The sequence below is a fragment of the Acidobacterium capsulatum ATCC 51196 genome, from assembly GCF_000022565.1.
GTDB classification, from domain to species: Bacteria; Acidobacteriota; Terriglobia; order Terriglobales; family Acidobacteriaceae; genus Acidobacterium; species Acidobacterium capsulatum.
Window position 1 is genome coordinate 2,997,110 of sequence record NC_012483.1, and the last position, 57,671, is coordinate 3,054,780.

At 60.3% G+C, this 57,671-nt stretch carries 54 protein-coding genes and 2 pseudogenes (2 of these 56 running past the window's edge); 24 read left to right on the top strand and 32 right to left on the bottom strand.

Features of this window, described 5'->3' with window-relative positions; genetic code table 11:
* The 8 genes from scpB to trpD all read right to left on the bottom strand — a co-directional run.
* Positions 1–449, bottom strand: the beginning of a protein-coding gene (gene scpB / locus ACP_RS12315; RefSeq protein WP_015897658.1) for an SMC-Scp complex subunit ScpB. Its footprint begins 745 nt before the window's first position; 449 of the gene's 1,194 nt are visible here — the first part of the coding sequence; its start codon is at positions 447–449; its stop codon lies beyond the left edge, outside the window.
* A 398-nt stretch (positions 450–847) separates the two neighbouring features.
* Positions 848–1,837, bottom strand: a complete 990-nt coding sequence (locus tag ACP_RS12320; protein ID WP_476499098.1) for a segregation/condensation protein A — start codon at positions 1,835–1,837, stop codon at positions 848–850.
* Positions 1,838–1,840: 3 nt separating this feature from the next.
* Positions 1,841–3,433: a tryptophan--tRNA ligase gene (gene trpS / locus ACP_RS17780; protein WP_015897661.1), complete on the bottom strand. Its 1,593-nt coding sequence runs from the start codon at positions 3,431–3,433 to the stop codon at positions 1,841–1,843.
* A 76-nt stretch (positions 3,434–3,509) separates the two neighbouring features.
* Entirely contained in the window at positions 3,510–4,211 is a 702-nt protein-coding gene (locus tag ACP_RS12330; RefSeq protein WP_015897662.1) for a site-2 protease family protein, read from the bottom strand.
* Between the two features lie 49 nt (positions 4,212–4,260).
* The gene (locus ACP_RS12335) at positions 4,261–4,629 is read right to left on the bottom strand and encodes a cupin domain-containing protein (protein WP_015897663.1); all 369 of its coding nucleotides are present in this window, start codon (positions 4,627–4,629) and stop codon (positions 4,261–4,263) included.
* The gene (locus ACP_RS12340; RefSeq protein WP_015897664.1) at positions 4,626–5,234 is read right to left on the bottom strand and encodes a hypothetical protein; all 609 of its coding nucleotides are present in this window, start codon (positions 5,232–5,234) and stop codon (positions 4,626–4,628) included. Before ACP_RS12340 ends, ACP_RS12335 begins: the two co-directional genes overlap by 4 nt.
* 411 nt (positions 5,235–5,645) lie before the next feature.
* Positions 5,646–6,392, bottom strand: a complete 747-nt coding sequence (locus tag ACP_RS12345; RefSeq protein ID WP_015897665.1) for an SIMPL domain-containing protein — start codon at positions 6,390–6,392, stop codon at positions 5,646–5,648.
* A gap of 287 nt (positions 6,393–6,679) precedes the next feature.
* Positions 6,680–7,741, bottom strand: coding sequence for an anthranilate phosphoribosyltransferase (gene trpD / locus ACP_RS12350; protein ID WP_015897666.1), 1,062 nt, complete (start codon positions 7,739–7,741; stop codon positions 6,680–6,682).
* Between the two features lie 319 nt (positions 7,742–8,060).
* On the opposite strand from trpD, the gene ACP_RS18825 reads away from it, so the two are divergent.
* Positions 8,061–8,444, top strand: coding sequence for a helix-turn-helix domain-containing protein (locus ACP_RS18825; RefSeq protein ID WP_083770603.1), 384 nt, complete (start codon positions 8,061–8,063; stop codon positions 8,442–8,444).
* A gap of 129 nt (positions 8,445–8,573) precedes the next feature.
* Positions 8,574–11,555 (top strand): protease pro-enzyme activation domain-containing protein, encoded by a 2,982-nt coding sequence (locus tag ACP_RS12360; RefSeq protein WP_148215143.1) that lies wholly within the window; start codon positions 8,574–8,576, stop codon positions 11,553–11,555.
* Positions 11,556–11,726: 171 nt separating this feature from the next.
* Here the strand turns inward: ACP_RS12360 and ACP_RS12365 are convergent, their stop codons facing one another.
* The 5 genes from ACP_RS12365 to ACP_RS12380 form a co-directional block, all read right to left on the bottom strand.
* A complete protein-coding gene (locus tag ACP_RS12365; protein ID WP_169305976.1) occupies positions 11,727–13,520 on the bottom strand; it encodes a type II secretion system protein GspD in 1,794 nt (597 codons plus the stop codon).
* A gap of 62 nt (positions 13,521–13,582) precedes the next feature.
* Positions 13,583–15,514, bottom strand: coding sequence for a type II secretion system protein GspD (locus ACP_RS12370; protein ID WP_083770605.1), 1,932 nt, complete (start codon positions 15,512–15,514; stop codon positions 13,583–13,585).
* Between the two features lie 150 nt (positions 15,515–15,664).
* Positions 15,665–16,615 (bottom strand): hypothetical protein, encoded by a 951-nt coding sequence (locus tag ACP_RS18125; protein WP_015897670.1) that lies wholly within the window; start codon positions 16,613–16,615, stop codon positions 15,665–15,667.
* Complete coding sequence (locus ACP_RS12375) at positions 16,612–17,265, bottom strand: hypothetical protein (RefSeq protein WP_148215144.1); 654 nt, start codon at positions 17,263–17,265, stop codon at positions 16,612–16,614. The genes ACP_RS18125 and ACP_RS12375 overlap by 4 nt, the downstream gene beginning before the upstream one ends.
* A gap of 22 nt (positions 17,266–17,287) precedes the next feature.
* Entirely contained in the window at positions 17,288–18,076 is a 789-nt protein-coding gene (locus ACP_RS12380; RefSeq protein WP_148215145.1) for an RNA polymerase sigma factor, read from the bottom strand.
* A 1,518-nt stretch (positions 18,077–19,594) separates the two neighbouring features.
* Here ACP_RS12380 and ACP_RS18475 point away from each other — a divergent pair.
* Entirely contained in the window at positions 19,595–20,335 is a 741-nt protein-coding gene (locus ACP_RS18475; protein WP_202944466.1) for a reverse transcriptase domain-containing protein, read from the top strand.
* 8 nt (positions 20,336–20,343) lie between these two features.
* Positions 20,344–20,844, top strand: coding sequence for an RNA-dependent RNA polymerase family protein (locus ACP_RS18480; protein ID WP_202944467.1), 501 nt, complete (start codon positions 20,344–20,346; stop codon positions 20,842–20,844).
* 134 nt (positions 20,845–20,978) lie between these two features.
* Here the strand turns inward: ACP_RS18480 and ACP_RS12390 are convergent, their stop codons facing one another.
* The 6 genes and pseudogenes from ACP_RS12390 to ACP_RS17430 all read right to left on the bottom strand — a co-directional run bounded on the left by ACP_RS12390 (position 20,979) and on the right by ACP_RS17430 (position 23,876).
* Entirely contained in the window at positions 20,979–21,305 is a 327-nt protein-coding gene (locus tag ACP_RS12390) for a hypothetical protein (RefSeq protein ID WP_041839553.1), read from the bottom strand.
* A gap of 27 nt (positions 21,306–21,332) precedes the next feature.
* Positions 21,333–21,722: a hypothetical protein gene (locus ACP_RS12395; RefSeq protein WP_052294802.1), complete on the bottom strand. Its 390-nt coding sequence runs from the start codon at positions 21,720–21,722 to the stop codon at positions 21,333–21,335.
* A 140-nt stretch (positions 21,723–21,862) separates the two neighbouring features.
* Positions 21,863–22,645 carry an IS21-like element helper ATPase IstB gene (gene istB / locus ACP_RS12400; protein WP_015897673.1) on the bottom strand — a complete coding sequence of 261 codons (783 nt, stop codon included), beginning with the start codon at positions 22,643–22,645 and terminating at the stop codon, positions 21,863–21,865.
* A complete protein-coding gene (locus ACP_RS18830) occupies positions 22,629–23,039 on the bottom strand; it encodes a Mu transposase domain-containing protein (RefSeq protein ID WP_420794754.1) in 411 nt (136 codons plus the stop codon). Before ACP_RS18830 ends, istB begins: the two co-directional genes overlap by 17 nt.
* Positions 23,040–23,054: 15 nt before the next feature.
* Positions 23,055–23,618 (bottom strand): annotated as a pseudogene (istA, locus tag ACP_RS18835) (IS21 family transposase); the annotation flags it as partial.
* Between the two features lie 12 nt (positions 23,619–23,630).
* Entirely contained in the window at positions 23,631–23,876 is a 246-nt protein-coding gene (locus tag ACP_RS17430; protein ID WP_052294804.1) for a helix-turn-helix domain-containing protein, read from the bottom strand.
* Positions 23,877–23,996: 120 nt separating this feature from the next.
* On the opposite strand from ACP_RS17430, the pseudogene ACP_RS12410 reads away from it, so the two are divergent.
* Positions 23,997–24,932, top strand: a pseudogene (locus ACP_RS12410) (reverse transcriptase domain-containing protein); the annotation flags it as partial.
* A gap of 225 nt (positions 24,933–25,157) precedes the next feature.
* Here ACP_RS12410 and ACP_RS12415 read toward each other — a convergent pair.
* A protein-coding gene (locus tag ACP_RS12415) for an IS3 family transposase (RefSeq protein ID WP_420794747.1) occupies positions 25,158–26,347 on the bottom strand; the annotation gives its coding sequence in 2 pieces (ribosomal slippage) (positions 25,158–26,092 and positions 26,092–26,347; 1,191 coding nt in all).
* An 83-nt stretch (positions 26,348–26,430) separates the two neighbouring features.
* Entirely contained in the window at positions 26,431–26,802 is a 372-nt protein-coding gene (locus ACP_RS12425; protein WP_015897677.1) for a hypothetical protein, read from the bottom strand.
* Positions 26,803–27,416: 614 nt separating this feature from the next.
* Here ACP_RS12425 and sucC point away from each other — a divergent pair.
* From sucC to ACP_RS12465, 8 genes are all read left to right on the top strand, one after another.
* Entirely contained in the window at positions 27,417–28,592 is a 1,176-nt protein-coding gene (sucC, locus tag ACP_RS12430) for an ADP-forming succinate--CoA ligase subunit beta (protein WP_015897678.1), read from the top strand.
* Between the two features lie 87 nt (positions 28,593–28,679).
* Entirely contained in the window at positions 28,680–29,000 is a 321-nt protein-coding gene (locus ACP_RS12435) for a four helix bundle protein (RefSeq protein ID WP_015897679.1), read from the top strand.
* 20 nt (positions 29,001–29,020) lie between these two features.
* Positions 29,021–29,896, top strand: coding sequence for a succinate--CoA ligase subunit alpha (sucD, locus tag ACP_RS12440; RefSeq protein WP_015897680.1), 876 nt, complete (start codon positions 29,021–29,023; stop codon positions 29,894–29,896).
* 110 nt (positions 29,897–30,006) lie between these two features.
* Complete coding sequence (locus ACP_RS12445; protein WP_015897681.1) at positions 30,007–30,252, top strand: hypothetical protein; 246 nt, start codon at positions 30,007–30,009, stop codon at positions 30,250–30,252.
* Positions 30,249–30,629 (top strand): type II toxin-antitoxin system VapC family toxin, encoded by a 381-nt coding sequence (locus tag ACP_RS12450; protein ID WP_015897682.1) that lies wholly within the window; start codon positions 30,249–30,251, stop codon positions 30,627–30,629. The genes ACP_RS12445 and ACP_RS12450 overlap by 4 nt, the downstream gene beginning before the upstream one ends.
* A gap of 62 nt (positions 30,630–30,691) precedes the next feature.
* Positions 30,692–31,108, top strand: a complete 417-nt coding sequence (gene ndk, locus ACP_RS12455) for a nucleoside-diphosphate kinase (protein ID WP_015897683.1) — start codon at positions 30,692–30,694, stop codon at positions 31,106–31,108.
* Between the two features lie 134 nt (positions 31,109–31,242).
* A complete protein-coding gene (locus ACP_RS12460; protein ID WP_015897684.1) occupies positions 31,243–32,034 on the top strand; it encodes a DUF3050 domain-containing protein in 792 nt (263 codons plus the stop codon).
* A 191-nt stretch (positions 32,035–32,225) separates the two neighbouring features.
* Positions 32,226–33,209 (top strand): aldo/keto reductase, encoded by a 984-nt coding sequence (locus tag ACP_RS12465; protein WP_041840273.1) that lies wholly within the window; start codon positions 32,226–32,228, stop codon positions 33,207–33,209.
* Positions 33,210–33,461: 252 nt separating this feature from the next.
* Here ACP_RS12465 and ACP_RS12470 read toward each other — a convergent pair whose 3' ends face one another.
* The 5 genes from ACP_RS12470 to tldD all read right to left on the bottom strand — a co-directional run bounded on the left by ACP_RS12470 (position 33,462) and on the right by tldD (position 40,715).
* Positions 33,462–34,394, bottom strand: coding sequence for an IS481-like element ISAcp2 family transposase (locus tag ACP_RS12470; protein WP_012680514.1), 933 nt, complete (start codon positions 34,392–34,394; stop codon positions 33,462–33,464).
* A gap of 137 nt (positions 34,395–34,531) precedes the next feature.
* Positions 34,532–35,461 carry a TetR/AcrR family transcriptional regulator gene (locus tag ACP_RS17435; RefSeq protein WP_148215146.1) on the bottom strand — a complete coding sequence of 310 codons (930 nt, stop codon included), beginning with the start codon at positions 35,459–35,461 and terminating at the stop codon, positions 34,532–34,534.
* 963 nt (positions 35,462–36,424) lie between these two features.
* A complete protein-coding gene (locus ACP_RS18350; protein WP_015897689.1) occupies positions 36,425–37,642 on the bottom strand; it encodes an excinuclease ABC subunit UvrC in 1,218 nt (405 codons plus the stop codon).
* A 266-nt stretch (positions 37,643–37,908) separates the two neighbouring features.
* Positions 37,909–39,291, bottom strand: coding sequence for a TldD/PmbA family protein (locus tag ACP_RS12490; RefSeq protein WP_015897690.1), 1,383 nt, complete (start codon positions 39,289–39,291; stop codon positions 37,909–37,911).
* Positions 39,288–40,715, bottom strand: a complete 1,428-nt coding sequence (gene tldD / locus ACP_RS12495; RefSeq protein WP_015897691.1) for a metalloprotease TldD — start codon at positions 40,713–40,715, stop codon at positions 39,288–39,290. The genes ACP_RS12490 and tldD overlap by 4 nt, the downstream gene beginning before the upstream one ends.
* A 177-nt stretch (positions 40,716–40,892) precedes the next feature.
* On the opposite strand from tldD, the gene ACP_RS12500 reads away from it, so the two are divergent.
* The 3 genes from ACP_RS12500 to ACP_RS12510 all read left to right on the top strand — a co-directional run bounded on the left by ACP_RS12500 (position 40,893) and on the right by ACP_RS12510 (position 42,256).
* A complete protein-coding gene (locus ACP_RS12500) occupies positions 40,893–41,426 on the top strand; it encodes a YfiT family bacillithiol transferase (RefSeq protein ID WP_041839554.1) in 534 nt (177 codons plus the stop codon).
* Positions 41,427–41,567: 141 nt separating this feature from the next.
* Positions 41,568–41,831, top strand: a complete 264-nt coding sequence (locus ACP_RS12505; protein WP_015897693.1) for a prevent-host-death protein — start codon at positions 41,568–41,570, stop codon at positions 41,829–41,831.
* Positions 41,828–42,256, top strand: a complete 429-nt coding sequence (locus tag ACP_RS12510) for a PIN domain-containing protein (RefSeq protein WP_015897694.1) — start codon at positions 41,828–41,830, stop codon at positions 42,254–42,256. Before ACP_RS12505 ends, ACP_RS12510 begins: the two co-directional genes overlap by 4 nt.
* A gap of 63 nt (positions 42,257–42,319) precedes the next feature.
* Here the strand turns inward: ACP_RS12510 and ACP_RS12515 are convergent, their stop codons facing one another.
* The 3 genes from ACP_RS12515 to ACP_RS12525 all read right to left on the bottom strand — a co-directional run bounded on the left by ACP_RS12515 (position 42,320) and on the right by ACP_RS12525 (position 46,249).
* Positions 42,320–43,384, bottom strand: a complete 1,065-nt coding sequence (locus tag ACP_RS12515) for a HoxN/HupN/NixA family nickel/cobalt transporter (RefSeq protein WP_041839555.1) — start codon at positions 43,382–43,384, stop codon at positions 42,320–42,322.
* A 66-nt stretch (positions 43,385–43,450) separates the two neighbouring features.
* Positions 43,451–45,271: a translational GTPase TypA gene (gene typA / locus ACP_RS12520; protein ID WP_015897696.1), complete on the bottom strand. Its 1,821-nt coding sequence runs from the start codon at positions 45,269–45,271 to the stop codon at positions 43,451–43,453.
* Between the two features lie 195 nt (positions 45,272–45,466).
* On the bottom strand, positions 45,467–46,249 hold the full coding sequence (locus ACP_RS12525) for a helix-turn-helix domain-containing protein (RefSeq protein ID WP_015897697.1): 783 nt from the start codon (positions 46,247–46,249) through the stop codon (positions 45,467–45,469).
* Between the two features lie 135 nt (positions 46,250–46,384).
* Here ACP_RS12525 and ACP_RS12530 point away from each other — a divergent pair, with 135 nt between their 5' ends.
* From ACP_RS12530 to ACP_RS12545, 4 genes are all read left to right on the top strand, one after another.
* Complete coding sequence (locus ACP_RS12530) at positions 46,385–47,305, top strand: TIGR01777 family oxidoreductase (RefSeq protein WP_015897698.1); 921 nt, start codon at positions 46,385–46,387, stop codon at positions 47,303–47,305.
* Between the two features lie 29 nt (positions 47,306–47,334).
* Entirely contained in the window at positions 47,335–48,468 is a 1,134-nt protein-coding gene (locus tag ACP_RS12535; protein ID WP_015897699.1) for a fibronectin type III domain-containing protein, read from the top strand.
* A 103-nt stretch (positions 48,469–48,571) separates the two neighbouring features.
* Positions 48,572–49,363 (top strand): fumarylacetoacetate hydrolase family protein, encoded by a 792-nt coding sequence (locus ACP_RS12540; protein WP_015897700.1) that lies wholly within the window; start codon positions 48,572–48,574, stop codon positions 49,361–49,363.
* Positions 49,364–49,517: 154 nt separating this feature from the next.
* Entirely contained in the window at positions 49,518–50,519 is a 1,002-nt protein-coding gene (locus ACP_RS12545) for a transaldolase (RefSeq protein ID WP_015897701.1), read from the top strand.
* A gap of 92 nt (positions 50,520–50,611) precedes the next feature.
* Here ACP_RS12545 and ACP_RS12550 read toward each other — a convergent pair whose 3' ends face one another.
* Positions 50,612–51,322, bottom strand: a complete 711-nt coding sequence (locus ACP_RS12550; protein WP_041839556.1) for a DUF3800 domain-containing protein — start codon at positions 51,320–51,322, stop codon at positions 50,612–50,614.
* A gap of 498 nt (positions 51,323–51,820) precedes the next feature.
* On the opposite strand from ACP_RS12550, the gene fabZ reads away from it, so the two are divergent.
* The 4 genes from fabZ (at position 51,821) to ACP_RS12570 (ending at position 54,622) form a co-directional block, all read left to right on the top strand.
* Positions 51,821–52,381, top strand: a complete 561-nt coding sequence (gene fabZ, locus ACP_RS12555) for a 3-hydroxyacyl-ACP dehydratase FabZ (RefSeq protein WP_015897702.1) — start codon at positions 51,821–51,823, stop codon at positions 52,379–52,381.
* Positions 52,378–53,154: an acyl-ACP--UDP-N-acetylglucosamine O-acyltransferase gene (gene lpxA / locus ACP_RS12560; protein ID WP_015897703.1), complete on the top strand. Its 777-nt coding sequence runs from the start codon at positions 52,378–52,380 to the stop codon at positions 53,152–53,154. Before fabZ ends, lpxA begins: the two co-directional genes overlap by 4 nt.
* Before the next feature lie 7 nt (positions 53,155–53,161).
* Positions 53,162–54,010 (top strand): LpxI family protein, encoded by an 849-nt coding sequence (locus ACP_RS12565; protein ID WP_015897704.1) that lies wholly within the window; start codon positions 53,162–53,164, stop codon positions 54,008–54,010.
* A 63-nt stretch (positions 54,011–54,073) separates the two neighbouring features.
* Positions 54,074–54,622, top strand: a complete 549-nt coding sequence (locus tag ACP_RS12570; protein ID WP_015897705.1) for a peroxiredoxin — start codon at positions 54,074–54,076, stop codon at positions 54,620–54,622.
* A gap of 85 nt (positions 54,623–54,707) precedes the next feature.
* On the opposite strand, the gene ACP_RS12575 is transcribed toward ACP_RS12570, so the two are convergent.
* Together ACP_RS12575 and ACP_RS12580 are read right to left on the bottom strand one after the other, a co-directional pair.
* Positions 54,708–55,433 carry a hypothetical protein gene (locus tag ACP_RS12575; protein WP_015897706.1) on the bottom strand — a complete coding sequence of 242 codons (726 nt, stop codon included), beginning with the start codon at positions 55,431–55,433 and terminating at the stop codon, positions 54,708–54,710.
* A 181-nt stretch (positions 55,434–55,614) separates the two neighbouring features.
* Positions 55,615–57,671: the 3' portion of a LysM peptidoglycan-binding domain-containing protein gene (locus ACP_RS12580; protein WP_169305978.1), read on the bottom strand. 1 nt of this gene lie beyond the right edge of the window; 2,057 of the gene's 2,058 nt are visible here — the last part of the coding sequence; only part of the start codon is in view: it crosses the right edge, with 2 bases visible at positions 57,670–57,671; the stop codon is at positions 55,615–55,617.

Genomic DNA, 57,671 nt, shown 5'->3' on the forward strand with positions numbered 1-57,671 from the left:
GCCAGCTTCTTCTCGTCAATCTCTTCCGGCGTTTCCGTGGCAACCGTCTCTTCGGTTGGCACCTCGGCCGTGCCCTGCGCTTCTTCTTCCGGCTCTTCCGCCGTCCCGTCTTCCGCGTTCTCCGGCTCGCTGGCCTCAAGCGTTCCGGCTTCGGCCTCTTCAGCTGGCGTCTCGGCCTCGCTCTGCGCTTCCTCTTCCGCGCCAGCGTCTTCTGCGCTCTCGACCTCGCCCTCAGCCGGGGCGGCCATCACTTCTTCGGCCTCTTCCGCATCGGCTTCAGCAATCGCAGCGGACTCCGCCGCCCGCGCCTCCGCCTCTTCGGCGGCCTCGGCCTCGCGCTGCTGCTTCTGTTCGAGCGCGTCCTCGCCAAACAACGCCGCTAGCTGCGCCAGCGTTACCGGCTCTTCAGCAGCGTAGATCACGGCTTCAATTCTTGCTTTCAGGCTCATGAAATTCTCTCTCGATACTACCGAACCTGCCCCCGAGCGCCCTCACACCCTGCGGAAAACTCGTCCCGAACCCCTTCGGGTGCCCCCGGTCCGTGGTTTCGGCCCGGCAAATGTTGCCCCGTGTCTTCGGACCCAGGAAAACTCGGGCCCCTCCTTCAAAGGCCGCCCTGAGCGCAGCCGAAGGGTACCATAACGATGCTTGTATCAGGGCACGGCTTTAGCCGGGTGCGGGGTGCCCCGGGTCCGTGTTTTCGGACCCGGGCAAATATTGCCCCGTGTTTTCGGACCCGGGAAACACGTGCCAGTCCTTAAACCCTCGCGGCGCGCCTCGGTCCGGCAAACACCAGGGCGCCGCAGGCGCGTGTGCCCGTCCTCTCCATTCTGGACGGCGAGTCCCCCTAGGCCCAGTCGTCCCGAATCAGGCTCGCGCTCTCCGTCAACACCTCATCAAACCGCTCCTGTTTCTTGATGAGAATATCGGTGAAGTTGCCCGGCTGAAACAGCAGCACCGCCTGCAGCCGCACCAGCTCCAGCAGTGCCAGAAACGTGCAGATCAGCGTGCGCTCCGAGCGCGTCGAGGCCAATATCCGCCGCAGCGAAACCGGCTTGTCCTCCGTCATCATCCGGCGGCGCACATAGTCAATCATCTGCCCCACCGTCACCGAGTCCTCCTCCACATCGAGAACCGGCTTCTCCCTGATCCGCTCCAGAATCTCGCGAAACACGCGCGCCAGGTCCATCGTGTCGGCCGCAATCTCCTGCTCCGTGCCCTCCGCGTGGCGAAACTCCCTGATCTGCGGATTCGAGAAGATCGCCGCCTCAATCTGCTGCTTCTGCGCCAGCATCTGCGCCGCATTCTTGAAGCGCTCGTGTTCGAGCAGCCGCTCCACCAGCTCCCGGCGCGGATCCTCCGCCTCATCGCCCGCAATCTCCACCGGCAGCCGAGGCAGCAGCATCTTGCTCTTGATGTGAATCAGCAGCGCGGCCATATAAATGAACTCGCCCGCCGTATCCACGTCGGTGTGCTTCAGCCGCTCCACATAGGCCAGAAACTGCGCCGTGATCTTCGCAATCGGAATGTCGTAGATGTCGATGTCCTGCTTGCGAATCAGGTCCAGCAGCAGATCGAGCGGCCCGTCATACACCAGCCCCACCGTCACCGAGAACGGAAACCCGTTCTCCTCCTCGCGGCCCTTGCCGCCCTTGTCCTTGCGCCCCTTGCCCTCGGCCGCGGCATCGGCCTTCGCCGTTTTGCTGACTGGCTCCAGCCCCGCCTTTACCGCCGCTGCCTCTCCGGCAGGCGCCGCTGCGCCCTCCACCGCGTCCGGCGCAGCGGATACTTCAACATCGATCTTCGGATTGTTCTCAGAGGAGTTCAATAAGTTCACTCTCTACAAAAGCGGCCGATAGTTACGCAGATACTCCGTAATGTCAATGAACTCGACTTCCGGAGCTATATTCGCACCGTTGGACACTTCTGGACGATTCAAATCAACGAACTGAAGCTGCCATTTGTCCCCGTGTTGGCGCACCCGAAGATGAATCTGTTCATTCTTGCGAAGCAGGCGTTTGGCTTGCGCAAAAGCTTGCGCATAAACGTTCTGCGGAAGCACAAAGTCATACAAATCATCTTCCGGACGCTTCCAGCAAAGCAGGGTCCATATCTCATACGAACGAGCCGGGATCCGGAAATGCCATCCATCTGGCTCTTCCACGGCAGCCGTGACGAGCACGCGTTTCTTCTTTGCCGTCAGGTAAGGCTCTTCGATCTCGCGCTCCAGGGTGGTGAAGACACGATTCGCCTCCTGCGAAAGCCGGGCGTCACGCGAAACCAGATTATTCACCCAGTAGTCGCGCAGAAAGATCGTTCTTTGATCGCTCGCAACAGCAAGCCAGTCTTCGCAATCCTCCAGGTGATAAAGCTTCTCCCGCTCTTGCGCGGTCAGGCCAAAGTAGCGCCGCACTGCGCCGAGTTCATGCGTAATACCCATGGCCGCTCGCACCGGCAGCATCGTCTCTTCCGCGCGGGCAGCCGCCTTCCTTGACTGCTCCCGCAGCATCTCCCAGGTCTCATCAATTCGCGCTTCATATCTCTGGCGCTTCTCATGAAAGGGATCTGTAATTGCAACCACCGAATGCCCAGCCTCGATCTTGCACCACTCACAAGGCAGTGAGGCTTTCCGGCATCCTTCCTGGGTTTGCGCGATAACCTCCGCGCTGCTGAAAATCTTGTGCAGATCGCCCACCGGGCAAAGATCAGGATCACCCGGATCAGAGGGCGTCATCCGCTGGCCGTTCGTGGACATGCGGTGAATCTTGGTCGCCACGGCCATGGGAGACTCGCTCAATCCGATCGTGTTGCCATAGCTCTTCGACATCTTCCGCCCATCCGTGCCGGGCAGTTTGGGGGTCGGCGTCAACAGCGACTCCGGCTCCGACAAAATCGAGGACTTATACATCGAATTGAACCGCCGAGCCACCTCGCGCGTCAGCTCCACGTGTGCCACCTGGTCCTGCCCCACCGGCACGTAATCCGCCTGGTAGAGCAGAATGTCCGCCGACTGCAGCAGCGGATATCCTAGAAACCCATACGTCGTCAGGTCCTTGGTCGTCAGGTTCTCCATCTGCTCTTTATAGGTCGGCACGCGCTCCAGCCAGCCCAGCGGCGTGAGCATCGAGAAGAGAAGATGCAATTCCGCATGCTGCGGCACATGGCTCTGAATGAAGATCGTGCACCTCTCAGGATCAAGTCCGGCGGCCAGCCAATCCAGCGCGACATCCAGCGTGTTCTGCTTGATGCGGCTCGGGTCCGCATAATCGGTCGTCAGCGCATGCCAGTCGGCAATAAAGAAGTAGCACTCATACTCGTGCTGCAGACGCACCCAGTTCGCCAGGGCGCCCATGTAGTTGCCAAGGTGCAGCTTGCCGGTGGGGCGCATGCCGCTCAGCACGCGCTTTTTTTGATCGGTTGTCGTGATCGGCACTCGGGTCCTTCAGAGGAAAAAGATTGCTCTCATTGTACGAATTCAAGCCCGCATAGCAGAATAACCGCCCGGTCCCTCACACCCGCAGCAGAATCATGTTCACCATCGCCAGCAGCGGACTCAGGAAAAAGTCCATCACCGGCGCGCCCACAAAAATGATCAGCGCCAGCCCAATCCAGCCGCCCAGCGAGTCGTAAAACTTCAGCGCGTTATAGGGCAGCAGGTTCCGCAGTATGTGCGAGCCATCCAGCGGCGGAATCGGCAGCAGATTAAAGATCGTCAGCATCAGGTTCAGCCACACGCTCAGGTACAACAGCAGCCCCACTGGAACCACCGCTCCGCCCTGCGTCAGCGCCAGTCCCCACGCGCCCGCCGCCAGCGCATGCACCACCAGCTCGCCCCCCGGAGCAGCCTTGGCCAGCACCACCAGCAGCACCACGCTCACCAGCGCAATCACCAGGTTGCTGCCCGGCCCGGCCAGCGTTACCAGCATGTCGTCGCGCTTGTAGTGCTTGAAGTTGCGCCCATTCACCGGCGTCGGCTTCGCCCAGCCAATCAGAAACTGCCCAAATCCCGGCGCAAACAGCATCACCAGCGGCAAAATAATCGTGCCCAGTATGTCGATGTGCTTCACCGGATTCAGCGTCACGCGTCCCAGCATGCGCGCCGTCTGGTCGCCCAGGCGCGAAGCCATCCACGCGTGCGAGGCTTCGTGCAGACTCAAGGCAAACAGAAGCAGTACAAATTCAAAGATTTTGATAACAATTTGCTGGTTCATGGACAGTCTGATCCTATCAGGCCATCCCCGCCGCCCGAACCCGTCCGCCCTACACCCACACGTCGTTGGCTGCCGTCAGCGCGCCGCCCGCATCACCCGTGTTCACCACCCCGCGCGGCTCCAGAATCAGCGCATGACACTCCCCGGCCGCCCGCGTAATGTGCTCCACCCCGCGCGGAACCACAAACATCTCTCCGGCCCCGAGCGTCACCGTGCGATCCCGAAAGCCAATCTCCATCTCGCCTTCGATCACCAGAAACGCCTCGTCCGTGTCCTCGTGCTGGTGCCACACAAACTCGCCCTTGAGCTTCACTACCTTGAACTGGTAGTCATTCATCTCGGCCACCACGCGCGGCGACCAGTGCTCTTCAAACTTCCCGAGCTTCTCCCTCAGGTTCACCACCTGCGGCTCACTCACACCCAGCTCCTCTCCGTCCCGGACGGTCCCGGCGGCGTCACCACCGCACCCCGTCCCACCATCATGCCCTTCGGAATCCTCAGCGCCGTCCGGTCCTCGAGCACCGCATACGGGCGAATCACGCACTCGTCCTCGAGCGCGACTTGATAGCCAAACGTGAACTCCACGCCGTGATAAATCTTCACGCCGCTGCCCATTTCCGCAAAAATGTGCCGCCCCAGCATCCGCCGGAAGCGAAATCCCAGGCAATGGTTCAGCGCCAGCGGCGTCCGGTCAAACATCTGCCAGAACCACACCAGCGGCTTCACCGGCGCAAACCGCTCGCGGTCCAGCTCCGGCTCATACTCGGCCGCCAGCGTCACATTGTTCGGGTCCAGCGCCAGCTCCATCACGTTGTAGGGCAGCTCGCTCACCAGCGTAAAGTTCAGCCGCCCGGCCGGCGCGCGCCCCAGCAGAATATGGTGCAGATTATCCCGCACCAGCTCGGCCCGAATCGACGGCTTCTTGTGCCGGGTAAACTCATCGTCCAAAAACGCAATCCAGCGATCAAAGACCTCATCGGCCTCCCGCGTCGGCCGCGGCTCAGCAACTTCAGGATTCGTCATAACCATCCTTCGCCAACGAGTGTACGCCGCCCGCATCTCCTCCGAAAAAGGCGGGTGCCCCACGTCTCGATTTTGAGACGTGGGAGCCTTGTCCTGCTCAGTCCGCCCGTGGGGACCCCGGGTGCCCCATGCAAGCCTGCCGTTGCCTTGAGTGCGGTTGTTTCTTTTGCCTCATAGAACGCCCGTATCAGGGCACGGCTTCAGCCGTGCCGTCAGGCAGCAAAATTAAAGACGGGCTTCAGCCCCTGCATCCCACCCCGCCTTGTCATTCCCGATCGAACGAAGTGAGCGGAGGGACCTGCATGATTTTTCGCCCGCCAATCCAGCAGTGCCCACCCGGCGAGCAACGCGAGCGCCGAGGGACCCGGCACCCAAAAGGCGCCGAAGGCGCGCCCGCCTGGACGGCCAGTCCTACTGAATCGCAAACACCGCATACACCGTCGCCGAATCCGTGATCCGCTCCGGCTCAATGCTCAGCGGTTTCACCGCCTCTTGCGGAGCGGCCGACTTCGCCATCATCATCGCGTGAAAAATCGGCGTCGGTGTGAGCGTGGGTCCGCGATTGCTCGCATACAGCAGCGGACCCAGCGTCACGCCCAGCCCCTCGGCCATCGTGGCCGCCATGCGCTTGTCGTTGGCCAGTGCCTTGGCTGCGGCCTTGGCCAGCAACGCCTCGTCATCGGCCACTGACCACTGAATATTCCCGCTATTGTTCGCCCCCGCCGTCACGGCCGCATGCAGCACGCGCGCCACCTCGCCCGCCTTCAGCCGCACCGCCCACGTCTGCTCCGCGTGGTATTTGCGCGCCTCGCGCTCGGCCGGAGTCAGGTTCTGGTTCTCATACGCCTGTGTCTCCATAACCGACTCGCTCTGGCTCTCGATCTGGTCCTTCGCCACGCCGGCCTTGGCCAGCGCATCGGCAATCGCATTTGAGGTCTTCGAGGCCTCGGCATAAGCCGCCTCTGACGTGGGTCCATACACGCTGTAGCCAACGCTCAGCACCGCGCGATCCGCCGTCGCGGTTGCCGTCCCGTTACTGGTCACCGCCAGCGTGCGATTCGCCTTGCTCACCTGAATCGTCTGCGCCCCTGCAGCCACCGCACCCGTCAGTAGCAGCGCCATTCCCCAACGAACCGTTTGCGAAACTCGCAAAGCCATACCGTCTCTCCTTACCTCGATTGGAACTGTGGGTTCTGCCAGTTTGAGATGCGGCAAAGGCGTGCCTGGGTTTGGCCTGACTTATCATCCCGAACTCCGCCCCACCCACAATGCGTCATTCTGAGCGAATCGGGGTGGTGAAGCGAAGAATCCCGGCGATGCTCCGGTCGCTAAATGCCGTCCGGAGTTTCTCCCAATATCCCCGCCACTCCTCTCCCAGCGTCCACAGCGAGAACGCCCCACAACTGCCAACTGCCAACTGAGGACTGACAACTGACAACTGACAACTACCCGATCGTCTTCCCAAAGGCCCGCAGCTTCTCCACCGTCTGCCGCGCCGCGCCCGACTCAATCGCAATCGCGCACCGCGCCACGCCTTCTCTGAAGCTTGTCGCAACTCCGCTCACCACCAGCGCCGCCGCGGCATTCAGCAGCACAATGTCGGTGCGCGGTCCCGTCTCGCCCTCTAAAATCTTCTCGATCAATGCCGCATTCGCCGCCACCGTTGCCGCGCCCTGCAGTTGATCGAGCGTGCAAAAAGGCAGGTCCGCCTCTGACGGATAAAACTCATGCCGCCGCAGCAGCCCGTCGCGCACCTCCACCATGTGCGACATGCCCGTCAGCGTCAGTTCATCGAGTCCGTCGCTGCCATGCACCACCATCGCGTGCCGCACGCCCAGCCTGGACAGCGCCTCGGCGGCCACCACCACCTTGTTCGCCGCATACACGCCCATCACCTGCGCCCGCGCTCCGGCAGGATTCGTCAGCGGCCCGGCCATATTGAAAATCGTGCGAAAGCCCAGCGCCCGCCGGATCGGCTGCACCCGCTTCAGCGCCGGATGCAGCGCCGGCGCATACAGAAACGCAAATCCCGTCGCCCGCAGGCACTCCACCGACTGCTCCGGCGTCAGCGCCACCGGAATCCCCATCGCCTCCAGCACATCCGCCGACCCGCACTTCGACGTCACCGCGCGATTGCCGTGCTTGGCCACCTTCGCGCCCGCCGCCGCCGCCACCAGCGCCGCGCCCGTCGAAATGTTGAACGTGCCATCCCCCGAGCCGCCCGTCCCGCAGGTGTCCACCAGCGCCGCGCGCTCCTCGTCGGTAAAGGGCAGCGGAACGGCATGCGCCCGCATCTCCTCGGCAAAGCCGGCCAGCTCCTCGGCCGTCTCGCCGCGCTGCGAAATCGCGGTCAGCATGCGCGAAATGTCATCCGTGCTCGCCTCGCCCATGATCATCTCTCGCAGCGCTACACGGGCTTCCTCACGGGTCAGCGTCCCGATGTCTTCAACAACCTTCTGCACTAGCCGGGCAAACGGGCGGGGAGAGTCTTTCATGGCTGCAGACATGCTACTGCAACCCCCAGCGCATCCGCTCTGTAATTTGCGCCAACCCTCCCGGTGCCCCATTCAAGCGGCGTTGGCTTGAGTGGGGTTGCTTCTTTTGCCTCGCATGACACCTGTATCAGGGCACGGCTTCAGCCGTGCCGGTAAGCAGCCAATAGGGACTGGCTTCAGCCCCTGCATCCCACCCTACCCCTGTCATCCCGGCCAAGTGAATGTGATTTTGTATCTCATTGCAAGAATGGGAGATAAATAAGGTATTTTGCGCTGTGCAGGAATTGTGCAGGCATTTGTGCCCGCCTCTTCAAGTTGATAGTGCAACAAGGTGAGAAAAAGCTCAAAGAATTGGGGTAAATGCACCTCCAGTGGCTTAAGCCACTGGAGGTGCATTTTGGCGACATACCGACACCTGGGTCTCGATGACCGGGTACAAATTCAAGTCCTCACGAAACGAGGCATCTCGGATGCGGAGATTGCTCGGGAGTTGCAGGTTCATCGTTCTACCGTCGGTTGGGAGCGGCGACGAAACAAAGTGGGCAGCAAGTATTACCATCATCAGGCGCAGGCCTGCGCGGATCGACGTCAACGAGAACGGCGTCAGCGTCCGTCGAAGCTGACGCCTGCGGTGGTCGCCTTCGTTGAAGAAAAGTCGTGTGTCGGAGATTGGGAAGAGCAGCAAGTTGCTTCTCTCCGATACCTATCGATGTAAGCAGCCCGCAGAGGACTTGAACCATAATCCGCTTTATTCAATGACTTATAGCGCGCCAGCAAGACAGCTGAGTTAAGAAGGCATTATTGGGGGCGTTAGGCAAGATTTCTTCGCGCGCGGGAAGATGCTGTGTTTGTAACGGCAATACGTGACAAGAGAAACTTTCTCCTCAATGGTGAGAGAGCAGGGCTAATGTCGAGTCGTAGCTTCGCGAAGGTCAGAGTTGCGGGTTTGAATATACGGTTATTCTTCAGAGCATGTGTTGTTGCGGGATATCTGCTATGCATTATGTATGTCGGCATAGCCGCAGGCGAGGTCCAGAGCCGGATTACTGGCACCGTCAATTCGAACCAGGCCGTATCGCTGCAGGGAAGTGCGTTCCCATCTGCACGCCCGCAGAATCGCGTCGGCCCGATGAGTGTAGACACGCAACTCACCGGCATCACTATAGACTTCAAGCCCACAATAGCTCAGAAGGCAGAGCTCGACGCGCTACTGAAGGCGCAACAGACGCCTGGTTCGTCGTGGTATCACAAATGGCTTTCGCCCGCGGAGTATGCAAGCGAATTCGGTCTGAGCGACAACGATCTTTCGAAGATCGAACGTTGGTTGCAAGATCAGGGATTCACAATCGACCGCGTCGCAAATAATCATAGCTACATCACCTTTTCCGGCACCGTTTCCCAGGTCAATTCAGCGTTTGCGACGGAGATGGATTACTACAAGATTGCAGATAAGACCCACTTTGCCAATGCAACCAATCTCTCCATCCCTTCCGCTCTTTCCGGTGTTGTGGAATCCGTGCGCAATCTTAACGACTTTCGGCCAAGACCGCATGTGCGTTTTCATCTTTCACACACGGGCGCTGTGCGGCCCGGCTTTACGTCTTCTGAGTCGGGTAGTCATTATCTGCAACCCGGAGATGTTGCTACGATCTATGACATTACGCCCGCATATGATGCCGGTTATACGGGTTCTGGCCAGTCCATCGCGGTCGTTGGCCAGTCGGAGATCGATGTCTCCGACATCGAGCATTTTCAGAGCGCGGCCGGGCTCACCGAAAAAGCACCTACCCTGGTTCTGGTTCCGGGTTCGGGAACGGCGGCATTTTCTTCCGACGATGAGGCGGAGTCTGATCTCGATCTGGAATACGCTGGGGGCATTGCCAAGGGAGCGGCTATTTACTTCGTTTACGTAGGAAATAACCAGAATTACAGCGTCTTTGACGCCCTGCAGTATGCCGTAGATACAAAGATTGCTCCCATCATCAGCATGAGCTATGGTGCCTGCGAGATGGAGCTGAGCTCCGATGATTACTCCAGCCTCGAGTCCATTATGGAGGAAGCCGCAAGTCAGGGGCAAAGTGTGATTGTCGCGACAGGCGATGACGGCTCGACAGATTGCTATGGAGAAAGTGGGCTGAGTGAGACGAAACAGGAAGATCTCGCCGTCGACTATCCAGCCAGCAGCGCGTATGTGACCGGGGTGGGCGGCACGGAGTTTCCCGCAGCTGATATCGCTTCTTCAAACACCACCTACTGGGAATCTGCGTCGGGAAGCGACGTCATTACATCCGCGAAGTCATACATCCCCGAGGTAGCCTGGAATGACGATTCAACCTGTGCGGAATATGTTAGCGACGGCAGCTCTCCACTCTGCTCCGGCGGGGGTGGAGTAAGTACATTAACAGCTCGTCCAAGTTGGCAATCAGGTGTAACGGGGATTCCTTCAGGCGGTTATCGCCTAGTGCCGGATCTGTCGTTGAATGCGTCTCCGGTGAATGGGGGCTATCTCTATTGCACCAGCGACACCTCGGCCTGGAGCGAAGGACAACAGGCAAGTTGCAGCGACGGCTTTCGCGATTCTGCCACGCAGGACCTGACCGTTGCCGGTGGCACGAGTTTTGACGCGCCGATTTTTGCAGGCATGCTGGCAATTCTCAACCAGAAAGAGAACTCTACCGGTCAAGGGCTCATCAATTCAACGCTCTACCAACTTGCCTCGGATTCAAGCGCTTATGCCTCCGTGTTCCATGACATCACGAGCGGCGGTAATCAGTGCACGGCCGGATCCCAGTACTGCTCATCGACTGGCAAGTCTGAATATACGACCACAACTGGGTATGACGAGGCAACCGGTCTCGGGTCGGTGGACTTTTATAATCTACTCACTTCTTGGACGTCTGGCTCTTCTGCATCGCTGGAGGCCACCACGACGTCCCTCTCAGCTGCTACCGCAACTCCCTCTGCCGGTGCAAGCGACACGATTACTATCACCGTCGCCCCACAGTCGAGTTCGATCAGCAGCACACCGACCGGTACCGTGGCCGTCGTCGTAGACGGAACCACGGAAACGTCTTCGCTGGCGCTGACTAATGGCTCGGCCACATACACGTTTAGCTCAACAACGTCTGGGTCACATGTGATTGAGGCAACCTATTCGGGCGACTCGATTTTTGCTGGGTCCTCTGGTTCCATCACTGTCGATGTAGGCGGCGTGAATGGAAGCACATCCCCGGGAACTTTTACCGTATCGGCGTCGAATCTGACCGTATCGCAAGGAAGTTCGGGCACATCGACCATCACGGTCACTTCACAAAATTCCTATTCGGGCACCGCGAGCTTCTCACTGTCGACAACCAGCGCTTCTTTGTTGGAGTACGGCTGTTATTCCATTCCTAACGTGACCGTCTCTGCGGATCAGACAGCGACCACAACACTGACCATCTATACCTCGGAGAATGACTGTAGTTCCAGCTCGATTCGAAAAATGCAGCGCCGGTCATTCCTCCGCGCATCGACTGTGTCGGCAACCACCTCGCAGCCAAACAAACCCGGCCGCGGCCCATTTCCGGTTGCCTTTGCATGTATCGCTGGGGGAGTCCTATTTGTCCGTAAGCGCCGATTGAGAGCATTGCTATCGTGTTTACTCGTGGTTGGTGCCCTGTCATTGCCCATTGCGTGCGGCTCCCGGTCTGCCTCTTCCTCAAGTAGCTCCAGTTCCACGGCTGATGAAGTAGCCAAAGGGACATACACCATCACGCTCGATGGTGTGGACATCGCTGATTCCAGCATCGCATCTTCTACAACTTTCGCTCTCACTGTGGACTGAAGGCATCGGCAACACGAAGATCGGAGGTGCTCAAGCTGGGGAGCACTCTCTGATGACGGGGGCGCGCCGGCAAACGTGGGATGCTGGCGCCTTTCCGGAGAGAACGGGGAGCGACCCCTTGCCGCTCCCCGTTCATAATATTCTAATCCGGGCAAATAAGTGGAGCTAGAGCTACTCCAATGGAATAACAGGTCCTGAGATACCTGGGTGTCCGAGACGAATGATATGGGGCGTCACGAGAATGACCAGTTCTTGGTCACTGCTGCTGGTATCACGATTTGTCATATCGTGCAGGTCGGGGATCTCACTTAATCCGGGCATCCCAGTGAGATCAAGATTGTTCTGTTTAGACATCGAACTGACGATGAGCGCACTGTAGCCCGCGTGGATAGACACCTCTCCGCTGTACTGACGGTTGGTCAGCACTGGTATATCGTCGAGCGTAGTTCCTGCGAGTCCAGATAGTTGCAACTTCATGTGTAGCGTGACGTTCTTATTGGCTTGAATCGAAGGTGTGACCTTGAGTGTCAATCCAAGATTGACGTATTGAAATTGCGGACTTGTGCCTGTGGACTCTCCCAGGTTCCCGAGATTTGAAAGCTTTCCGGTCATGATCGGGTAACGCTCGCCATCCAGAAATGTTGCCTCTTTCTGGTCTCGTACACTGAGTTGTACCTGGTCGAGCGATATGACATTAGAAGAGGTGAGCAACATGTTTGCGGCGGTCGTATTCCACTCCGCTCCTGTCTCAGTAATTCCTCCGCCGAAGATTACAAATGGATTGTTGAAGTCGGTTCCAGAAATATCTCCCGCCGCAAGTAGAATTCCAATGATCGTCTCCCAGTCGCCGGCTTTAGCGAGACCGCTGGAAATGATCTCTTGTACAAGACTTGCATTCTCAGCCAGCACGCTGTCTGCCTCGGAATTCAAATTGAACAGTGTGACCGAGTTCGGAAGAATCGCACCTGTGTCATTCTCACCCGTGCGATCTACCTCGTAGACATGAATGTCCAACCTGACTTCGCTTGTGTCATCCAGCAGTTCGCGGTAAAGATGATTCAAAGCCATTAGAGTTGCGCCAGGCGCGCGCAGCGTAATGACCTTCTGATCCGGACTCAGCACAGCGCGAGTCACGCCGCCTGAATTGCGGGCAATATTTTCCATCTCCTCCAGTTCGTTTCTATCCATGCCGGGGAAGGTAATGGTTTCCATGATCTGGGGGTCGTATTGCCTCAGATTTTTCGTTGTATTCGCAACCACCAGAGCGCGGCGCACGCCCAAAGGTACAATTAAAACTCCGGTTGCCAGCCGAAGCGCCTTCTCCGCGCTCTTGAAATCTAGAGAATCCACGTCAAAGAACACGGACTGATCGTCGATATCAGGACCGATCTCTGCCTGGATACCGTAGGCTTGCAGGACCTGACGTATCACCGAAGGCTTCGTTGCGTGCAGATGAAAACTACAGTCTGCCTTCAATGCCACAAGTTTAATGGGCGCATTCGCACGCGAGGAATGCTGTCTTACGATAACGGGACTGCTTTCTGCTTTTGTCTTTTTTTTGTGAGGATGCAGTGTTGCCATTGCACTATACGGATGAGGCAGGGAAGCGTAATGCAAAGCATCCAGAATTTGACCGCTATGGGCGGCAGTTCCGGGCTCCCTTGCGAATGGAGTCGCAGAAAACCTCAGTGCCATACGCGCCGCAAGTGAATAGCGAGGGTTCGACCTATCCAGTTTTTCAGCAAGAAGAAACTCTTTCTCCGCAACTTTCATCCGATGCCGTTGAAAAGCACGCACCCCCTCCAGGTAGTGTTTCTCTGCTCTCATTTGATTTTGTCTTGATGTATGACGTGCCCCGGTCTGGTGCGTCTCATCTAGAGAAGCGATCTTTTGGTTCGCCATGAAGGCAGGGCCTGGTTCAACAAGTGGCTTTCCTACCCAGGCCGCTGCATTGCAGGTTGGCATCGTCAGGGCCGCTATGAGAACGGCTGACGCTCGCGCTCTAAGCATCATTCAGCACCTGTCAACTATGGATGTGACGCCGCTTGAGAAGAAGCCGCTTTGGGCTTCGCCGCCAAACTACTGTTCAGTTGGCCCGGAGGCTCGCGGAGTTGAATCATGTCTGCCGTTCCCGTATCTATCTCGCGCATGGTCAGTGGGTCGACTTGTGGCGAGCGAATGATATGAGGAGTAATCATAAAAACTAGCTCGTCGCTGGTGACCTCGTGCTTCTGGGTTGTGAAGAGATATTTCATGAAGGGAATCTCTCCAAAGCCTGGCCAGCCGCTCACGGTCTGGCTCACTTCTTTCTTGAGCAGACCAGCAAGGATAGTCGATTCGCCATTTTTTAGCCGAACAATCTGCTGCGCTTTCTCCTGGCTGATGATTGGCTCCTCAACACCCTCCAGATCTTCAGTGCCGTTCTCTGAAGAGACATCCACGCCAAGCTTTAACGTCACAGTGTGATCGAGATGAATCTGGGGCGTCATGTCAATATTGACGCCCACATCAAGATATTGAAATTGGGTTTCTGCTGCAGCGCTTGTCGAGCCCGTGGCATAGGTATAGGAACCAGTAGCCACAGGCAGCCGTTCCCCGAGCTTAAGACTGGCTTGTTCTCCGTTGAGAGCACGCAGTCGCGGGTTTTGCAGGATTTGTGTATTTGAGTCTGTTAACAGAAAGTCGGCTGCTGCCTGGCCGATGGTGATGCTATAGGCGGAGGTGTGTCCAATCTGTTCCAACGTCTGCGACGACCCGGAGTTTACAGTCAGCGACGTGGGAGGAGAAAGACCAATTTCCCGCATCTTGTCGCGGCTGACTTCCATTACTGTAACATCGACAAGGACTTCCGGTTTAGGTTCATCCAGACTTGCGATGAGCATCTTCGCCAGGCGCAGCTCATCTGGCGTGCCGAGCATCACGATTGTGTCGTTGCTCTCTATTCCGAAAATCCTTGCGGACTGAAATACATTTCTTAACGCTGTTTGAATACCGGTGAAGTCGCTCGCCTGCGACACGTTGCCAACGTAAAAAACTTCAAGGGCCTGATTGCTGTATTCTTTCCGCTTAGCCGGAGTATTTTGAGCGACAAAGATCGTGTTGTGCGTAACAGGCTGCCAGAAGGTTCCAGATACCTTGCCCACAATGTTCAGAGCCTGGTAGGGAGTGACATTGCTGAGATCCACCTGAATCCTGTTTGAGCTAGAGGATGGATCGAACAGCACGTTGATGCCAAGCAGCTTTCCGATAGTGAGATAAATAACTTTACTGTCCGCAAGCATGTGAAGCGTTACGGGTCCGGCAACAGGAATATCGAGGTCGACGGGAGACTCAGGCATATTTTCTGCCGAACCAGATGGAGCAGTCGATGCCTGGGTATGGGTGTTCTGCTGCAACCTCAGTTCCAGCGCGCGCGCGTCCGACTCAGCCATCTCATTAGTTGGATCGGCGTCGAGTGCTTTTAGATAAGCAGCCAGAGCTGGAGCGAGGTTGCCATGTGTAGCAAACCCCTGCCCTTCCTTAACGTATTCCTCTGCGGCAGCCGTGCGCACGCGCTCAAAGGCGATACGATAGCGAATCTCTCCTGGCTTTAATTCGGATGCGCTCTTATAAGCGCGATATGCGGCGATAGCATCATTTCGGGCTTCTGCAGCCTGCCCAATTTTATAATCACGCTTCGCGGATTCTGCGAGGGCTGGCGTGAGCAGCATCAGCAGGGGCACGGCGGCGAGAAGGACTCGAATATAAACTGTTACAAATGCATGTCGCGAATACGGCACAGAATAACTCCTGCCGGTATTGACTCGAAGCACTTCCCGGCTTCCCGGGATTTTGTAAATAAATGCGGTAATTAAATATTTCTTCGCTTGGGGTGGCGGGGAATTATCAGAGATGCGCACTGAGTGGCTCAGGCTATTTACATGTGATTTTTGCTTCCCGACATGATAGACGGTTGGCATTGCCGCAGCGCTCAAGGAAATGTGCGCTTATTCAGGCATAGATGCAAAACGATCCTGAATCATTATCCACGGCATAACCGTCTGCCGCGTTGCGAGGTGTTATATGAGCAGGACAACGCGTGGGTTCTACGCTAGTCGCAAGACCACGACCTAGAAGTCGGTCGGATCGAAAGGCCGCGGTGGCGTGTCGAGTCTTTGAAGGGTGTAGCCGGCAGGAATGCGAAACAGGCTCTCCTTTGGATTCTCCAGCCTGAGCCCTTTGATCATATAGGTCGTATTGCCGAACCGCGCATCTCTACGCATGCTTAACAATACAAGTTGAAGCTTTGGCGAATACCATGTATCTTCTGTTGTTACTATTGGACGATCGTTACCAATAGCGCTGACCGGAATGGTCCAGGTTCGCCGTGTTCCTATCGCTTTTACGCCGTCCACTGTTCTGGAGCCCAATGTTTTTGTTTCCGTGTCGCATCCGTCGCAGCCGCCGGCGAACTCTAGCCGGAAGGACGGTCCTCCCATGTCCGCTGCCCCAGGTATGTGATGAACGGAAAGCTGTTGGGTAGCTCTCGAAGCTGCTCCGGGAGACGCGTTTCGGAAGATTGGCTTGCCGGGAAGAACGCCTATCGGAGAGACATGGGCAACTTTCACATCTGAGGTGAAAACAATATGTTCGTGTGAGACTGGATCGAAGATAGAGGTAAGAATCGGCGGTTGTGCGTGAACGTCTGCGGTGGAACCGTTGCCCCCTGCTCGAAAAACGAAGAATGCTCCATTCCACCCCAGTCTCTCGACACGAACCGTTCTTCCTTGCTTATCGCGCGCAACCGTTGCAGTAATTGTCTGTCGGATGTGCGTGCCGTCTGCCAGCGTTTGCCTGATTTCTGTGATGGCCTCGGCCTGATAGGGCTCGTTTCTTACGACTGCCGTTCGTTCTGGCCCCTCAAAGGGTCCGCCCAGTCCAGGAGGTGGTCCAACCTGCATACCCGCAATCAACTGTCCATTGATCTCATGACCATTTATAAGATCGGCGTGAACAGCTCCCGCAGCATAGACTCCATAGCAAGTTACAAGAGTCAGACAGCAGCAGAGCTTCCAGTTCATTCCATGTCTCCTGTTGTAGTGAGCGGGAAAGGCACGCTGAGGGCGCGCGGCAGACCGTCAGCGCCCAGGATTAATTCTGCGACAAATCGGTGATGACCCTCCTCGGAACTGACAGGGACTCCCAAGGTAAGCAGCTCATTCTGCGAGACAGACACAGGAATCGTTGAGATGGTTCCTGTCGTCACCGCGCGGTCAGAGTACGGCAGCGGAATGATAAGATTACCTGCTTCGTTTGCAACCGCTGCAGAGATGACAGTCTCGGTATGAACTGCTTCCGGCGCTGTCGATGACGAGATCTTCGCCGCAGAGGCAGCGGGATGGGTGGGCACAGGCTGTGCAGAATTAGAGGCGATTCTGGCGATACCGGACGCATCCCTTTGCGGCAAAAGAAGCCTTGTTATCAGCCAAGGCAAAAGGACACAGGCCACTGTGGCAGCTGCAGAGAGAGCAAGAATGCGGACCCGCACTGCGCGCTGTCTCGAATCTAAGGCGCCTGGCTTCTGCGCATTAGAGTGCTGTTTGCTGATTATCCTGAGGTATTCGCGCAAAGCTGGAGGAGGTTCGTGCTGAGTCTGATGCCGTAGTTCCTCCAGCATCGAATCCAGGGAAGAAAACTGTGCGTTCTCTATCTTCGACGAGGACGGTTTCATTTGCGTACCCTCCTTATTCATATTATTGAGCCTTGGATGAAGCGGATTTCTCATCGGAGGGCTGACGCATCTTTGCTGCCAGCAGCCCCTTCGCACGATTCATGCGGGAGGCGATGGTGCCTTCTGTGACCTGCAGAAGCGTCGCCGCATCCTTATAGCTCTTCTCCTGCAGGCTGCACAATACGAGAACCTCTCTGTAGTGCGTCGGAAGTTCTAAGATGGCGCGATACAAGCTCCGCAATTCTGCCCGGGCCACAACTACGGCCAAGCTTTCATCGGATATTCTGCCATTGCCGGTGAGGAGTTCATTGGTCTCATTTCCTATAGAAAGGTCTAACATACCCTCCAGAGAGACGAGTCGTCTCCCTTTGCGCAGCTCTCTCCTCGCGAGGTTTCTTGCAATTCCCAGCAGGTAGCCTTCGAGTGTTCCTTTTTCCGGATCGAAACCCAGTTGTTTTTCGCCAGACATTATTTCCAGGATCACCACAAACGCTTCCTGGGTCAGATCTTCCGCAATCGTGAGAGACCCTGTCATGTGTACCAGAAAACGATAGATGGTTCGCGAATAGCGATCGTAGATTGCCAGGAAAGCCTGATTGTCGCATTCTGATATATCTGCTTGCGCTGCAGTTTCAGAGTCGCGATCGGAGTGCCTTCCTTCGGCGCGCGCATCCGTTTTCGGCTGAAACCATAGCAACAATCTTTTCCTGTCTTGCATTGCAATCTTGACGCGAGAGACTTCCAAAATGCTCAGATTTTCTTTGGAAAATACGGAATAGAGCTTGCCCTGCGATGGTCGTTCGATGCACACGGCCTCTCTCTGTCAGAGGCGGTCGAAGTAGCCCCTTTGGAGGGTGGTTAATGCGCTCTTGCTGACCTTTACGGTGCTGTGTGCGAAGCTTGCTCTAAGCCGGAAGGCGAAGTCTCTTCCAGGTCGTCGGAGTTTCAGGTCTAAAGTTCGGTCTGGAAGCCGTGCCTTGAAAGATACTGAGATGGGGTCGAGCAACACGGCTAAACTGAAACGTCGGGAATTAGCGGCCCAATACGGATATCAGGCAGACCTATCTGTCCATGATGGTCGAGAATGGCCGGCGTCGTGTATCTCCTGATCTTGCTTCCTAAGCGTTGAAAGTCTTTGAGGCCCTGCAGCCGCATTGCCGCTCTCGATCTGAAAGAGCCCAAGCAGTAGACCGATGACGAATGGAAGATGCAGCTTGGAGCGCTGCGAGACCCCGGCTTTGCGTATCCGCGCGGAAAGCCTCGCCGCACTCCCGCACAAGTGCTCTTTTCAAGCCCTGAATAGAAGTGATCTGGATACGCGGGTCGTAGAAGCGCTTCCCTGGCTCGTCTTCACAGATGCAGACATGGACTGGGAGTGGCTGGTTCGGAACGCGAACCGCGCGCGTTTCGTCCTTCGGCGAGGCCGAAGATTGCAAAGGTGCCGGGATGCGGGGAGTGTCCATGGAGTAACCCGCCTCGCCACCAGCTTGCGCCAGCCGCTTTGGCACGTCAAGCACCCGACCGCAGAAAGATCTTGCCCATCTACGCGTTTACGCGCGTAAACGCATCGGCGTCGCAATCAATGCTCCGATCTCCAAGCAACTGAATCAACACGCGTTCACGCCTGCAAACCAAAACCGCAAGCCGGTTTACCGGCAGCAACCCTACTGGGGGTGACGTGTCGTAGCGTCAATCCCGTGCGCAAGCACGGAACCGGCAAGGTGTAGCGAATGCAAGAGTCGTACGGTGAGGGCCTAGCCAGCCACACCGGCTCCGAGTCTTGCGGATGTGGCCGTAAGGCCATGTACGAAGCGTAGACAGGAGGAACTACAGGCCAGGCTATTGAGCCGCGAAATATCCCTAACTTCAGGACGCCGACGCCTTGACACAACGCGGAAGGCAACATCCTGACAAGCAGTATGGCGAGCTTGGCAGGAGTCCTGCGCGGTCTATGACCCTGGCATGTAGGGACACACTTTGCACGGAAATTGAGAGATCCCGGGTTCACCTGAGAGCGGCCAGCGTTCTCGGGACGCATCGGGAAGTCTAAGGACAGGAGCCGATGATGAACGAACACGGGAAGTCGGACAGACTCATAGTACCGGGGAAGTCTCCGAACAAAGCCAGAGTATCGGTGGCGGAGGAGATGGAGGGAAGGGGTCTGACCAAGGGGAATCTGGGCCAACAAAACGCGCCCCGGACTCAGAGCCGGATCAAGGGGGTCCCCGGCGACAGGTCTTCGTCGCTGGGGTCTCTCAGCGCGCCAAGTGAGTTGGAACAGATACGACAAACGGCAAAATCGAACAAGGATGCAAGGTTCACTGCTCTGATGCATCATGTCTACCGGATCGACACCCTGCGGTTCGCCTACTTGCAGTTGAAGAGGCACGCTGCGGCGGGTGTGGACGGGGAGACATGGCGGCACTACGGCGAGGCTCTTGAGGAGAATCTCCAGAATCTCTCCCATAGACTGAAGCGCGGGGCATACCGGGCCAAGCCGGTGCGTAGGGTGTACATCCCGAAGGCGGATGGGCGGCAGCGACCGCTCGGCGTCCCGGCGCTCGAAGACAAGCTCGTTCAGAGAGCGACGGTGGAGGTACTGAATCAAATCTACGAAACCGACTTCCTCGGCTTCTCTTATGGGTTCCGTCCAAAGCGGCACCAGCATAAAGCGCTGGATGCGTTGTGGTGTGGACTCCATGAGCGACGTGTGAACTGGGTGCTGGACCTGGACGTGCGCAGCTTCTTCGACAGGCTGTCGCATGAATGGCTGGTCCGGTTCCTCCAGCATCGGATAGCGGACCGGCGCGTTGTGCGTCTCATCCAGAAATGGCTGAACGCGGGCGTGCTGGAAAAGGGCAAGCGAACCTTCGTGGAAGCAGGCTCGCCACAGGGCGGAAGTGCATCGCCCCTGTTGGCGAATATCTACCTCCACTACGTCTTCGATCTCTGGGTTCAGGCATGGCGTAAGAAGCGTGCGCACGGCGATGTAATCGTGGTGCGTTATGCGGACACATCGTGGTTGGGTTCGAGTACAAAGACGAGGCCGAACGGTTCTGGTTGGAACTGAAAGAACGAATGGAGAAGTTCCAACTGGAGCTGCACCCGGAGAAGACGCGGCTGATCGAGTTCGGACGCCATGCGGCGAAGAACCGAAAGCGCGCCGGTCTGGGCAAGCCGGAGACCTTCGACTTCCTCGGCTTCACGCATATCTGCGGGAAGACAAAGAAGGGAAGGTTCATGGTGCTTCGGCAGACGATTCGCAAGCGCATGCAGGCCAAGCTGCAAGAGGTGAAGATCGGCTTGTGGCGGCGCATGCATGACCCTGTTCCGGAAGTCGGAAAGTGGTTGAAGTCCGTTGTGGGCGGGCATATCCGATACTTCGGAGTGCCGGGCAACCGGCATGCTCTGGCCCATTTTCGTTACACCGTGAGCAACCTCTGGCATCGCGCTCTGTGCAGGCGAAGCCAGCATGGTCGCGTCAAGTGGGAACGAATGAAACGGCTCATCCGCAAATGGCTTCCTCCGGCCCATATCTGCCGTCCTTATCCTTCGCGCCGTCTGCGCGTCACCACCTGAGGTAAGAGCCGTATGCGGGAAATCCGCCCGTACGGATCTGTGCGGGGGGTACGGCGTAAGCCGTATCCCTACCGCGACTACGTACATCCGGTGCGGAGCACCGTTGTGGTTCCGGGAACGATATTTCGGTTGCATCAGCTCCTCGTACCCGCGACGGAATCCACCGAAGTGCTGCCGTTGGCAGCACGGCTTGCAGGCTTTCTCGGAGACTGCTCCGGTGAGTCATTGGGCGATGGTTTGCGAGTCCTCAGAGTGGGCGTGACGGTCTGCGCTTCGGAGGACTTCAGGAACTCCTGGAAGTCGCGGTCCTTCGAGAAGATGTAGGCGAGCGCCTGTTCGATGACTTCATCCGCTGTTGCATGGAGGAATGCGGCATACTGATCGAGTTGGGTAGCCGTCGTGTCGAGCAGCCGGATATAGGCGTTGATGTGCCGGGTTCGGGTGACTTCAAGCAGGGGCATTTGTGTTCTCCTTCGTGGGGTGCGTGTTCAGGCTGTTCTCTTGCGTGCGACCATACGCTCCGCTGTCGAGGCTATCTCTCTCGCTCGGACTGCACAGAGGGCGCGGGGAAACTCGAAGCGGCGACGCACTTCAAGCATGGTGATAACGCCGTCGATGCGGATGCCTTCGAGCAGCCAGAGATGAGCGGAAGCGACATCGATGGTGCGCTGGGCGTAGTAGACGGGGTTGGGCTTGTCGGAGCGCCGGGAAGCCAGTTCCCGCGTCAACTTCATGGCATCGGCTCCATGGGCGAGTTGCGCCGTGACCCAGGCCCAGTCCTTCTCGGAATTGCTGCGCTTGCCCTTATGGGGCGGAAGCGTATGACCGAATGACGTGCCTTCGGCTACTCCTCCGCCGACATGGAAGTCCTCTGTCAACGCCGTTTGAAAATTCCTCGTATTTGGGCGTTTGAAAATTCCCCACTTTTGGCAGGTTGAGATTTTGGATCAGGCCGGGAGTGTGCGGCGGAGGGCGTAGCCCGGAGCCGCATACTCCCGGAAGCCGGTCCAGGTTGGGGTCAGGCTCCTTCCCTGTTGGGGGTTTTGGCGGCGATCACCCCGGCCTTCTTCTTGTCCTTGAGCCGGTAGCTCTCGCCCTTGATGTTGATGGTGGTGGAGTGGTGCAGCAGACGATCCAGAATCGCCGACGCAATCACGTTGTCAGCGAAGATCGTGCCCCAGTCGCCATAGCTCTTGTTTGAGGTAACGATGATCGATCCCTTTTCATAGCGCTCGCTGACCAGCCGGAACAGGCAGGTGGCGGCGAAGGGATCCAGCGCCAGATAGCCCATTTCATCCAGGATCAGCAGCTTGGGCTTGACCAGCAGGGTCATCCGCTCCTTGAGCTTGTTCTCGTCGCGGGCGCGCTGGAACTGCTGCACCAGGTCCTGCACGGTGACGAAGTAGACCGTGTTTCCGGCCACGATGGCCTCGGTGCCGAGCGCGATGGCCAGATGCGTTTTACCCACTCCGGGCGGGCCGAGCAGCAGCACGTTCTCCTTACGTTCCAGAAACGCCAGACCGGCCAGCTCGCGCAGTTTGCGCTCGTCGACCGAGGGCTGGAAGTCGAAATCGAACTGGTCCAGGCCCTTGTTGTAGGGGAAATGCGCCCATTGGGTCTTCAGGCGCACGTTGCGCGTGTGCTTGGCCTGGCTCTCGGCTTCCAGGGCCTGCTCCAGGAAATCCAGATAGGGCAGGTCCTTGGCTGAAGCCTCTTCGGCGATGGCTTCATAGCAGTTAGGCAGGTGCGACAAGCGCAGCCGCTGCATGTGGTTGAGCAGACGTTCAGACTGTAGCGACATGGGCCACCTCCTCGTAGATATCCAGCGAGCGGAGCTCCACCACGGGCACGGGATGATGCAAGCCGACGCCGGGACCGGGCGTTAGCTCCGTGGTTGGCGCTGATATCGGAGCCGTTGATCTACGGACCCTGCGCGGCAAGCCGGCATAGTGCGCCGGGTCGATGACCGCCTGGCCCTTGCCTGTGGCCATGCGGTGTTCGGCGATCAGGTCCCGCTGATGAAAGATGCGGATGACGCGCACATCCAGAGGTTCCCGTACCGCCACGCTCTTGCCGGCATACGCATGCGGCACCGAATAGCGGTTGCCGCGATAACTCAGCAGGCAATCCTTCGCCACCTGGCGATGGCTGAGGTAACTGGTATCGTAATCCGGCTGGCCGCCGAGTGGCGTCAACCCTTCTCGCGCAAACCGCTCCAGAGGAACCTCGCGCGTGGTTCCATGCACGCGCCGGTTGGCTTCTTCGCACCACACCAGCGCTTGATGGTTCAACTCCGGCAGGGAATCGAAGCTCGTCCCCGGCCAGAAACTCGACTTGATGTACCGGATCGTAGACTCAATCTTGCCCTTCGTCTCCGGCCGGTAAAGATGACAGACCCGCGGCACGAAGCCGTAGTAACTGGCAAAATCCAGCATCTTCGTATGAAAGCGTGGCTGCCCATCGATGCGGTCCAGCACCACCGTCTTCATGTTGTCGGTCAGCACCGTCGCTGTGACTCCACCGAAATGCCGGAAGGCATGCACCATGCAGTTGAGAAGTGTCTCCACATCCTGCCGCTGTGTGAACTCCGCGTACTGCATCCGCGACCAGCCCAGCGTCAGCGCAAATCCGTACAGCCGCCTGCCGCCCCAGTTGCCGAAATGACCCCAGTCCATCTGCGCCTGTTCGCCCGGCTCCGTCTCGAAACGCACAAACGCCCGCTCCCGGTCTTCGCTTCGCCACTCCCGCACCGTCGTTTTCACTTGCGTGTAACAGCCGTCATAGCCTCACTTGCGCATCTCCATAAATAACCGGCTGGCGTTATGCACGCCCTGCTCCCAGCGCTCCCGCAGCCAGGGCCGCCAGGGATCGATCTTCCAGCTCTTCGGCTTGCGTTCATACGCCCGCGGCGCTTCCCGCAGGTACTTCCGCACCGTCTTGCGGTCGATGCTCAGATGCCGGGCGATCTCCGTCACGCTCCAGCCCTCATGATGCAGCTTCTGTATCTCCATGAAATCCTCCAGTCGCAGCATCCTTCATCCTCCCGGATCAGAATGCCGCCGCTCGGCCTACACCGGGGATTTTTCAAACGCCACTTTTGAGGATTATTCAGACGGCGCTAACAGACGAATTTCCTCGGCTTCTCCTACGGGTTCCGGCCCGGACGCAGCCAGCATCAAGCGCTGGATGCTCTGTGGTGCGGGCTCGACGGGAGACGTGTGAACTGGGTGCTGGACCTGGACGTGCGCAGCTTCTTTGATACGCTGTCGCACGCATGGCTGGTCCAATTCCTCCAGCACCGGATAGCGGACCGGCGCGTCGTGCGTCTCATCCAGAAATGGCTGAACGCGGGCGTGCTGGAAGAGGGTAAGCGAACGCAGGTGGAGATGGGTTCTCCGCAGGGCGGAAGTGCATCGCCACTGCTGGCGAATCTCTACCTCCATTACGTCTTCGATCTCTGGGTTCAAACATGGCGTCAAAAGCGTGCGCACGGCGAGGTGATCGTGGTGCGTTACGCCGATGACATCGTGGTCGGGTTCGAGTTCAAAGACGAGGCCGAACGGTTCTGGTTAGAACTGAAAGAGCGAATGGAAAAGTTCCAACTGGAGCTGCACCCGGAGAAGACGCGACTGATCGAGTTCGGACGCCATGCGGCGGCCAATCGAAAGCGTGCCGGTCTGGGTAAACCGGAGACCTTTTCCTTCCTCGGCTTCACGCATATCTGCGGGAAGACGAAGAGGGGAAGGTTCATGGTGCTTCGGCAGACAGTTCGCAAGCGCATGCAGGCGACGTTGCAGCGGATCAAGACCGAGTTGCGACAACGCATGCATGACCCTGTTCCTGAAGTTGGCGAGTGGTTGAAATCCGTCGTGGGCGGGCATATTCGATACTTCGGAGTGCCGGGCAACCGGTATGCTCTGGCCCACTTCCGCCTCACGGTCAGTCGTCTCTGGCAGCGCGCTCTCACGCGGCGAAGTCAGAAAGGACGTGTGCCGTGGGAGCGGATGCAACGGCTCATCCGCCGCTGGCTTCCTCCGGCCCATATCTATCATCCCTATCCCTCGCGCCGTCTGCGCGTCATCACCTGAGGCAAGAGCCGGATGCGGGAAATCCGCCCGTCCGGATCTGTGCGGGGGGTACGGCGAAAGCCGTATCCCTACCGCGACGTTGCGTCAATCCCGTGCGCAAGCACGGAACCGGCAAGGTGTAGCGAATGCAAGAGTCGTACGGTGAGGGCCTAGCCCGCATATCTCACAGGTGGACTGTTGAAGAGGAGAGTCAGCGGGCTGAGCTGGCCCCTTGGTTTAGTCCGGTTAAGTGAGAGCACTCGCGGTTGAGTTTAGCAGCGATGGATTATCGCCGCAGTCGGGGCTGTGCGGATGTGGGAAGCGCGTAGCGGTTTCCACATCCGCACAGCCCCTGCGAAATTCCTCCGGGGTCAGATATCCGAGCGAGCTGTGAGGGCGTACCCAATTGTAATCAATCCGCCAGCTTTCGATGGTTTGCCGAGCATCGTCCAGCATCAGGAACCAGTGTTCGTTCAGGCACTCCTCGCGGAACTTGCCGTGGAACGATTCGATGTAGCCGTTCTCCATCGGGAGACCGGGCGTGATGAAGTGCAGCGTAACCTGGTTCTTGTAAGCCCACTGGTCCAGCAGCTTCGAAGTGAACTCCGTCCCATGATCGATGACGATCCGCTCGGGCAGTCCGCGTTCCAGGCGGAGTCTCTCCAAAACGCGGACCACGCGCAGCGCCGGCAGGGATGTATCGACCTCGATGGCCAGCATCTCCCGCGTGTATGCATCCTCGATCGACAGAGTGCGCAGCTTGCGGCCGTTGGCCAGAGCATCGTGCAGGAAATCCATCGTCCAGGTCTCGTTCAGCCGAGTGGGCGGCAACAGCGGCACCCGCGCCTGGGCGCAGACCCTCCGTCGGCGTCGCCTCCGTCGCACCACCAGCTTCTCCTCCACGTAGATCCGGTACACCCGCTTGCTGTTCACCTTCCAGCCCTCCCGCTTCAACAAAATGTGCAGCCGCCGGTAGCCCCAGCGCCGCCGCTCGTCGGCCAACTCCCGCAACCGCTTGCGCAGCTTCTCGTTGGCAGCCTCGTATCGACTGGCCCGCGGCCGATACCGCACCATCGCGCGCACGACTTCCAATTGCCCACAGGCCCGCCGCTCCGAAGACTTCGTTGCCTCACGAAAGACCCGAACGGCTTCTCGCTCCGCCTGTGGGCCTACCACTTTTTTGACAGCACCGCCTTGAAGCCCACAATATCCAGCGCCTGCTCGGCCACCAACTGCTTCAGCTTGCGGTTCTCCTCTTCCAGATGCCGCAGCCGCTGCGCATCGCTGACCTCCAGGCCGCCGTACTTCGCCTTCCAGCGATAGAACGTCTGCTGGCTGATCCCATGCTTGCGGCATAGCTCCGCTGTATCGAGCCCTGCTTCGGACTCCTTCAGAACTCCTACAATCTGCTCTTCTGTGTACCGGCTCTTCTTCATCCGTTCTCCTCGTCGGCCTCCAACTGCTGGCCTTCATTATCGGAGAACTCTCACAACCTGTGGACTAATCGGAGGGGTGCAGCTCACACCTGCGTGGAACCGACATATTTGTCCAGCGCGCCCTCAACGACCGCGCGCAGCTTCCTGGGACGCGCAGCGCTGATCTCCCCACGCTTCGCCCGCGCCTCCTGCGTCAGCAGATACTCTCTGCCCACCTCGCGAAACGGATGGTTGAACACCGGAACGTCATGCTTGATCCGAAAGCGAATATCCGCATCCTGGTCAAAGGCCCGTTCCCGCGCCACATCGATGTCGGTCGTTTTGAGCGAAACCGTCTTGTAGCGGTCAGCCTTCGGCATCTTCATGCGGCAATACCACATGCGATGGTCCACATCGCCGCGCCGAAAGAGGATCAGCCCCGGCTTGAGTTCCGTTTTGTCGGTGACGAATGCCATATTCGCCTCCCTCATTTGGACGCGTTCTGTGCAGATTCCGTGTAGGAATTTTTCGCAAGTCGTTGAATTTAGGTTTCTGTGCAGGACTCGTGCAGTAATTATCAAAATACTATGTCTATTACTGCCAGTTATTTACGATGTAATTGTCATCCCGGCCAAACCAAGTGCACCGGGGTCCCCACGAACAGGTCCTCGTTCGTGGGGTGGCGAGTGGAGGGACCTGCATTCCCATCCCGAACTCCACCCCCACTCGCGATGCGTCATTCTGAGCTGCGAAGCGGCGAAGAATCCCGGCGATGCCTCCATCCCGGATGCTGTCGCAAGTTTCTCCCAGCATCCCCCGCCACGCCCCTCCCGGCGTCCGCAGCGAGCACGCCCCACAACTGACCACTGGGGACTGACAACTGACAACTGACAACTGGCAACTGGCAACTGGCAACTGACAACTGACAACAGACCACCCGTTTGCCCGCTCCTCTGAGCGTCCGCTACACTGGCATGTCACCTGTTTTTGCTTGTTCTGCGCGGTCTTTCCGCGTGCATTTTGGTCTGCGGTCTCTACTTACAGCACTTTTTAATCCACTGAACAGGAAGCGTTCTGCCGGAAATTCCCTATGAAAATTCATGAGTATCAGGCGAAGGACATCCTGGCGAAGTACGGCGTTGCCGTACCCCGGGGTGAGGTGGCCAACACGCTCGAAGAAGCGATGGATGTGGCCAAGCGGCTCTTTGCCGAGGGCGCGAAGGGCGTCGTCGTCAAGGCGCAGATTCACGCCGGAGGCCGCGGCAAGGGCGGCGGCGTCAAGGTTGCCAAAACCCTCGAAGAGGCTGAGCAGTACGCCAAGCAGATTCTCGGCATGCAGCTCGTCACCCACCAGACCGGCCCCCAGGGCCAAAAGGTGCAGCGCCTGCTCATCGAAGAGACCGCGGCCATTGATCGCGAACTCTACCTCGGCATCGTGCTCGACCGCGCAGCCGCCAAACTGGTCTTCATGGCCTCGCAGGCCGGCGGCATGGAAATTGAAGAAGTCGCCGCCAAAGATCCCTCGGCCATCTTTAAGGCCTATATTGATCCGGCCGTCGGCTTCCAGGCCTACCAGGCGCGCCAGTTGGCCTTCGCCCTCGGCCTCAAGCCCACCCAGATCAACGACGCCGTCAAATTCATGATGGGCCTCTACAAGGCCTATATGGATACCGACGCCTCGCTGCTTGAAATCAATCCCTTCATCACCACTAAGGACGACAAGCTCTTCGCCCTCGACTGCAAGATCAACTTCGACGACAACGCCATGTTCCGTCACAAGGACCTCAAGGAACTCCGCGACATCGCCGAAGAAGACCCCCTCGAAGTCGAAGCCTCCAAGTACGCCCTCAACTACATCAAGCTCGACGGCAACATCGCCTGCATGGTCAACGGCGCCGGTCTGGCCATGGCCACCATGGACATCATCCAGTACGCCGGCGGCATGCCCGCCAACTTCCTCGACGTGGGCGGCGGCGCCAACCAGCAGCAGATCGAGCACGCCTTCGAGATTCTGCTCTCTGACAAAAACGTGCAGGCCGTCTTCATCAACATCTTCGGCGGCATCCTGCGTGTGGACACCCTCGCGCACGGCGTCGTCGGCGCGGCACAGAAGCTCAACGTCAAGGTGCCGATCGTGCTGCGCCTCGAAGGCACCAATGTCGAAGAAGGCCGCAAGATCCTCAAGGACAGCGGACTCAATTTCATTGTTGGTGACACCATGCAAGACGCCGCGCAAAAAGTAGTCGCAGCAGCCAAGGGACAGTAGCTATTAGCTTCTAGCCCTTGGCCTTTAGCTGTTAGCCAAAATACAATGGCGCAGAATTTTCAAGAGCTTTTGGTATGGTAACGCGCGATGGAAATGACGGTCGCTGTTTATGAGTTCAGCCGGTCATTTCCTCGCGACGAACTCTACGGATTGACTTCCCAACTGCGAAGGGCCGCGGTTTCGGTCGCAAGTAACATCGCCGAGGGAAGAGGACGGCTGTCAGACGGCGAGTTCCGGCAGTTTCTCGGCCTCGCACAAGGATCAAATTATGAGGTTCAAACCCAGCTTCTTGTCGCAAAGCGGTTGAAGATGGGGGAGCCGGAACAATTACGCAAAGCTGAGTCTCTAAGTCTGGAGACAGGGAAGATGCTCAGCGGATTGATCGCTTCGCTCGGTGCTAAGAGCTAGAAGCTAGGAGCTAAAAGCTTATGGCTGTACTGGTAAATAAAGAAACCCGACTCATCGTCCAAGGAATTACCGGCAAGGAAGGCACCTTCCACGCGAAGGGTTGCGCCGAGTACGGAACCAAGGTCGTCGGCGGTGTCACGCCCGGCAAGGGCGGCACCACGCATGAGGGCTGGCCGGTGTTTGACACCGTGCAGAAGGCCGTCGAAGAAACCGGCGCCAACGCCACCGTCATCTTCGTGCCGCCGCCGTTCGCGGCTGACGCCATTCTCGAAGCCAATGAGGCTGGCCTGCCCCTCATCATCTGCATCACCGAGGGCATCCCCGTCAATGACATGGTCAAGGTCTGGAGCGTGCTCAAGCACTCCAAATCCACCCTCGTCGGCCCCAACTGCCCCGGCGTCATCTCGCCCGGTAAGGCCAAAATCGGCATCATGCCCGGCCGCATTCATAAGGAAGGCAACGTCGGCATCGTCTCCCGCTCGGGCACGCTGACCTACGAGGCCGTTTACCAGCTCACGCAGCGCGGCATCGGCCAGTCCACCGCCATCGGCATCGGCGGCGACCCCATCATCGGCACCACCCACGTAGACGCTCTCAAGCTGCTCAACGAAGACTCCGAAACCGAGGCCATCATCCTCATCGGTGAAATCGGCGGCACCGCCGAAGAAACCGCTGCGGAGTACGTCAGGAACCACGTCAAGAAGCCGGTCGTCGGCTTCATCGCCGGTCAAACCGCGCCTCCGGGCCGCCGCATGGGCCACGCCGGAGCCATCATCTCCGGCGGACAGGGCACTGCCGCCGAAAAGATGAAGGCGCTCACCGCCGCCGGCATCCACGTTGTCCAGTCGCCGGCCGAAATCGGCGAAACCGTCGCCCGCGTCATCGGCAAAGCATAATTCCGTTCAAGAAGCCCCTCAAAGGCACTTTGGCTCTCATGTCAAAGTGCCTTTTTATTGCACTCGAAGCCGATGTACATGATTAACATTATAGGTGTACATTAAAGTACATGGAAGTCCCCATCACTAAATTCCGCCATGACCTCTTTGACCTCGTCCAGCAGGCGATGGAAGGCAACGAAGTCTGGGTCCGCTACAAGGGCCGCCGCTTCCGCATCGCGCCAGAGGGTAGCGTGGGCAGCCGCATCTCGCGCGTCACTCCTCTGCAGGTGCTCAATCCCGAAGCCTCGCCCGAGGAGCCGGCCCTGCTCGAAGAGATGACCCGCGCCTGGGAGAAGGACTGGTCCGCTCTGTGATTGCCTACCTCGACACGAATGTCGTGGTCTGGCTGGCACAGGGCGACCTCAGCCGCATCTCCGCCCCCGCTCTGGCCGTTCTTGAGGAAGCGGACCTGCGCATCTCTCCCATGGTGCTCATTGAGCTTGAATACCTCCACGAAGTGCGCCGGATACTCCTCTCCTCCCGTGAAATTCTGCTGAAAATCGAGCACGAGCTGGGCGTCGAGGTCTGCAATCTCTCCTTCCCGCGCGTCGCTCAGGTCGTTCTCGACGAAAAGTGGACCCGCGACCCCTTTGATCGCACCATCGTGGCCCACGCCAAAGCCAACGGCCTGGCATCTCTCGTCACAGCCGACGAAGAGATCAGAAAGCACTATCCCAAAGCCGTCTGGTAACCAATCGCGGCCTTCTCTCGCATACACTGGTACTAACGCATTTTTTTCAAGGAGAACCCCAGGTGTCCCAACGCACCTTCAGCATCATCAAGCCAGACGCGGTCCGCAAGGGCCACACCGGAGCCATCCTCGCCGAGATCGAGAAGGCCGGTTTCAAGATCGTCGCCATCAAGAAAGTCTCCATCTCCAAGGCGCAGGCCGAGGGCTTCTATTACGTGCACAAAGAGCGTCCCTTCTTCGGCTCGCTGACTGACTTCATGTCCTCCGGCCCCATCTTCCCCATGGTGCTTGAGAAGGACAACGCCATCGCCGACCTCCGCAAGCTCATGGGCGCCACCAACCCGGCCAACGCCGAGGAAGGCACCATCCGCAAGAAGTTCGCTGGCTCCATCGAAGAGAACGCCATCCACGGCTCCGACGCCGAAGAGACCGCCGCCTTTGAAATCGGCTACTTCTTCGCCGGCTGCGAACTGGTCTAGCCTCCCATCCTCGTCCGCCTTGCGCGGGCACAGCTTCGGGCGCTGCGAAAACGTAGCGCCCGTTCTGTTTGTGCCGTCACACGCGCCCGCACTCTCGCGCAACGCGACTTGCCGGCTCACATCCAACAGGTGCCATGACTGACCATCTCTCGACTCTGCAAAACCGCATTCAACCCTACCGCGCGCAACTGGCCGAGCACCCGCTTTACGCCTCGCTCGAGACACTCGAAGACCTCCGCCTGCTCATGCAGTCGCACGTCTTCGCGGTCTGGGACTTCATGTCCCTCCTCAAGTCTCTGCAGCGCACTCTCACCTCGGTCGACGTGCCCTGGCAGCCCACCGCCGATGCCGCCGCCCGCCGCTTTGTCAATGAGATCGTCCTCGGCGAAGAGAGCGACCACCACAACGGCCGCACCTTCAGCCACTTTGAGCTTTACCTTGAGGCCATGCAGCAAAGCGGAGCCGGCACGCGTCCCGTGCAGAGCTTCATCTCAGCCCTGCGCGCCGGGCAAAGCGTCGAACAGGCCCTTTCCTTCACGCCCGTTCCCGCCGCGGCCGCGAACTTTGTGCGCAGCACCTTCGCGGTGATCGAGGCCGGCTCCTTGCCCGCCATCGCCGCCGCCTTCACCTTCGGGCGCGAAGACCTCATCCCCGACATGTTCCGCGGCTTCGTGCGCGAGCTGAACGCCACAAAGCCCGGCCAGGTCGAAACCTTCCTCTTCTACCTTGAGCGCCACATCGAGCTTGACGGAGACGATCACGGCCCGCTGGCCCTGCGCCTCATCCAGTCCCTTTGCGCCGACGACGCCACCCGCTGGCAAGAGGCCACCCACGCGGCAGAGGCCGCGCTCAAGGCCCGCCTCGCCCTCTGGGACGCCATCTACGCCGAGGTCATCACCCGCCAATACGCCCCCGTCGCCTCCTAGTTTCCAGCCCGGCGCCCCGGGTCCACGTGCCCCGGGCCCGTCCGTCCGGACCCGGATCACGGCTGCTCTCGAAAGTTTCTCCCATCCTGCTTTGTGTCACTGCCAGTTGTCATCAGAATCTCTGCCCAGGGCGCCGAAGGCGCGTGCGCCCGGACGGCCAGTCCCGCCCGTCCCCAAGTATGCTGGTGTGCATGGAATTCTTTACCCTCAACGGCGCGCAGGTTTCGCGCATCGGTCTCGGCACCTGGGCCATCGGCGGCAGTGAGTGGGGCGCGGTCCCCGAGGCCGACGCCATCGCCACCTGCCTCGCCATCTTCGATCACGGCATCAACCTCATTGACACCGCGCCCATCTACGGCTTTGGCCGCTCTGAACAGCTCATCGGCAAAGCCATCCGCCAGCACGGCCGCCGTCAGGACTTCTACATCGCCACCAAGGCCGGCCTCGAATGGAACGATCGCGGCGTCTTCTCCAACTCTGATCCCGCCCGCCTCCGGCAGGAGTTTGAGGACTCGCTCCGCCGCCTCGGCACTGACTACGTGGATCTCTACCAGATCCACTGGCCCGACACCACTCTGCCCGTCGAGCGCGCCGCCGAGGTGCTCCGCCAGCTCTTCGACGCGGGCCGCATCCGCGCCGTCGGCGTCAGCAACTTTTCCGCCGCGCAAATGGACGCCTTCTCAAAGATCGTCCCCCTGCACTCCAACCAGCCGCCCTACAACCTCTTCGAGCGCGAAATCGACGCGAGCACTCTGCCTTATTGCCACAGCCACAACATCGCCGTGCTCACCTACAGTTCGCTCTGCCGCAGCCTGCTCGCCGGCCGCCTCAAAGCCGATACGCCCATCCCCGAGGGCGACATTCGCCGCGAAGACCCCAAATTCCAGCTGCCCCGCTTCGCCCAGTACCTGCAGGCTGTCCAGCAGCTCGACGCCTTTGCCCAGCAGCACTACGGCAAGCGCGTGCTTCATCTGGCCGTGCGCTGGGTTCTCGACCGTCCCGGCATCTCCGCCGCCCTCTGGGGAGCCAAGCGCCCCGAGCAACTCGCGCCCATCCCCGAAGTCATGGGCTGGCATCTCGATGCCTCCGCCATGGCCGAGATCGATCGCATCGTCGCCGCCTGCGTTACCGATCCCGTCGGCCCCGAATACCTCACCCCCGGCGTCCGCACCTAAGCGGCAACGGGTGCCCCACGTCTCGCTTCTGAGACGTGGGATTCAAAGTTCCGAGTGCGCCGGGTGCCCCATTCAAGCCTGGTTTTGGCTTGAGTGGGGTTGCTTCTTTTGCCTCGCAGAACACCTGTATCAGGGCACGGCTTCAGCCGTGCCGGTAAGCAGCCAATAGGGACGGGCTTCAGCCCCTGCATCCCACCCACCTTTGTCATCCCGGCCAAACGAAGTCAGTGAAGGCCGGGTGCCTGTAGAAGGTCAAGAGGTTGTTCCTTCTTGGGATCGGCTGCTTGGCGGTTTGTAGTTGAGGCTACCATGAGGTCTTTCGTGGTTGTAGTAGTGGATCCAGGACTGCAAGTGTTGATCTCTCTGGCTGGAGTCGGTCCAGTGTTTGGCGTAAGCCCATTCGCGCATGGCTGTCTGGATGAAGCGCTCGGCCTTGCCGTTGGTTCTGGGGGTATAGGGCCGAGTGCGGCTGTGTTTGATGGCCATCTGCTGGCAAGCCTGACGGAACTGGCGAGAGCGGTAGCTGCTGCCGTTGTCGGTCAGCAGCGCGCGGATGCCGATACCATGGCTGGCGAAAAACTCAACCGCCGCGTGCAGAAAACCGATCGTGGTTTCCGCCTTCTGATCGGCCAGCATCTGGGCGAAGACCATGCGCGAGTGATCGTCGACGGCCACATGCAGAGCCAAAAAGCCCGGGTGTTCCTTCTTGCCCCGCAGCCTGCCGTCGCCGCGCAGCGAGACCTCGCCGAAGCGCGTCATGCCTTTGATGTCCAGATGCAGCAAGTCGCCTGGAGCGGCATGCTCATAGCGAACCACCGGCGGAGGCGGGTTCAGATCGCGCCATCGGCTCAGCCGCGCGCGCCGCAAAATACGGCTCACCGAAGACACGCTCACAGCGCTGCGCCGGGCGATCTGATACCCCGGCATGTAACCCCGCCGTAGCTCAATCACACTCAGCCGCAACGCCTCCGGCAAGCGCCGCGGGCTGCGATGCGGACGCGAGCTGCGGTCCCGCAAGCCATCCGAACCCTCGGCGCGATACCGGCGCACCCATTTGCCGGCCGTCTTTGCGCTCACGTTGAAGCTGGCCGCGGCCAGCTTCAACGTGCACCCGGTACAAATAACTTTTCTCGCCAACTGCTCTCGACTGTAAGGCGTTAGACGAGCATTCTGGTGAATGTCCATTCGATCTCTCCGAAGACTCTGCTTGTTCGCCACAAACAGCTTCTCCGCGAAATTTCGAATGGACAACCTCTTGAAACATCACAGGTGCCCCACATCTCGCCTTTGAGATGTGGGTTTCTCCGTCTCACTGCGCTCGATCAACGAACCATCAGATACGCGGCCAGGCTCCGCAGCATCTCCTGAAACACCGCGTCGTCGTCCATCTCCAGCACCCGCTCCCACACCGACTCACCCGCCAGCGTAATCGTCTCAAACGCCGTTCCTGCCTGCATCATCGCAAAGCGCAGTGCTTTCTCCGGCTCTGGATGCCGAATCTCGTTCCGGTAAACCATCAGAAGATCCACCAGCAGCATGTAGCTGTCGGCAATCAGGTTCGCCGCCTGCTTCTGAAAAGCCTTGTCCTCGGACTGCTCCAGAAACTGCCGCAGAGCCCTCCGCGCCGCCTGTGTCTGCCGGTTCTGCGAATACATCGCCGCCATCATCGCGGGCAGCGCCTGCGCAAAGGGAATCCCCTCCAGCTTCTCCGCCGTCAACTCCTCGCGATTGGTCCGCGCCGCGTGCTCCAGCATGTCCAGAAAAGCCGCCTGCAGCAGCGCGTCCTTGTCTTCAAAGCGCCGGTACACATTCGCTGCCGAAACCCCCGCGGCCTCGGCAATCTTCGGGATGGTCGCGCTCTGCAGCCCCTGCTTGCTCACCACCTTGATGGCCGCATGCATCAACTTCCGGTGCGTCTCCTGGCTGCGCTCCTGCTGCGGCGCAAATCCGGCGCTCGCCGCCGCCTTCTTCTGGCTTGCCTTGCCGCCCGCTTTCACCTTGGGCTTCGCGGCCGCCGCACGAGGCTTCGCCGTCTTTTTCGCCGCCGCCTTCGCCTCGGTTTTCGTCGTAGCCTTTGTAGCAGCCTTCGTCGCAGTCTTCGCCGTAGTCTTTCCGGCTGCCGAAGCAGTCTTTTTCGCGGCTGGGCGCGCAGCTTTCTTTTGAGCGGATTTGGCAGCGCGGGCTCCGGCTTTCACCGGCTTGCGCGACGACTTTGAGGAGGGTTTGGGCGTCATGCCCACCAGTCTAGCCACGAATTCATCCAAAAAGCGAATCCGCATTCACTTTTCTCGCCCGCCGGTACCGGAACCGCATCCCTCCCGCCCCCTGTTACCCTGGCTGGAGCAACACCCGTCCCCTTGTCATCCCGGCCAAACGAAGTGAACCGGGTGCCCCACATCTCAAAGAGATGTGGGTGAAAAGCCCAATCAATCGAACCCTCTGTATCAGGGCATGGCCTTAACCCCTGTTGAAGGGTACGGGCTTCAGCCCGTACATCCCCACCGAAAAAAGACGGGGCTTCAGCCCTGAGGGAATGCCCTCACCCACGGATGCGTCATTCTGAGCGAAGCGAAGAATCCCGGCGATTCCTCGGATTCAAACACCGCCCGAAGTTTCTCCCACCATTCCCGTCGCATCCCTGTATCAGGGCATGGCTTCAGCCATGCCGCAAAATGCTTGTAAAAGAAGGGGCTTCAGCCCCTGACGGGTACGGGCTTCAGCCCGTACATAGCCCCGCAAAAGACACCGGGCTTTAGCCCCTGAGGGAATTCCCGCCCTCACCCCCAGTTGCCTTACTTCTCATTCTCTGCGTCCCTTTGATTGATAAGTGTTTTATAATCAATCGTTTATGTGACATCAATCGAGCAGGGAATGCAAATGTGAATGAGCATTCGCTTTTATGGGCGCCGCGCTTAATCATGTAAGCCTATTTATATCAATTACTTGAACGACAAATTGGCTTCACTGCGGCTTCTCGAAAAAAGCCCCTCGCAAAACCCCTTCAAAAAGAGAATCCCAATTCACATTTCCGGCGATGCCGAATAAACCTCAATCCGTCAATCTTTTACACGAGGCCTTATCCGCGCATTTCGCCCAGCGGCAGAAAAAATGCGATTCCGCATTCACTTTCCCTGCAAAATACCCATAACCCGCTGTTTTTCAATCGCATACGGAGAAAATTTACGCAAAACCACGCCGCAAATGCGATTCTGCATTCACATTCCGGCCCGCACCACCCGGGAGACAGCCCGCAGCACCGCCTTGCCCGCAATCTCCCCCGCCGGGCTGGCAAAGACCATCTCGCCCACCCGCTTGGTCTGCGGCCTATAAAACCACCGCTTGAACAACGCCAGATGATCGGCCAGCATCGCTGAGGACGGCTTCTTCAGCCGCTCACGCAGCGCCGCGAGCGCCTCCTCCAGACGCCGGTCCAACTCATCGCGGCTCGCCGCCGGCACCGGCTCGCCCTCCGCCCGCAACGGCACCGGCTCCACCATCGTCGGGTGCGCAAACAGCGACGACGAGCCGGACTGCTCATTCGGGTGCCGCATCCCCAGCGTCGAAAAGAGCGCCGGCCCCGCCATCTGGCCGCCCTCCAGCAGAAACAGCGCCACCGTCTCCGGCTCTACCGACGGCTGCACCATCACGCCGTGCAACTGCGTCAGCGGCCGCACCGCCTCCGGCAGCGCGCCCATCACCTCGTCCACGCGCTCCACCCGGGCATGCACCTCGGCGGCCTTCTCAAAGTCCAGCGCCTCTGAGGCGGCTTCGCGCTCGGCCGCCAGCCGGGCCCGCAGGCTCTCGCCCCGCGTCGCCAGAAAGTCATGCACCGCCGCGGCTTCCTCGTCATAGCGGGCCCGCGTGCAGCCTTCAAAGCAGGGCGCCAGGCACTTTCTCATCTCCGAATAAATGCACCCGGCAAACGCCGGGTCCGGCTCTAAATCCTCCTGGCAGCGCCGCAGCAGAAACAGGTTCAGCATCTGCTCCAGCCACCTTTCCGCCATCCATCGCGAAGGGAAGGGCCCAAACAGGTCCTCGGCCGCCTTCAGCGTCAGCCGCGTTGCCGGATACACGCGCGGAAACTCATTCTGCATCGACATCCGCAAGAAGACCGGCGCGCGCAGATGCATGCGCTCCCGCGCCCGCTCGCCCATCGCCTCCACCGACGCCTGGTACAGGCACAGCAGCGCCTCAAACTCTGATCCGGTGCGCGTGTACTCAATGCGGCGAATCTGCGCCGCCAGTTGCAGCCGCTTCGACTGCTCCGGCTTGGGGTCCAGCAGCCGCTTCAGCCGCCGCCGCAGATCGGGCGTGCGATTCAGATAGGGCTCCGCCCGCTCATCCGCGCCAAACAGCGCAAACACGCCCGCTTCGGCAGGAATCTCGCTCCACGGCGGATTCTTCACATCAAAGGCCAGCGAGTGCGTCAACATCCAGGGCTCCCGCCCTCCAGCTTACCGAATCCGTGAGGGAAGCGAAGACGGCGGCTCGTTCGCAGGAAGGTTCCGGTGCCCCGTTCAAGCCTGCCGTTGGCTTGAGTGGGATAGTTCCACTTAAATTCTCATCCCGACCGAGCAAAGCGAGTGGAGCGACCTGCATGACCTCTCCCCCGCCAACTCCGGCAGTGCCTACCCGCAAGCAACGCGAGCGCAGAGAGAACCGGCACCAGAAGGCGCCGAAGGCGCGTACACCTGGATGGTCAGTCCCTCCCGGAGATGGTCATGCCGTCCACGCGCAGCGTCGGCGCCGAGGTTGAGCTGCGAAACACCAGGTCATTGCCCATCGCGGAGATGTTCTGCAGCATGTCTTTCAAGTTCCCCGCCACCGTAACCTCCTGCACCGGGAAGGCCAGCTCGCCATTCTCAATCCACAGCCCGGCCGCGCCACGGGAGTAGTCGCCGGTGACCATGTTCACGCCGCGCCCCATCAGCCGCGTCACATAAAAGCCCGTGCCCACCTGCCGCAGAATCTCTTCCGGCGTCGTCGTTCCGGCTTCCATGAAAAGGTTGTGTGAGGCCGTGTAGGGGTTGCCCGCCAGCCCGCGCCCCGCGTTGCCCGTGCTCTGCATCTTCAGCTTGCGCGCCGTGTAGCTGTGCAGCACATAGCTCTTCAGCACTCCGTTCTCCACCAGCACATTGCGCCGCGTCGGCAGTCCCTCGCCGTCAAAGGGGCGGGTGCCAAACCCTCCGGGAATCGTCCCGTCATCCACCACCGTCAGCCCCGGCACGGCAATCGTCTCGCCCAGCTTGCCGGCTAGAAAGGACGCTCCGCGCCACACCGCATCGCCGCTCACCGCGTCAAAAATCGCGCCCACCAGCCCGCCTGCCAGTTCCGGCGCAAACACTACCGGAGCCTGCTGCGTCTTCACGCGCCGCGCGTCCAGCATGCGCAGCGTACGCTCGGCCGCAATGCGGCCCACCTCTTCAGGAGAGTCGAGCTTCGCGAGCGAGCGCGCATTCGAGTACCAGTAGTCGCGCTGCATCTCGCCGTCCTTGCCCTGCGCGATGGGGCTCGCCACCACCGAGCAATACGAAGACCGGTACTCCCCGGCAAATCCCCGCGAATTGGCAAACGCCATGCGCCCGGTGGCCGCGTCAAAGCTCGCGCCATCGCTGTTCACCAGCCGCGCATCGCCCGCCAGCGAAGCGGCCTCGGCGCGCTTGGCATAGGCAATGCGCTCCTCGGTTGGCAGCGAATACACATCGTCAAAGTACAGCTCCAGATCGCCGTCCAGTTGCCCAAAGCTGCCCGGCTCCGGAAGCCCCGCAAACGGATCTTCCGAGGTCACCTGCGCCAGCGCCATCGCGCCGCGCACCAGGTGTTCAAGGCCATCCGGGGTAAGGTCGCTCGACGAACTGCTGGCCACGCGATAACCGTTCTCGCCCGCCACCAGCACGCGCAGCCCGATGCCCCGCGACCCGGACTCCTTCAGCGTCTCCACCTCGCCCATGCGCACCGTGGTCGAAAACTCATCGCCCTCGCGCACGCTCACCTCGGCATCGCTCGCCCCGGCACGCAACGCGCGCGCCACCATCTCGGTGGCGAGTTCCTGCAACGTACTCGAAATCGCCGCGTTGCTCATCGTCCCGTCCCGCCCACCGTCATCCGGTCCAGCTTCACGGTCGGCATGCCCACGCCTACCGGAACGCTCTGCCCGTCCTTGCCGCAGGTGCCCACGCCCTCATCGAGCGCCAGATCGTGCCCCACCATCGAGACATACTTCAGCGCCTCCGGCCCGTTGCCGATCAGCGTCGCATCGCGCACCGGAGCCGTCACCTTGCCATCCTCAATCAGGTACGCCTCGCTCGCCGAGAAGACAAACTTGCCCGTCGTAATGTCCACTGACCCGCCGCCAAAGTTCACCGCATACAGCCCGCGCTTCACACTGCGCAAAATGTCTTCCGGAGCGTCCTCGCCCGCCAGCATATAGGTGTTCGTCATGCGCGGCATGGGAATCTGCTGGTAGCTCTCACGCCGTCCGTTGCCCGTGTGCGGCATCTTCATGAGCCGGGCCGAGAGCTTGTCGCTCATGTAGCCCTTCAGAATGCCGTTCTCAATCAGCACCGTTTCCTGCGTGGCCGAGCCTTCATCGTCCACATTCAATGATCCGCGCCGGTTCTTGAGGGTGCCGTTGTCCACCACGGTGACCTTTTCGCTCGCTACAGGACGCCCGATCAGCCCCGCAAACGCCGAGGTCTTCTTGCGGTTAAAGTCCGCCTCCAGGCCATGCCCCACCGCCTCATGCAGCAGCACGCCCGGCCATCCCGGGCCCAGCACTACTTCCATCTCGCCCGCCGGAGCCGCTACCGCGCCCAGTTGCAGCAGCGCCGTCCGCGCGGCCTCGCGCGCAAAGTGCTCGGGCGTCTTTTCCGTCTCGAAGTAGTCGATCTCCACGCGCCCGCCGCCGCCCGAGGTGCCCTGCGCCGTGCGCTCGTCATTCTTCGCCAGCACAAAGACGTTCATGCGCGCCAGCGGCTGCGTGTCGCTGGCAAAGGTGCCGTCCGAGGCCGCAATCAGAATCCGCCGTAGCTCATCGGCATAGCTGGCCCGCACCTGCGTGATGCGCGAGTCATAACCCCGCGCCACCTTGTCGGCGCGGTGCAGCAGGTTGAGCTTCGCCGTAATGTCGATGTCGGCTTCCGCCCCCGGCACGGGATACAGGCTCGGGGTCCGCGTTTCTGTGAAGCCCTGCACCGGCTGCTTCGCCGGGCCGCTGGCAATCAGCGCCGCCGTGCGCGCCGCGCGCAGCAGCCGGTCAGCCGAAAGATCATCGGTATACGCATAGCCGGTGCGCTCGCCGCTCAGCACGCGAATGCCGCATCCTGCACTCACCCCATGGCTCGCCGTCTTCACAATCGACTCGTCCAGCCCAATCGACGAGGCCGTCACCGACTCAAAATACAGGTCCGCATAATCGCCGCCCGCTGACAGCGCCTCGCCCAGACAGCGCTCCAGCAGCCGCTCGGTGATGCCAAATTTCTCAAAGAAATACTGCTTGTGATCCATCGTCTGTTCACTCCTGGCTCACCTTTTGGATGTCCGAAGCCTGCCCCGCGGTGCGCGCGCCGGTCATTCCGCATGCGAGCTTCCAGCTTCGCACATTCCGGTAAAATCCCGCCCTCCATCCCCGCCTGTGACGGCCCATCTTGCGCACTCTGCCCCACTTTGGGTACCTTGCTGCCCATGGCTACTCCCACAGTGGATTCCGCCCGTTTCCCGATCGGCCTGTTTGACCGTGCCGCCGCCAGCCTTGACCACAAGGCCGCCATCGCTATTCTGGCCGCTCTGCCTGAGAACATGCGCTCCGCCGTCTCCGGACTGAGCGACGCCCAGCTCGACACGCCTTACCGCGAGGGCGGCTGGACGCTGCGCCAGGTCGTGCATCACGTCGCCGACAGCCACGGCCAGGCTTATGCCCGCACCCGCATGGCCCTCACCGAGGACTGGCCCGTCATCAAGCCCTACCACGAGGCACTGTGGGCCGAGCTAAGCGACGCCCGCACCGCACCGGTCGAGCTGTCGCTCGAACTGCTCGCCTCGCTGCATGCCCGCTGGGTACTGCTGCTCCAAAGCCTCACGCCCGAACAGTGGGAGCGCGGCTATGACCACCCCGAAAGCGGCCGCCACACGCTCACGCAGGTGGTCGCGCTCTATGACTGGCACTCCCGCCACCACCTCGCGCACATCACCTCGCTGCGCGAGCGCATGGGCTGGTAGGGACACGCCCGTCCAGGCAGGCGCGCCTTCGGCGCAAGCTTTGCCCTTACCGCGGAGAAAAAGCCGCGCCGCAGAACCGGGAAAATCGGGAGCGGATCGGCAGTGGTACACTTGTGTACACATCGGTACGCAGGAGCGGGCATGGACACTCAGAAGGTAGGCATAAGGGAGTTTCGCGACAAACTGGCCACGTACCTTCTTGAATCCGAGACGCCGGTGGCGATCACTCGCCATGGCGATACCGTGGGCTACTACATTCCGGCTCGCCGCCGGCGCAGCGAGGCGGAACGGGAAGCTCTCAAGGAAGCTTTCGGACACTGGCAGCAAATCCTCAAGGCGGAAGGCATTTCAGAGGACGAGGTGCTGGCAGACTTCAAGACCTGGCGCGCGAAGCAGAAGCAGTGACGGAACGCAAGCGTCTCGTGCTGGACGCGAATATTCTTCTTCGTGCGGCGTTTGGTGTCAGGGTGCGCAGCCTGCTCGAAGCCTATGAAGATGCGGTCCTCTTCTTCACTCCTGATGTATGCATCTCCGATGCGCGCCAATATATCCCTGCTCTGGCCTCAAAGCGGGGCATTGACGCCGCGCCGGGACTCGCTGTGCTGGACAAGTTGGCGGGTCTCATTGAAATCGTGAACAGTAGCCTCTATGAGAGCTATGAGACGCAGGCCCGCGAACGGATGCAATCCCGGGACATGGAAGATTGGCCCATCGTGGCGGCTTCTCTACTGCTGCAATGCCCCATTTGGACAGAGGATCAGGATTTCTTCGGCAGCGGCGTCTCCATCTGGACCACGAGGACCATCGAAGTCTACTTGCGCGATGCCTGAGGACCGGTAGCGGCGGCTTGTATCTCCGCACACGCCGGGATGCCTGTCAGTATCTGCCGCCGCTCACCCCTCCGCCTTCCACTCCAGCTCCTCAAACCGCCCCACCTTGTACACCGCAATCGACACCATCCAGCTCAGCGCAAACAGCGCAATGATGCCGTAGCCGAGCAGGCCAAAGTGGTTGTTCAGCCCATCGATGCCGCGCCAGAACCATCCCCGCAGATGCAACTGCCCGCCCAGCAGCCCCAGCGCCTCAATGCCGCCCACACCCACGGCCACCGCGACTGAAACCGCCGTGATCGTCAGGTTGTAGTAGAGCTTCCTGATCGGCTTCACATACGCCCAGCCATACGCGCCCAGCATCAGCACGTTGTCCGTCGTGTCCACCAGCGACATGCCGGCGGCAAAAAGGGCAGGGAAGACGAGAATCGAGCGCAGCGGCAGCCCGTGTGAAGCCTCGGCTGCGGAGATGCCCAGCAGGCCAATCTCCGTCGCCGTGTCAAAGCCCAGCCCAAACAGCACGCCCAGCGGATACATGTGCCAGCTCGCGCGAATCCTGCCAAAAATGGGCCGGAAGATGCGCGCCAGAAAGCCGCGCCCGGCCAGCAGCAGGCTCAGGTCTTCCTCCACATACGGCTCGCCGCGCCGCACCTTCTGGAAGCTCGCGTAGACCCCCCGCAGCACCATCCAGTTGGCGGCGGCAATGCCCAGCAGAAAAAGCGACGAGACCAGCGTGCCCACCACGCTGCCCACACTCTCGATCCAGCGCATGTGCGCGGCCACATGGCTCTGCACGCCAAGCGTCACCGCCGCCATCGCGAGCGAGCCGGTCACCACGACCGTTGAATGCCCCAGTGAAAAGAGCAGCCCCACGCCCACCGGGCGCTGGCCCTCCTGCATCAGCTTGCGGGTTACGTTGTCGATGGCCGCAATGTGGTCCGCATCCACGGCATGCCGCAGGCCAAAGCTGTAAGCCAGAAACGCGGTGCCCAGCAGCAGCGGATAGCGATGAAACGCCGCCACCGCCCATAGCCATGCCGCGCCATTGAAGAGCACGAGCAGCGCATACACCAAAGCAATGCGGCCCCGCACGGGGGCCGCATCGCTTTGCTTTCGTTCGGGATGCATGTTCGGTCTCATCGCGTGTGCTTCTATTCCAGCACATCCCCGGCCAGACCGATATGCGGCCACAGCCTACGCGCTGGGCTGGGCGTTGCGACGGGGACGCCGGTTGGCCTGCAGCACCTTCTTGCGCAGGCGCAGCGACTTCGGCGTCACTTCCACCATCTCGTCGTCCGCGATGAACTCGATCGAGTTCTCCAGGTTCAAGAGGCGCGGTGGCGTCAGGCGCACGGCGTCATCGGCCGACGACGCGCGCATGTTCGTCAGCTTCTTCTCGCGCACCACGTTCACATCCAGATCGTTGTCGCGCGAGTGCTCGCCGATAATCATGCCCTCGTAGACTTCCACACCTGCCGGAAGAAACAGGATGCCGCGATCCTGCAGGCCATCGAGCGCATAAGCCGTCGTGGTGCCCGCGCGGTCGGCAATCAGCGCGCCCGTGGGCCGCTGCGGAATCTCGCCCTGGTACGGCATGTATCCATCAAAGATGGAGTTCATCACGATGGTGCCGCGCGTCTCCGTCAGCATTTCGCTGCGCAGCCCGATCAAGCCGCGCGAGGGAACCTTGAACTCCATGCGCACACGGCCCGAGCCGTGATTGTGCATCTTGGCCATCTCGCCCTTGCGGGGCCCGAGGCGCTCGATGACCGTGCCGACGAAGTTTTCCGGCACGTCGATGGTCAGGTACTCGACCGGCTCCATGGTCTTGCCGTCCACCACGCGGGTGACGATCTCAGGCCGGCCCACCATCAGCTCAAAGCCTTCGCGGCGCATCATCTCGATCAGAATGGCGAGCTGCAGTTCACCGCGGCCCAGCACCTTGAACGAGTCAGGGCTGTCGGTCTCTTCCACGCGGATCGAAACGTTCGTCAGCAGTTCCTTGTCGAGCCGCTCGCGCAGGTTGCGCGAGGTCACGTACTGGCCCTCGCGGCCGGCCATGGGCGAGTTGTTCACCATGAACTGCATCGCGATGGTCGGCTCGTCGATCACAATCAGCGGCAGCGGCGCGGGATTTTCAATGCCCGTGATCGTCTCGCCGATCGTGATGCCTTCCACACCGGCCACGGCCACAATATCGCCAATCTCGGTGCTTTCGATGTCCACGCGCTTGAGGCCGCTGAAGCTGAAGAGCTTGGTGATCTTCGTCTTCTGCAGCGAGCCGTCACGCTTTGAAATGAATACCTCGTCGCCGGTCTTGAGCGTGCCGTTGAAGACGCGCGCCACGGCCAGGCGGCCTAGGTAGTCCGAGTAATCGAGGTTCGTCACCAGCACCTGCAGCGCGCCGTTGGCGTCGCCGGTGGCCGGAGGAATGGTCGTCACAATCTGCTCAAAGAGCGGCTGCAGGTCGGTGCCGGGCGTCGCCGCATCCGTGCTGGCCGTGCCCTGCTTGCCGTTCGTGTACAGCACCGGGAACTCAAGCTGATCCTCGGTCGCGTCCAGATCGATGAACAGGTCATAGACCTCGTTCAGCACTTCCTGCGGACGCGCATCGGGGCGGTCAATCTTGTTGATGACCAGGATTACCGGCAGCCGTCCGGCCAGTGCCTTTGAGAGCACGTAACGGGTCTGCGGCAGTGGGCCTTCCGAGGCATCCACCAGCAGCATCACGCCGTCCACCATCTTCAGTGCGCGTTCCACTTCACCGCCAAAGTCGGCGTGGCCCGGGGTGTCGACAATGTTGACCTTGTCGCCCTTGTACTGAATGGCCGTGTTCTTGGCCAGAATCGTAATGCCGCGTTCGCGTTCGAGGTCGTTCGAGTCCATCACGCGGTCGGTGACGGCTTCATTGGCGCGGAACGTTCCGGCCTGGCGCAGCATGGCGTCGACGAGAGTGGTCTTGCCGTGGTCGACGTGGGCGATGATGGCGATGTTGCGTATCGTGCTCACAGGCACAGATTTCCTTCCTGGTTACAGTTCTTCTTCTGTTGGATATCTCTGAAATTGCGCGCAATGCGCCGGCTGTTGCCAAAACTTCGGAGGGCTCACCTCCAGTTTAGCAATTTAGCGCGGAAAAAGGCCGGAATCGAGCGATTCCGGCCGAAAAGGATAGAGGAAGGAGAGACGCCTGAGGAGAAACCTGTCCCGGGCTCAGGCCCGGGGCGTGCGAAGCGGCGAAAGCCCTGCCGCGCCGCCGCGCTCACTGCCCAAAGCTGTCGCCGGCCGTGCGCTGCCCGGTGTTGCCGCCGAGGGACGCGAGCTCAGCGAGGCGCTCATGCTGCGCAATCCGGCGGCGGTATGGGCGGCCTGCTGGTGCATGGTCACAATCACCACTGCGGCTGGCGTTTTGCCCGCGCACTGGTAGGCATGCGGCGTGCTGGCATCAAAGTACACACCGTCGCCGCCCTCCAGCACGTGGAGCTTCTCGCCATGCTTGATCTCCAGCTCGCCGCTGATCACGTAAAGAAATTCAAACCCCGGATGCACGTGCGCCCGCACTTCGGTGCCTTTCTTCAGCGGCACAAACTCGGCATAGTAGGGGTCAAGCATGCGATCGGGAACCATGTAGCCGAGGCTCTCGAAGAAATAGGTCGGGTCATCGACGCCGGTCTGCGGCAGGCGAACGCGCTCTTTCTTCTTATGAACACGGAAGAGCGTGTGCGGTTCCGTTTCAAAGAAATAAGAGAGATCCTTGCTGAAGACCATGGCAATGCGCGCCAGGTTGCGCAGGGTGGGCACCACGCGGCCCGTCTCAAGCTGAGAAAGGAAGCTGGCAGAAAGCCCCGTATGACGGCCCAGTTCCACCAATCCCATCGACTTCTTCAGGCGCAGCCGCTTGATGCGCTCGCCGATTCTCTTTTCCGAAATGAACGCCTCGGCGCTCGCCGGATCAATCTCCACACTCGGGATGCCTTCCTTCTCCTCGGTAGCCATGCTTGTTTCCCCTTTTCGCATCTGATCTCTGTTATTTATTATCCGCCTGCTTCAAATGTTTTTGATGTGGCAAAACGGGCGGCGTAACCCCATGCCTTTCATACGCATAAATTCCCGGAAAGGATTGTCGATCTTATGAAACCGCAAGTGCTTTTGAGTGGTGCCTCCGGCCTGATTGGAACTGCTTTGCGCGAGATTCTGGCCCAGGAAGGGTATGGCTGCAAGCAACTGGTGCGGCGTCCGGCGCGCACTTCAGAAGAGTTGGAATGGAACCCCCAGTCTGGAAAGACGCCTGATTGTAACCGCCTGAGTGGAACAGAGATAGCCATTCATCTCTCCGGCGCCAACATCTCTTCCACGCGATGGACAGACGCCCGAAAGCGCGTTCTGGTCCAGAGCCGCGTCGAGCCCGTGCGTGCCCTGGCCGCCGCGCTTTGCCAGACCGAGCCCCGGCCCAAAGTGCTGGTGTGCGCCTCCGCTATCGGCATCTATGGCGAGCGCGGCGATGAGGTGGTCGATGAAAACTCCGCTCCGGGCCAGGGATTTCTGCCCGAAACCTGCCTCGCCTGGGAGGCGGCCGCCGCTGAGGCCGCTGCTTGCGGCATTCGCGTGGTCTCGGCGCGCTTCGGCATTGTGCTCTCGCCCAGAGGCGGAGCGCTGGCCAAAATGCTGCCGCTCTTTCGCCTGGGCCTCGGCGGCCCGCTCGGCAATGGCCGCGAATGGATGAGCTGGATCAGCCTCGAAGACACCGCCCGCGCCCTCATCTTCCTGGGCCAGCGCGCCATCGACGACCCCTCCGCTCCGCTCGTGGAAGCCGTCAATGTGGTCGCCCCCAACCCGGTGCGCAACGCCGATTTCACCCGCCAGTTGGGCCATGTGCTCCACCGTCCGGCGATTCTTCCGGCTCCGGCCTTTGCCCTGCGGCTGGTCTTTGGCGAAATGGCCGATCAGGCGCTGCTTGCCTCCACGCGCGTCGCCCCCACCCGCTTGCAGCAAAACGGCTTCGAGTTTCACCACCCCGCGCTGGCTGAGGCGCTGCGCCACGAACTCCAATAGCCCCCGCCCTCTGTTACGCTGGGCAGAAGATGACCACGGCAGGGGCAAAATCCGCAGCAGCAGGCAAGCGTGCGCTCAGCGCCGCCGCCCTGCTGCTGGCCGGCCTGCTCACCGGTTGCGCGCTGGAAGCCGCTCCGTCGCCGCCCAGCCTCAAAATTCCCACTCCCGTCAAAGACCTCACCGCCACGCGCGCCGGCGCCGCCGTCACCCTGCATTGGACCATGCCCAAACGCACCACCGACAAGGCGCTGCTCAAAGGGCCGCAGCCCGTCGTGGTCTGCCGGGCCGTGCTTCCGATTGCTGCAGATGCCGCTTGCCAGCCTATTGCCACGCTGCATTTCGCACCCGGCCAGGCCGCAAGTTGGACCCACACGCTGCCGCCCGCCTTGCTCGCGGGCACGCCGCGGTTGCTGGCCTACTCCGTCGAGCTGTACAGCCCGTGGAAGAAGACCGCCGGGCTATCGAACGCCGCCAATGTGGTCGCCGGAGCGCCCCCGCCACCCGTCGGCCCGCTGCGCCTCACCACCCGCAAAGACGGCATCGTCATGCACTGGCAGCCGGCCTCGGCCGAGCCGCACATGGTCATGCGCATTCACCGCACGCTGGTCGCGCCGCCGCATGCGAAGCAGCCCCATGCCTCAGCCGGAAACATGGCCGGGGAGGGCCCCGCGCCCGAGCAGGTGCTGGAGATCAGCCTCAGCCGCCGCGACCCCGGCCAGGCCATTGACCGCGACGCCGCGCTCAACCACACCTACACCTATGTGCTGCAGCGCGTGCTTGAGCTCAAAGTGAACGGAGCCGCCGCCGAGCTGCCCGGCGCGCCTAGCCAGCCCGTCACCGTGAACGCAAAAAACCTCTTCGCGCCCGCCGTGCCACGCGACCTTGAGGCCGTGGCCGACGCTGCCGCGCGGGCCATTGATCTCTCCTGGCAGCCCAGCCCCGAGAGCGACGTGACCGGCTACGCCGTCTATCGCCGCATCGCCGGTTCGGGCGGCGCATGGCAGCGCATCTCGCCCGCGAAGCCGCTGCTGGCCGCGCCCGCCTGGCATGACGCCGAGGCCGAGCCAGGCGTCACTTATGAATACGCCGTCACCGCCATCAGCAGCAATGGACTCGCCAGCCCGCGTTCAGCCCCGGTGAGCGAAGCTCTGCCCGCTCAGTAGGCTCAGCTCTCTCCCATCTGGACAGTTTTCATCTGCGTTCAACGCCCGTCGCCCCATCCCGCAGGCTCCTGTTACATTTGCAGTGCCCACTGTAAGGAGCATCATGCAATACTGCCGTTTTCTTTCTGTCGTTGGACCCCAGTACGGAGCCGTCATCCCACGCGACGGCGAGCTCTGGATCGAGCATCTGCTGCCTGCCTTTGAAGAGGACCCCACCGCGCAGCCCAACGCCGCCTCGTTTTTACCCATGCCGCTGGCCCACGCCCGGCTGCTTGCGCCTGTGGCGCCGCCCAAAATCGTTTGCATCGGGCGCAACTACCGCGACCACGCCGCCGAGCTGGGCAATGACGTGCCCAAAGAGCCGCTGCTCTTTTTGAAGGCGCCTTCCTCGGTCATCGGCCCCGGTGAGGCCATTCAGATTCCGCCCCAATCCAAACGCGTCGATTTTGAGGGTGAGTTGGCCATCGTGATCGGCCACCGAGCCAGCAAAATCGGCCCCGACGAGGACGTGCGCAGCTACATTCGCGGCTACACCATCGTCAACGACGTCACCGCGCGCGACCTGCAAAAGTCTGACGGACAGTGGTCGCGGGCCAAGGGCTTTGACACCTTCTGCCCGGCCGGCCCCATCGTGACCAGCGACATTGACCCCGTCGCCGGCCCCGGCCTCAGCGTCACCACCACCCTCAATGGCGAAACGAAGCAGCACGGCCACACCCGCGACCTCATCTTTCCCATTCCCGAGCTGCTGCGCTACATCACCGCCGCCATGACGCTCGTGCCCGGCGATGTCATTCCCACCGGCACGCCCGCCGGGGTCGCGCCCATGCAAGCCGGTGATATGGTGCAGGTTACGGTCGAGGGCATTGGATCGCTCAAAAATCCGGTCGCCTGAGCAGGGTGGTTGCATCTTAATAATTAGAGTTGCCGCCTGCCCCGCGCGGCTTGTCCGGTTCAGATTCAGGAATGCCCGGCGCGGTGCCAGCCCTCAGGGGCATTGGCCCCGGCCATTCCGGCTACAATGAAAAGTGAACTCCCAAGGAGGAATGATGTCTCAGTCTCTGCTCGCTCAGCTCCGTAAAATGACGACCGTAGTCGCCGACACGGGCGATATCCAGGCGATTGAAAAGGTTCGCCCGCAGGATGCGACGACCAACCCTTCGCTGATCACCGCCGCCGCCGGCATGCCGGCCTACCAGAAGATTGTGGACGACACGCTGCTCGACGCCAAGAAGCAGCTTGGCGACAGCGCCCCGTCTGACAAGGTGGCCAAGCTGGCCTTTGAGAATCTGGCCGTCGCCTTTGGCAAGCAGATTCTGGCCATCATCCCCGGCCGCGTCTCGACGGAAGTGGATGCGCGCCTGTCCTACGACACCGAAGCCACCATCAAGCAGGCCCACGCCATCATTGAGAAGTATCAGAAGCAGGGCATTGGCCGCGAGCGCGTGCTCATCAAGATTGCCTCCACCTGGGAGGGCATTCGCGCCGCCGAGCAGTTGGAGAAGGAAGGCATTCACTGCAACCTGACGCTGCTCTTTGGCATGCATCAGGCCGTGGCCTGCGCTGAGGCTGGCGTCACGCTCATCTCGCCCTTCGTGGGCCGCATTCTTGACTGGTACAAGAAAGACACCGGCAAGGACTACGTGGGCGCGGACGACCCCGGCGTGCAGTCCGTGACCCGCATCTACAACTATTTCAAAAAGTTCGGCTACAAGACCGTGGTCATGGGCGCGAGCTTCCGCAACACCGGCGAAATCATCGAGCTGGCCGGCTGCGACCTGCTCACCATCTCGCCCAAGCTGCTTGAGGAGCTGGACGCCAAGGAAGCCGAACTGCCCCGCAAGCTCGACGCCGAAAAGGCGAAGGGCATGGAGATCGAGCGCATCACGGTCGACAAGGCCACCTTCGACAAGATGCACGCCGAAGACCGCATGGCCCACGACAAGCTGAAGGAAGGCATCGAAGGCTTCTCCGAAGCTCTCGAAAACCTCGAAAAGCTGCTCGCCAAGCGCCTCGAAGAACTGAGCGCCGAGCCCGTAGGCGCGAAGTAGTTTTCTTACTCACGGAAAGACAAAAGGCCAGCCCGTCGGGCTGGCCTTTTGCTGTGGGCTTGAAGAACATGCAGGATATGGGGGGATCATATCTAGACTCCTTCAGACACACTCTTGTCTACAATCTCGCGTATTGTTCGAACGCGTTCTTCATCCAGGTGTCCGCAGAACCATAAGGTCTTCCTGTCGAGGAGGATCTGAAGCGGCGCGGAAGCTTCTTCGCCTAAGTCGCCTATTGAAGTTCCAGCGCGGCGTAACTCCCATGCGATTAGATCAGCCATCTGCAGCTGCACATAGCTCTCGTCATCTGCAGTGGTACATGATCCCATATATTCAGCAGCGTTCGGATTTCGAGACTTCAATTCTGGATATGACCGCGTAAGGATGTCACGATATCGGCCATTCTCGTCGCAGACGAAAGATACAGAATCAGTAGCACCTGCGCGTCGCAGGTCCATCGCGATTCTGACAAAGATCGTCTGGTACATGAGCATGTAAGGGTTCTCTTTATATTGCTTGTGAAGGCTCGAGCCGTTTAGGTGTTCCCTCACGACCGTTTGATCCGTGATAAGCCCGCTTGCGATCAGTCCGGAATCAGCAATTGCCATTGCAAACTCCGCTCGTACTTCAGGCTTCCCCTGTAGCTTGGAAGCCTTGAAGGATCGCAACTTGTGCTTACAAAGCAATTCGCGCCAGAGCGTCTCTCCCCTGAGCGCTGACCAGCCATTCCCAAACACGGCGGCTACTGCGAAGCGACCTAGGTTCTTATCGTCAAAGCTCTCATCGATAAATGCAGTGAACATAAGTGTTCAAATCCCTATAAAAGATAATAGGTCTTGGCTTCAAGGTGCCACTGAATGGCGCCATGTTGTGGTACGCGCGGCTTTTATGTTCAAGCTGATGCCACAGATCTCAAGCGGTGATCAACCGACTGGGTTGCGTCATTCTGAGGCCGAAGGCCGAAGAATCCCGGCGATGATTCGGGTGCCAATGCTGATCGGAGTTTCTCCCAGAATGGTGGGAGAAACCTTGCGGTGCAACGGGCGTTCGAGGCATCGCCGGGATTCTTCCCTCGCATGTTTCGACCGGAGGGTCGAAACATGCGGCTCAGAATGACGCGGGCGAGAGCTGTTCCTCAAGCGAGATGGTTGCTGGTCAAAGAGAACAGCTAACTCACTCAACGCTCAGACGAGCAACACCCACACAAGCCAAACCCGGCTTGTATGGGGCACCCACCCGATTGCCACTTACTCCCCGGTTTCCACCCCTCCGCGCCCGCCATTTATAATCGCCATTGCCTTATGGATACTCCGAACCCCATTCTGGACGGCAAGCAGACCCTGGACATCCGGGAGATCATGTCGATCCTGCCGCATCGTTATCCGTTTCTGCTGATTGACCGCGTCGTCGAAATCGAGCGCAAGAAGCGGATTGTCGCCATCAAGAACGTCACCATGAATGAGCCCTTCTTTCAGGGCCATTTCCCCGGCATGCCGGTCATGCCCGGCGTCATGGTCATTGAGGCCATCGCCCAGGCCGGCGGCACGCTGCTCATGCCCGAGGTGCCCGATCGCGACAAGCTGCTCATCATGTTCACCAGCATCGAGCGCGCCAAGTTCCGCCGCCCGGTCGTGCCCGGTGACCAGCTCCGCATTGAGATCGACGTGCTCAACTGGAAGCCTCGCCGCGCCAAGATGGAAGGCCGCGCCCTGGTGGACGGCAAGCTCGCCTGCGAAGCCACGGTGATGTGCCAGCTCGTGCCCCGGCCCGACGCACAAGCCACCGAAGCCGCTCCGGCCGCTGAGTCCGGCGCTGAATCCGCTCCCGCGCAGGAAGCCATCTCCACAGTGAGCGCCGAGTGAGCATTCATCCCACGGCCATCGTGGCCGAAGGCGCGGTGGTTCCCGCCTCCTGCACGGTCGGGCCTTACTGCACCATCGGCCCCAATGTCGTGCTGGGCGAGGACTGCGAGCTGGCCTCACATGTAGTGCTCGACGGCCACCTCACGGCGGGCGCGCGCAACAAGTTCTACAGCTTCGCCTGTGTCGGCATCGCCCCGCAGGACCTCAAGTACAAGGGCGAGCCCACCGCCGTCGTGCTCGGCGATGACAACACCATTCGCGAGTACGTCACCATCTCGCGCGGTACTCCCGGCGGCGGCGGCGCCACGCGCGTCGGCTCGGGATGCCTCATCATGGCCTACACGCACATCGGCCATGACAGCGTGATTGGCAACGGATGCATTCTGGCCAACGCCGCCACGCTGGCCGGCCACGTCATCGTAGAGGACTACGCCACCGTCGGCGCGCTCTGCCCCGTGCATCAGTTCTGCCGCATCGGGCGCTACGCCTACATTGGCGGCGGCACCACCATCACGCAGGACGTGCTGCCCTTTTCCCTGACCTCAGCCAAACGCGAAACGCACGCCTACGGCCTCAACAAGGTGGGCCTTGAGCGGCGCGGCTTTGACCGCCCCCGGCTGCGCGCCATTCAGCACGCCTACCGCCTGCTGCTCGCCGCCAAAATGAACACCACGCAGGCCATCGCCAAACTGCGCGAAGAGGGCATCGCCACCGAAGACGTCGCCTACCTCGTCGAGTTCATCGAGCAGTCCGAGCGCGGCGTGCTCAAATAGATCGCATATGAGCAAACTGGGCCTCATCGCCGGCAACGGGCGCTTTCCGTTTCTGCTGCTGGAGGCCGCGCGCGCCAGCGGCCTCGAAGTCGTCGTGGCCGCCATCAAAGAAGAGACCGACCCGGAGATGAACGACCGCGCCGCCGCCGACCCCGGCCTGCGCGTCTACTGGCTCTCGCTGGGCGAGCTGTCCAAGCTGATCGATACCTTTCACAAAGAGGGCGTCACCCGCGCCGTCATGGCCGGGCAGGTGCGCCATAAGCAGATCTTCTCCAGCATTCGCCCTGACTGGCGTCTCGCCAAGCTGCTCATGAGCCTGCGCACGCGCAATACAGACATGCTGCTGGGCGCGGTCGCGAAGGTTCTCGGCGACGAAGGCATCGAGCTCATCTCTTCGACGACTTACCTGGAACCAATGTTGGTTGAGCCGGGCGTGCTGACCGAGCGCGCGCCCGAGGAAGACGAGCAGCGTGACATCGCCTACGGCCGCGAAGTCGCCAAAGGCATCGCCGGATACGATCTCGGCCAGACCGTCGTCGTTGCCGCGCAGGCCTGCGTCGCGGTCGAAGCCATGGAAGGCACCGATGCCACCATCGAACGCGCCGGTGCGCTTATGCGCACGCTTGACGATGAAGCCTCCACGCTCTCGCACCGCCTCACCGTCGTGAAAGTGGCGAAGCCGAAACAGGACATGCGCTTTGACGTGCCCGTGATCGGCCTGCGCACCATCGAGACGATGATCGCTGCCGGAGCCACCTGTTTGGCCATAGAGGCAAAACGCACCCTCATTTTTGACAGGGATGGAGTACTCGCCCGCGCCAACGCTGCGCGCATTGCGATCATCGCCGCCGAATAACGATAATGAGTCGGGCGGAAGCCCACGGTCCGCCAATGCGGGCCACTTTTCGGAGCAAACCTCATGAGCAGATTCTGGATCATCGTACTCGTGGCCGTCGTGGTGACGTTGGGCGGCCTGGCGTTGCGCAGCTTCGCAGCGAAAGTCCCAGGCATGCCGCGGGTGGGCCAGATGGCTCCCGGCTTCACGCTGCCCAATCAGGAGGGCCAGCCGGTCAGCCTCGACAGCCAGCGCGGCAAATGGGTGGTGCTCTACTTCTACCCCAAGGACATGACGCCCGGCTGCAGCATCGAAGCCCACAACTTTCAGCGCGACATCGAGAAGTATCACGCCGCCAATGCCCTCATTCTGGGCGTGAGCCTCGACACCGTGAAGAGCCACAAAAAGTTCTGCACCAAAGATGGACTCGGCTTCACCCTGTTGAGCGATCACCAGGCGCAGGTTTCAAAAGACTACGGCGTGCTCGGCAATTACATGGGCTTCAAGATCGATCATCGCGTGACGTTCCTCATCAATCCAGAAGGCCGCGTCGTGAAGGTGTGGCCCAAAGTCAGCCCCAGCGGCCACAGCGAAGAGGTGCTCGCGGAGCTGGCAGCGCAGCAGAAGGCCTGAGAGCAACCCGTTTTCAAGACGCAAAAAAGCCCGGCGCATTGCCGGGCTCTTTTGCTTGCCTCGTCTTACTTATGTTGCCGTAGAACTACTTCTTCTTCGGAGCAGCTTTCTTGGCGGCCTTCTTGGCAGGCGCCTTCTTCGCTGCAGCTTTCTTGGCGGGAGCCTTCTTGGCTGCCGTCTTCTTGGCTGCGACCTTCTTAGCAGGAGCCTTCTTGGCGGCTGCCTTCTTGGCCGGAGCCTTCTTCACTGCGGTTTTCTTTGCTGCGGCCTTCTTGGCCGGAGCCTTCTTTGCGGTCTTGACTGCCAAAGGAGTACCTCGTTTGGTTGATTTTTTACTGCTTGTGCTCTTCGCAGCCGAGGATTTCTTCTTGACTGCTCCGCCGCTGAGAGCACGCTTACTGCTGGACTTCGCGGCAGACTTGGTGGCGGGTTTCTTGGCAGCGGCTTTCTTCACTGCCTTCTTCGCCGAAACTTTCTTCGCGGCCTTTTTGGCCGGGGTCTTCTTCGCAGCTTTCTTTGCCGGTGCCTTCTTTGCTGCTGCCTTCTTCGCCGGCTTCTTTACCGCCGGAGCCTTGGGGGCTTCTTCCGCGACTAGCAGAAACTCCGCTTCGGTCACGGCAGCAGCCGGAACTGCGAACTCCTGCTCGTCCTCCAGCGCGTCGTCTTGATCATCGTCAGAAGAAACCGAGATCGTTACCTCTTCTTCTTCTTCCTCGTCGTCAAAGCTGTTCTCAAGCTCTTCAGCCGAGTCATCTGGTTCCGGCTCGAAGTCGCTGTCGTGATATGCGTACAATCTGCGATGATCCTGCATCGGTGTGCCCTCCAGGGCTTCGCTTCTTTGCCTTCGCTTCAGATTTGCAATCCGCTGCCGCACAAAAGCCCTGCGGCGCGGATTATAGCAACAGCATGCATCGCCCCGCCATAACGCGCAAGTATTTCGTGATGTACTTCTGAAGCTTTGGTGATCTTTATCACACGCGGTGGCAAAATTTTTATCTCAAAGCAGAGACGCGCAGCGAGTGTCCGGCGCGAATCTCATTTCCGCGCAGATGATTCCAGTGGCGCAGGTCAGTGATCGAAACATGAAAGCGCGCGGCAATGCCGCCAATGGTGTCGCCGCGCCGCACGCGGTAATAGCGTGGGTGTGACGCAGCGGCATGCGCAGCGTGCGCGGCTTCATGAGACGCGCGCGCGCTGTGGTGCGCCGGCGGATCGGCCAGTGTCGCGTGCTCATGCGGAGGCGAGACACGCAGAGAATGTCCGGCCGCAATTTCGTTGCCGTGCAGATGATTCCAGCGGCGCAGGTCTTCAATCGAAACGTGGTAGTGGTCCGCAATGCCGCCCAGCGTTTCTCCCCGGCCGATGCGATGGTACTCCGTGCCTCCGCGCGCATAGGTGGTGTTGCGCATCTCAGCCCGCACCGGCGTGGAAACATGCAGAAGCTGGCCCGCACGCAAAAAACTGCTGCGCAGATGGTTCCAGCGCCGCAGACTGAGAACAGAGACGCCATAGCGATCCGCAATCGAGACCAGCGTATCGCCGCGCCGCACGCGGTAGACCAGCGTGCGAAGCAGGCTCGGCTGGGAGGGCCGCGCCACCGGAATCACGACCGCGTCGCGCTGCGCCAGATCAGTGGGTGCATCAATCTGGTTGACCGACGCCAGCTCATCCTCTGAGACGTGATACTCGTGCGCGATGGACGCCAGTGTGTCCGTGGGCTGCACCTGATGAAAGCGCCAGTCTCGCCGGTCGTCGGGCGGAATGAGCGCAATGTCCTGCTCAAAGCTGCTCTTGGTGCCCGAAGGAATGCGCAGAGTAAAGGCCTCATCCGGCGGAGTCGCGCCGCGCAGCAGGCTTGGGTTGAGTGCCTCCAGTTGATCCACTGAGGCGCCCGTGATGTCGGCGACGAGATGCAGGTTGATCTCCGTGTGCGTCTCCACCGTGTCATACGTCAGTGGAGGATCAAGGCTCAGGTCGTTGAGCCCATACTGGCCCGGGTGCTTGGCCATGAAGGTGACGGCCAGAATAATCGGAACGTAGTTCTTCGTTTCCGCCGGCAGATTGTTGAGCTTGTAGAGCTGCCAGAAGTCGGCATAGCCGGTACGCTCGACCGCGCGTTGCACATTGCCCGCGCCCCAGTCGTAGGCGGCCATGGCCAGGTACCAATCACCCAACTGGTCATAGTCCGCCTTGATGAGCCGGCAGTAGGCTTCGGTAGCAAGCACCGGATCAAAGCGCTGATCCACCCACGCGTTATGCAGCAGGCCATAATTGCCGTAAGGCATGAACTGCCACATGCCGCCCGCGCCCGACGAGCGATTCATCGCAGTTGGATTGAAGCCCGATTCCGCGACCGCCTGATAATAAAGATCCTGCGGCAGGCCGGCCTTCTTCAAGACGCCTTCGATCATCCCCTTGTAGCGGCCGCCGCGTTCGAGCGAGGCCACGATGGTGTCATGTCCGCGCTTCGTGTTTTCAAAAAAGTTGATGTAGCTGGCGACATAATCGTTCATCACCAGCGGCAGGTCAGACTGCGTGGTCTTGATCTCGGCCGCGGCCTGGGCTTCGAGCTTCGCGTTTACAGGAAACGTGACGTTGTTGGCCACATCTACCGGCGAGGGCTCTGATTCGGTGAGCCCGTTGCCTTGCTTGAGCGCATCCATTTCGAGCGTGTCCACGGAATCGACAATGCGGTCAAACTCGGCGCGCAGAGCAGCATCGGTCTTGAGATTGACGCCACAGGTCAGCAACTGATCCACGGCACGGTTAAAGTGCTGCCGCGCGGTGTCGAGGTTGCCCTGCTGGTAGGCATCAAGGCCGCTGTGGTACTGGTCCTCCACGCCTGCAATGATGCGCTGGTCGCGATCGCTCGGCGTGCTTTCCGCCGTGGCGGCCGCCGCAGTGTCATCAGGCGAGGCGGGCGCCGCCGTCGCCGGGGCCACCGCCCCGCGCGGCACGGTGTTGGCCGCCTGCTGTGAGGGACAACCCGTGAGTGTGAGCAAAATAGCCCCCGAAAGGGCTCCGGTGAGCAGGATTCTGGATACAGCCA

Coding starts and splice junctions, on each gene's coding strand:
- ACP_RS12365 (WP_169305976.1), bottom strand. CDS start 13,520: ATGCCAACCTGCAATGCAGCGGCCTGGGTAGGAAAGCCACTTGTTGAA.
- ACP_RS12425 (WP_015897677.1), bottom strand. CDS start 26,802: ATGGCATTCGTCACCGACAAAACGGAACTCAAGCCGGGGCTGATCCTC.
- trpD (WP_015897666.1), bottom strand. CDS start 7,741: ATGTCTGCAGCCATGAAAGACTCTCCCCGCCCGTTTGCCCGGCTAGTG.
- ACP_RS12445 (WP_015897681.1), top strand. CDS start 30,007: ATGGAAGTCCCCATCACTAAATTCCGCCATGACCTCTTTGACCTCGTC.
- fabZ (WP_015897702.1), top strand. CDS start 51,821: ATGGATACTCCGAACCCCATTCTGGACGGCAAGCAGACCCTGGACATC.
- tldD (WP_015897691.1), bottom strand. CDS start 40,715: ATGGATCACAAGCAGTATTTCTTTGAGAAATTTGGCATCACCGAGCGG.
- ACP_RS12550 (WP_041839556.1), bottom strand. CDS start 51,322: ATGTTCACTGCATTTATCGATGAGAGCTTTGACGATAAGAACCTAGGT.
- ACP_RS18350 (WP_015897689.1), bottom strand. CDS start 37,642: ATGTTGACGCACTCGCTGGCCTTTGATGTGAAGAATCCGCCGTGGAGC.
- ACP_RS12460 (WP_015897684.1), top strand. CDS start 31,243: ATGACTGACCATCTCTCGACTCTGCAAAACCGCATTCAACCCTACCGC.
- ACP_RS12500 (WP_041839554.1), top strand. CDS start 40,893: ATGGCTACTCCCACAGTGGATTCCGCCCGTTTCCCGATCGGCCTGTTT.
- istB (WP_015897673.1), bottom strand. CDS start 22,645: ATGTCGCTACAGTCTGAACGTCTGCTCAACCACATGCAGCGGCTGCGC.
- ACP_RS12535 (WP_015897699.1), top strand. CDS start 47,335: ATGACCACGGCAGGGGCAAAATCCGCAGCAGCAGGCAAGCGTGCGCTC.
- ACP_RS18475 (WP_202944466.1), top strand. CDS start 19,595: ATGCATCATGTCTACCGGATCGACACCCTGCGGTTCGCCTACTTGCAG.
- ACP_RS12340 (WP_015897664.1), bottom strand. CDS start 5,234: ATGACGAATCCTGAAGTTGCTGAGCCGCGGCCGACGCGGGAGGCCGAT.
- ACP_RS12435 (WP_015897679.1), top strand. CDS start 28,680: ATGGAAATGACGGTCGCTGTTTATGAGTTCAGCCGGTCATTTCCTCGC.
- ACP_RS12465 (WP_041840273.1), top strand. CDS start 32,226: ATGGAATTCTTTACCCTCAACGGCGCGCAGGTTTCGCGCATCGGTCTC.
- ACP_RS12470 (WP_012680514.1), bottom strand. CDS start 34,394: ATGGACATTCACCAGAATGCTCGTCTAACGCCTTACAGTCGAGAGCAG.
- ACP_RS12575 (WP_015897706.1), bottom strand. CDS start 55,433: ATGCAGGATCATCGCAGATTGTACGCATATCACGACAGCGACTTCGAG.
- ACP_RS12390 (WP_041839553.1), bottom strand. CDS start 21,305: ATGCCCCTGCTTGAAGTCACCCGAACCCGGCACATCAACGCCTATATC.
- ACP_RS12375 (WP_148215144.1), bottom strand. CDS start 17,265: ATGAAACCGTCCTCGTCGAAGATAGAGAACGCACAGTTTTCTTCCCTG.
- ACP_RS12330 (WP_015897662.1), bottom strand. CDS start 4,211: ATGAACCAGCAAATTGTTATCAAAATCTTTGAATTTGTACTGCTTCTG.
- ACP_RS12515 (WP_041839555.1), bottom strand. CDS start 43,384: ATGCATCCCGAACGAAAGCAAAGCGATGCGGCCCCCGTGCGGGGCCGC.
- ACP_RS12540 (WP_015897700.1), top strand. CDS start 48,572: ATGCAATACTGCCGTTTTCTTTCTGTCGTTGGACCCCAGTACGGAGCC.
- ACP_RS12345 (WP_015897665.1), bottom strand. CDS start 6,392: ATGGCTTTGCGAGTTTCGCAAACGGTTCGTTGGGGAATGGCGCTGCTA.
- sucD (WP_015897680.1), top strand. CDS start 29,021: ATGGCTGTACTGGTAAATAAAGAAACCCGACTCATCGTCCAAGGAATT.
- ACP_RS12490 (WP_015897690.1), bottom strand. CDS start 39,291: ATGAGCAACGCGGCGATTTCGAGTACGTTGCAGGAACTCGCCACCGAG.
- ACP_RS17430 (WP_052294804.1), bottom strand. CDS start 23,876: ATGCTGCGACTGGAGGATTTCATGGAGATACAGAAGCTGCATCATGAG.
- sucC (WP_015897678.1), top strand. CDS start 27,417: ATGAAAATTCATGAGTATCAGGCGAAGGACATCCTGGCGAAGTACGGC.
- ACP_RS12565 (WP_015897704.1), top strand. CDS start 53,162: ATGAGCAAACTGGGCCTCATCGCCGGCAACGGGCGCTTTCCGTTTCTG.
- ACP_RS12370 (WP_083770605.1), bottom strand. CDS start 15,514: ATGCCAACCGTCTATCATGTCGGGAAGCAAAAATCACATGTAAATAGC.
- ACP_RS18125 (WP_015897670.1), bottom strand. CDS start 16,615: ATGAACTGGAAGCTCTGCTGCTGTCTGACTCTTGTAACTTGCTATGGA.
- ACP_RS12570 (WP_015897705.1), top strand. CDS start 54,074: ATGAGCAGATTCTGGATCATCGTACTCGTGGCCGTCGTGGTGACGTTG.
- ACP_RS12525 (WP_015897697.1), bottom strand. CDS start 46,249: ATGGCTACCGAGGAGAAGGAAGGCATCCCGAGTGTGGAGATTGATCCG.
- ACP_RS12530 (WP_015897698.1), top strand. CDS start 46,385: ATGAAACCGCAAGTGCTTTTGAGTGGTGCCTCCGGCCTGATTGGAACT.
- ACP_RS12505 (WP_015897693.1), top strand. CDS start 41,568: ATGGACACTCAGAAGGTAGGCATAAGGGAGTTTCGCGACAAACTGGCC.
- ACP_RS18480 (WP_202944467.1), top strand. CDS start 20,344: ATGGAGAAGTTCCAACTGGAGCTGCACCCGGAGAAGACGCGGCTGATC.
- ACP_RS12545 (WP_015897701.1), top strand. CDS start 49,518: ATGTCTCAGTCTCTGCTCGCTCAGCTCCGTAAAATGACGACCGTAGTC.